Annotated in this window: 51 protein-coding genes and 3 rRNA genes (2 of these 54 only partly in view); 47 read left to right on the top strand and 7 right to left on the bottom strand. The window is 38.4% G+C overall.

Features of this window, described 5'->3' with window-relative positions; translation table 11 throughout:
- The 4 genes from JNUCC51_RS08275 to JNUCC51_RS08260 form a co-directional block, all read left to right on the top strand.
- On the top strand, positions 1-589 hold the 3' portion of the coding sequence (locus JNUCC51_RS08275; RefSeq protein ID WP_100545326.1) for a glycosyltransferase family 4 protein. It extends 476 nt beyond the left edge of the window; only the last 589 of its 1,065 coding nucleotides appear in the window; its start codon lies off the left edge, out of view; it ends in the stop codon at positions 587-589.
- A gap of 239 nt (positions 590-828) precedes the next feature.
- A complete protein-coding gene (locus JNUCC51_RS08270) occupies positions 829-1,068 on the top strand; it encodes a hypothetical protein (protein WP_337991587.1) in 240 nt (79 codons plus the stop codon).
- Positions 987-1,538 carry a hypothetical protein gene (locus JNUCC51_RS08265; protein WP_337991586.1) on the top strand — a complete coding sequence of 184 codons (552 nt, stop codon included), beginning with the start codon at positions 987-989 and terminating at the stop codon, positions 1,536-1,538. Before JNUCC51_RS08270 ends, JNUCC51_RS08265 begins: the two co-directional genes overlap by 82 nt.
- 28 nt (positions 1,539-1,566) lie before the next feature.
- A complete protein-coding gene (locus JNUCC51_RS08260) occupies positions 1,567-1,779 on the top strand; it encodes a hypothetical protein (protein WP_337991585.1) in 213 nt (70 codons plus the stop codon).
- Positions 1,780-1,846: 67 nt separating this feature from the next.
- Here JNUCC51_RS08260 and JNUCC51_RS08255 read toward each other — a convergent pair whose 3' ends face one another.
- Complete coding sequence (locus JNUCC51_RS08255; protein WP_337991584.1) at positions 1,847-2,896, bottom strand: LCP family protein; 1,050 nt, start codon at positions 2,894-2,896, stop codon at positions 1,847-1,849.
- A gap of 141 nt (positions 2,897-3,037) precedes the next feature.
- The gene (locus JNUCC51_RS08250) at positions 3,038-3,673 is read right to left on the bottom strand and encodes a YigZ family protein (protein WP_337991583.1); all 636 of its coding nucleotides are present in this window, start codon (positions 3,671-3,673) and stop codon (positions 3,038-3,040) included.
- A gap of 156 nt (positions 3,674-3,829) precedes the next feature.
- Here JNUCC51_RS08250 and JNUCC51_RS08245 point away from each other — a divergent pair, with 156 nt between their 5' ends.
- The 25 genes from JNUCC51_RS08245 to prfB all read left to right on the top strand — a co-directional run bounded on the left by JNUCC51_RS08245 (position 3,830) and on the right by prfB (position 28,957).
- A complete protein-coding gene (locus JNUCC51_RS08245) occupies positions 3,830-4,975 on the top strand; it encodes a sensor histidine kinase (protein ID WP_337991582.1) in 1,146 nt (381 codons plus the stop codon).
- A gap of 38 nt (positions 4,976-5,013) precedes the next feature.
- Positions 5,014-5,688, top strand: a complete 675-nt coding sequence (locus JNUCC51_RS08240; protein ID WP_100545320.1) for a response regulator — start codon at positions 5,014-5,016, stop codon at positions 5,686-5,688.
- Between the two features lie 474 nt (positions 5,689-6,162).
- Positions 6,163-6,723, top strand: a complete 561-nt coding sequence (locus tag JNUCC51_RS08235; protein WP_100545319.1) for a nuclear transport factor 2 family protein — start codon at positions 6,163-6,165, stop codon at positions 6,721-6,723.
- Positions 6,724-7,293: 570 nt separating this feature from the next.
- Complete coding sequence (locus JNUCC51_RS08230) at positions 7,294-8,136, top strand: DegV family protein (protein ID WP_337991581.1); 843 nt, start codon at positions 7,294-7,296, stop codon at positions 8,134-8,136.
- 131 nt (positions 8,137-8,267) lie between these two features.
- Entirely contained in the window at positions 8,268-9,635 is a 1,368-nt protein-coding gene (locus JNUCC51_RS08225; protein ID WP_337991580.1) for an ATP-dependent helicase ComFA, read from the top strand.
- Positions 9,632-10,222 (top strand): ComF family protein, encoded by a 591-nt coding sequence (locus JNUCC51_RS08220; RefSeq protein WP_337991579.1) that lies wholly within the window; start codon positions 9,632-9,634, stop codon positions 10,220-10,222. Before JNUCC51_RS08225 ends, JNUCC51_RS08220 begins: the two co-directional genes overlap by 4 nt.
- Positions 10,223-10,441: 219 nt before the next feature.
- Complete coding sequence (locus JNUCC51_RS08215; RefSeq protein WP_337991578.1) at positions 10,442-10,855, top strand: TIGR03826 family flagellar region protein; 414 nt, start codon at positions 10,442-10,444, stop codon at positions 10,853-10,855.
- Between the two features lie 121 nt (positions 10,856-10,976).
- Complete coding sequence (gene flgM / locus JNUCC51_RS08210) at positions 10,977-11,237, top strand: flagellar biosynthesis anti-sigma factor FlgM (RefSeq protein WP_337991577.1); 261 nt, start codon at positions 10,977-10,979, stop codon at positions 11,235-11,237.
- 27 nt (positions 11,238-11,264) lie between these two features.
- Positions 11,265-11,765 (top strand): flagellar protein FlgN, encoded by a 501-nt coding sequence (locus JNUCC51_RS08205; RefSeq protein ID WP_337991576.1) that lies wholly within the window; start codon positions 11,265-11,267, stop codon positions 11,763-11,765.
- A gap of 49 nt (positions 11,766-11,814) precedes the next feature.
- Positions 11,815-13,407: a flagellar hook-associated protein FlgK gene (gene flgK, locus JNUCC51_RS08200; RefSeq protein WP_337991575.1), complete on the top strand. Its 1,593-nt coding sequence runs from the start codon at positions 11,815-11,817 to the stop codon at positions 13,405-13,407.
- 73 nt (positions 13,408-13,480) lie between these two features.
- Complete coding sequence (gene flgL, locus JNUCC51_RS08195) at positions 13,481-14,404, top strand: flagellar hook-associated protein FlgL (protein ID WP_337991574.1); 924 nt, start codon at positions 13,481-13,483, stop codon at positions 14,402-14,404.
- Positions 14,405-14,461: 57 nt separating this feature from the next.
- The gene (locus JNUCC51_RS08190) at positions 14,462-15,025 is read left to right on the top strand and encodes a DUF6470 family protein (protein WP_337991573.1); all 564 of its coding nucleotides are present in this window, start codon (positions 14,462-14,464) and stop codon (positions 15,023-15,025) included.
- Between the two features lie 13 nt (positions 15,026-15,038).
- Complete coding sequence (gene fliW, locus JNUCC51_RS08185) at positions 15,039-15,482, top strand: flagellar assembly protein FliW (protein ID WP_337991572.1); 444 nt, start codon at positions 15,039-15,041, stop codon at positions 15,480-15,482.
- Complete coding sequence (csrA, locus tag JNUCC51_RS08180) at positions 15,482-15,700, top strand: carbon storage regulator CsrA (protein WP_337991571.1); 219 nt, start codon at positions 15,482-15,484, stop codon at positions 15,698-15,700. Before fliW ends, csrA begins: the two co-directional genes overlap by 1 nt.
- A gap of 208 nt (positions 15,701-15,908) precedes the next feature.
- Entirely contained in the window at positions 15,909-16,739 is an 831-nt protein-coding gene (gene hag / locus JNUCC51_RS08175; protein ID WP_337991570.1) for a flagellin Hag, read from the top strand.
- A gap of 1,087 nt (positions 16,740-17,826) precedes the next feature.
- Positions 17,827-18,192, top strand: coding sequence for a flagellar protein FlaG (locus tag JNUCC51_RS08170; protein WP_337991569.1), 366 nt, complete (start codon positions 17,827-17,829; stop codon positions 18,190-18,192).
- 22 nt (positions 18,193-18,214) lie between these two features.
- Entirely contained in the window at positions 18,215-20,611 is a 2,397-nt protein-coding gene (gene fliD / locus JNUCC51_RS08165) for a flagellar filament capping protein FliD (RefSeq protein WP_337991568.1), read from the top strand.
- A 30-nt stretch (positions 20,612-20,641) separates the two neighbouring features.
- Positions 20,642-21,001 (top strand): flagellar protein FliT, encoded by a 360-nt coding sequence (gene fliT, locus JNUCC51_RS08160; RefSeq protein ID WP_337991567.1) that lies wholly within the window; start codon positions 20,642-20,644, stop codon positions 20,999-21,001.
- Between the two features lie 76 nt (positions 21,002-21,077).
- Entirely contained in the window at positions 21,078-21,488 is a 411-nt protein-coding gene (gene fliS, locus JNUCC51_RS08155; protein ID WP_337991566.1) for a flagellar export chaperone FliS, read from the top strand.
- A gap of 211 nt (positions 21,489-21,699) precedes the next feature.
- Positions 21,700-22,083 (top strand): PilZ domain-containing protein, encoded by a 384-nt coding sequence (locus tag JNUCC51_RS08150; RefSeq protein WP_337991565.1) that lies wholly within the window; start codon positions 21,700-21,702, stop codon positions 22,081-22,083.
- Between the two features lie 173 nt (positions 22,084-22,256).
- Positions 22,257-22,808 carry a ribosome hibernation-promoting factor, HPF/YfiA family gene (gene hpf, locus JNUCC51_RS08145; protein ID WP_049668100.1) on the top strand — a complete coding sequence of 184 codons (552 nt, stop codon included), beginning with the start codon at positions 22,257-22,259 and terminating at the stop codon, positions 22,806-22,808.
- Between the two features lie 83 nt (positions 22,809-22,891).
- On the top strand, positions 22,892-24,100 hold the full coding sequence (gene fliB / locus JNUCC51_RS08140) for a flagellin lysine-N-methylase (RefSeq protein ID WP_337991564.1): 1,209 nt from the start codon (positions 22,892-22,894) through the stop codon (positions 24,098-24,100).
- A gap of 123 nt (positions 24,101-24,223) precedes the next feature.
- Entirely contained in the window at positions 24,224-26,737 is a 2,514-nt protein-coding gene (secA, locus tag JNUCC51_RS08135) for a preprotein translocase subunit SecA (protein WP_337991563.1), read from the top strand.
- A 438-nt stretch (positions 26,738-27,175) separates the two neighbouring features.
- The gene (locus JNUCC51_RS08130) at positions 27,176-27,721 is read left to right on the top strand and encodes a competence protein ComK (protein WP_337991562.1); all 546 of its coding nucleotides are present in this window, start codon (positions 27,176-27,178) and stop codon (positions 27,719-27,721) included.
- A gap of 131 nt (positions 27,722-27,852) precedes the next feature.
- Positions 27,853-28,957 (top strand): peptide chain release factor 2 gene (gene prfB, locus JNUCC51_RS08125; protein WP_443136978.1). Its coding sequence is split into 2 segments (ribosomal slippage): positions 27,853-27,927 and positions 27,929-28,957, totalling 1,104 coding nucleotides; the frame shifts between segments, so codons are not numbered across the junction.
- Between the two features lie 60 nt (positions 28,958-29,017).
- Here the strand turns inward: prfB and JNUCC51_RS08120 are convergent.
- Positions 29,018-29,527, bottom strand: a complete 510-nt coding sequence (locus tag JNUCC51_RS08120; protein ID WP_337991561.1) for a competence protein ComK — start codon at positions 29,525-29,527, stop codon at positions 29,018-29,020.
- 225 nt (positions 29,528-29,752) lie between these two features.
- Between JNUCC51_RS08120 and JNUCC51_RS08115 the strand changes: the two genes are divergently transcribed.
- The 16 genes from JNUCC51_RS08115 to JNUCC51_RS08045 all read left to right on the top strand — a co-directional run bounded on the left by JNUCC51_RS08115 (position 29,753) and on the right by JNUCC51_RS08045 (position 53,458).
- Positions 29,753-29,995 (top strand): IDEAL domain-containing protein, encoded by a 243-nt coding sequence (locus tag JNUCC51_RS08115; RefSeq protein WP_337991560.1) that lies wholly within the window; start codon positions 29,753-29,755, stop codon positions 29,993-29,995.
- 490 nt (positions 29,996-30,485) lie between these two features.
- On the top strand, positions 30,486-32,465 hold the full coding sequence (gene uvrB, locus JNUCC51_RS08110; protein ID WP_337991559.1) for an excinuclease ABC subunit UvrB: 1,980 nt from the start codon (positions 30,486-30,488) through the stop codon (positions 32,463-32,465).
- Positions 32,466-32,472: 7 nt separating this feature from the next.
- Positions 32,473-35,337 carry an excinuclease ABC subunit UvrA gene (gene uvrA / locus JNUCC51_RS08105; RefSeq protein ID WP_337991558.1) on the top strand — a complete coding sequence of 955 codons (2,865 nt, stop codon included), beginning with the start codon at positions 32,473-32,475 and terminating at the stop codon, positions 35,335-35,337.
- 503 nt (positions 35,338-35,840) lie between these two features.
- A complete protein-coding gene (locus JNUCC51_RS08100) occupies positions 35,841-37,034 on the top strand; it encodes a DUF4097 family beta strand repeat-containing protein (protein ID WP_337991557.1) in 1,194 nt (397 codons plus the stop codon).
- Positions 37,035-37,310: 276 nt separating this feature from the next.
- Positions 37,311-37,997: a cell division ATP-binding protein FtsE gene (gene ftsE / locus JNUCC51_RS08095; protein ID WP_337991556.1), complete on the top strand. Its 687-nt coding sequence runs from the start codon at positions 37,311-37,313 to the stop codon at positions 37,995-37,997.
- A complete protein-coding gene (gene ftsX / locus JNUCC51_RS08090; protein ID WP_337991555.1) occupies positions 37,987-38,871 on the top strand; it encodes a permease-like cell division protein FtsX in 885 nt (294 codons plus the stop codon). The genes ftsE and ftsX overlap by 11 nt, the downstream gene beginning before the upstream one ends.
- Positions 38,872-38,939: 68 nt before the next feature.
- A complete protein-coding gene (locus tag JNUCC51_RS08085; RefSeq protein ID WP_337991554.1) occupies positions 38,940-40,259 on the top strand; it encodes a murein hydrolase activator EnvC family protein in 1,320 nt (439 codons plus the stop codon).
- A gap of 610 nt (positions 40,260-40,869) precedes the next feature.
- Entirely contained in the window at positions 40,870-41,487 is a 618-nt protein-coding gene (locus tag JNUCC51_RS08080) for a hypothetical protein (protein WP_337991553.1), read from the top strand.
- Between the two features lie 44 nt (positions 41,488-41,531).
- Entirely contained in the window at positions 41,532-42,119 is a 588-nt protein-coding gene (locus JNUCC51_RS08075; RefSeq protein WP_337991552.1) for a redoxin domain-containing protein, read from the top strand.
- 119 nt (positions 42,120-42,238) lie between these two features.
- Complete coding sequence (locus tag JNUCC51_RS08070) at positions 42,239-43,249, top strand: coiled-coil domain-containing protein (RefSeq protein ID WP_337991551.1); 1,011 nt, start codon at positions 42,239-42,241, stop codon at positions 43,247-43,249.
- A gap of 135 nt (positions 43,250-43,384) precedes the next feature.
- The gene (locus tag JNUCC51_RS08065; RefSeq protein ID WP_337991550.1) at positions 43,385-44,830 is read left to right on the top strand and encodes a S41 family peptidase; all 1,446 of its coding nucleotides are present in this window, start codon (positions 43,385-43,387) and stop codon (positions 44,828-44,830) included.
- A gap of 627 nt (positions 44,831-45,457) precedes the next feature.
- Positions 45,458-47,010 (top strand): 16S ribosomal RNA (locus tag JNUCC51_RS08060).
- A 179-nt stretch (positions 47,011-47,189) separates the two neighbouring features.
- A 23S ribosomal RNA gene (locus JNUCC51_RS08055) occupies positions 47,190-50,117 on the top strand.
- 61 nt (positions 50,118-50,178) lie between these two features.
- Positions 50,179-50,294 (top strand): 5S ribosomal RNA (gene rrf, locus JNUCC51_RS08050).
- Together the 16S, 23S and 5S rRNA genes form the textbook arrangement of a ribosomal RNA operon.
- Positions 50,295-50,598: 304 nt before the next feature.
- On the top strand, positions 50,599-50,685 hold the full coding sequence (locus tag JNUCC51_RS24775) for a hypothetical protein (protein WP_443136997.1): 87 nt from the start codon (positions 50,599-50,601) through the stop codon (positions 50,683-50,685).
- Between the two features lie 418 nt (positions 50,686-51,103).
- On the top strand, positions 51,104-53,458 hold the full coding sequence (locus tag JNUCC51_RS08045) for a M13-type metalloendopeptidase (protein WP_337991549.1): 2,355 nt from the start codon (positions 51,104-51,106) through the stop codon (positions 53,456-53,458).
- A 261-nt stretch (positions 53,459-53,719) separates the two neighbouring features.
- Here JNUCC51_RS08045 and JNUCC51_RS08040 read toward each other — a convergent pair whose 3' ends face one another.
- The 3 genes from JNUCC51_RS08040 to JNUCC51_RS08030 form a co-directional block, all read right to left on the bottom strand.
- Entirely contained in the window at positions 53,720-54,013 is a 294-nt protein-coding gene (locus JNUCC51_RS08040; RefSeq protein ID WP_328009836.1) for a 3-isopropylmalate dehydrogenase, read from the bottom strand.
- Positions 54,014-54,245: 232 nt separating this feature from the next.
- Complete coding sequence (locus tag JNUCC51_RS08035; RefSeq protein WP_337991548.1) at positions 54,246-54,965, bottom strand: GNAT family N-acetyltransferase; 720 nt, start codon at positions 54,963-54,965, stop codon at positions 54,246-54,248.
- A gap of 51 nt (positions 54,966-55,016) precedes the next feature.
- Positions 55,017-55,733, bottom strand: a complete 717-nt coding sequence (locus JNUCC51_RS08030) for a hypothetical protein (RefSeq protein WP_337991547.1) — start codon at positions 55,731-55,733, stop codon at positions 55,017-55,019.
- A 243-nt stretch (positions 55,734-55,976) separates the two neighbouring features.
- On the opposite strand from JNUCC51_RS08030, the gene JNUCC51_RS08025 reads away from it, so the two are divergent.
- Together JNUCC51_RS08025 and JNUCC51_RS08020 are read left to right on the top strand one after the other, a co-directional pair.
- Entirely contained in the window at positions 55,977-57,158 is a 1,182-nt protein-coding gene (locus tag JNUCC51_RS08025) for a PDZ domain-containing protein (RefSeq protein WP_337991546.1), read from the top strand.
- On the top strand, positions 57,158-57,388 hold the full coding sequence (locus JNUCC51_RS08020; RefSeq protein ID WP_049668124.1) for a DUF2198 family protein: 231 nt from the start codon (positions 57,158-57,160) through the stop codon (positions 57,386-57,388). Before JNUCC51_RS08025 ends, JNUCC51_RS08020 begins: the two co-directional genes overlap by 1 nt.
- Before the next feature lie 52 nt (positions 57,389-57,440).
- Here JNUCC51_RS08020 and JNUCC51_RS08015 read toward each other — a convergent pair whose 3' ends face one another.
- Positions 57,441-57,671: the 3' portion of an AzlD domain-containing protein gene (locus JNUCC51_RS08015; RefSeq protein ID WP_337991545.1), read on the bottom strand. 96 nt of this gene lie beyond the right edge of the window; 231 of the gene's 327 nt are visible here — the last part of the coding sequence; its start codon lies beyond the right edge, outside the window; its stop codon occupies positions 57,441-57,443.

Genomic DNA, 57,671 nt, shown 5'->3' with positions numbered 1-57,671 from the left:
CTTAGATGGTCTAGCGGCAGGTGTTTCAACGATTGCCCTTATTACTTTAGCTATCATGGCAATTATTATGGGGAATATGTTTGTTTTAGCAATCGCAGCCATTTTAGCAGCATCAACATTTGGATTTTTATTTTACAATTTCCACCCAGCGAAAATCTTCATGGGTGATACAGGAGCCTTATTCCTTGGCTTCATGATATCAGTGCTCGCGTTGCTTGGATTTAAAAATGTTACAGTCGTTTCATTAATTATCCCAGTTATCATACTAGGTGTGCCGATTTCTGATACATTCTTTGCGATTGTACGTCGCGTGCGTATGAAGAAAAAATGGTCTGACCCAGATAAATCACACTTACATCACCGTTTACTAGATATGGGCTTCACACATCGTCAAACAGTACTCATTATTTATGGGATTGCCATCATGTTTGGTTTAGCAGCCATCATCTTCTCAATGGCGAAAGTATGGGGTGCGATTTTACTAGTTGCAGTTATTTTAACAGCCATTGAAATATTTGTTGAAGTCATCGGACTAGCAGGTAAAAACTATAAGCCGTTATTGAATTTTGTACGGATATTTAATAAATAATAAAGTGAAAGCAATCATACATTTTTGTGTGATTGCTTTTTTTGTCGACATTTTTTAGGGCGATTTTAGAGGGATAACCGCGGGAGGGAAGCGGATACTCTAGCGAGGGGAATAGGATACTCGCGGAGGGCGTGAGAATACCAGCGAAAGGGAAGAGAATACTCGCGGAAGGCATGGGAATACCCTCGCGAAGGGTATGAGGATACTCTAGCGAAGGGAAGCGGATACTCGCGGAGGGCATGAGAGTATACTCGCGGAAGGAAGAGGAATACTCGCGGAAGGAAAGCGAAATACTCGCGGAAGAGAAGAGAATACTCGCGAAAGGAAAGCGAATACTCGCGGAAGGCATGGGAATACCCGCGAAAGGGAAGTGGATACTCGCAGACTCGCGGAGGGCATGGGAATATTCTCGCGAAGGGAAGCGGATACTCACGGAGGGCATGAGAATATCCTCGCGAAGGGAAGCGGATACTCGCTGAAGGTCGAGGAATACTCGCGGAAGGAAAGCGAATACTCGCGGAAGGCAGTGGAATACTCGCGGAAGAGAAGCGAATACTCGCGAAAGGAAAGCGAATACTCGCGAAAGGAAAGCGAATACTCGCGAAAGGAAAGCGAATACTCGCGAAAGGAAAGCGAATACTCGCGGAAGGCAGTGGAATACTCGCGGAAGGCAGTGGAATACTCGCGGAAGGCAGTGGAATACTCGCGGAAGGAAGAGGAATACTCGCGGAAGGAAGAGGAATACTCGCGGAAGGAAGAGGAATACTCGCGGAAGGAAGAGGAATACTCGCGGAAGGAAGAGGAATACTCGCGGAAGGAAGAGGAATACTCGCGGAAGAGAAGCGAATACTCGCGAAAGGAAAGCGAATACTCGCGAAAGGAAAGGGAATACTCGCGGAAGGAAGAGGAATACTCGCGAAAGGTTGAGGAATACTCACGGAGGGCATGAGAATATCCTCGCGAAGGGAAGCGGATACTTGCGGAGGGCAGAGGAATACTCGCGAAAGGGAAGAGAATACTCGCGGGAGAGAAGCAAATACTCGCGAAAGGAAAGCAAGTACCCGCTAGAAGCAGAGATATCCTTGGAAGATAGAACGTTCAAGCAAGAACGTTTTGAGAAGCTAGGCACTGTGCCTGTAGATGAAAGTTGCTTTTGCTATATAATTTATCTGAATGATCTATCTGTCTAATATGATTTCATAAAAAAAGCCTTTCCACGATTTGAAAGTGGAAAGGCTATAAGATTTATTGAGCTAGTTAATTTACGGAAGTTTCTTCACTTGAATCACTATCAGAATCAGTATCGTTGTTTGTAAGGCTTGATGAAGTTTTATCTAAGCCAAGATGGTTTTTCAAAGTTTCTGATATTTCATTAACAGATTCTTGATTTAATTGATAGTAATATATACCAGTAGACATATCATCAGAACCATCTAATGTTAATGTGTCAATGCGTGGTACACCACCTGATAAATAAGATAAGAAGGATTTCATTTCATCAAATGTCATATCAGTCTTCATGTTATTACCAAGTGCCTTAATGACATCATCGTATTTTGTGATAGAACTAGCGGAAGCGACTTTTGTGATAATTGCTGAAAGAATTTCTTGTTGACGTTTACCACGTTCAATATCGCTATCTTGTTTACGTGTTCTTGCTAGTGCAAGTGCTTCACTACCGTTTAAATGCTGCATACCTGGTTTCAGGTTGATTGTAAACTTGTCGAATTCGTCTAATTCATGTAAAGCATAAGGTACTTCAGCTTCAATGCCGCCTAATGCATCGACTACATCAATAAAAGCATTGAAGTTCATGCGTACATAATAGTCAATTGGAATATCTAATAAATTTTCAACTGTCTTGATTGTTGTCAGTGTACCACCCATAGCATGTGCATGAGTAATTTTATCTTTATATCCTACTTTAGGAATATAAACGTAAGAATCACGAGGAATACTTAGCATTTTAATTGTATGAGTTTTATTATTTAATGTAGCTAAAACTAGTGCATCGGAACGTGAATGATCAGAACCTTGCCCACGATTATCACTATCGTCAACACCGACAAATAAGATAGATACATTATCATGTATTGGCTCTACTTTAGTTTCACGGAGTGCAGAGACTTCGCGGCCTTCTAATTTTTCATGTGCTGAGTCTGCGGCATGTTCCACTTGTTTAGTAAGGTAAACACCATAAGCAGTTACACAAATTGCTAAACTAGCTATGAGAAGTAGAGAAACTTTTATAATTAAGGAAGCTTTAGAAGACCTTTTTTTGTACTTTTTAGTAGCTTTATTTTTCATTTATATTCTCCTCTAAGTTATGGGGATTATAATACGATAAAACTAAATTTTATTCATATACAAGTAATAATATGCAGTTGATAAAATTAGCTTAACGTTAGAATTATACTATGCATATTTTGTTTAGGCAATTAAAACTATTTATCTCACAAAAAATTCAATAAATTGCGCATTCTCGAAAGTAATGTTTGCTTGTCCGTTTGTCATTTCTGTTACCCAGTTTCGGAACTGTTCTTCTTCCTCTTTTAACACGGATACAATAATTTCGACGCCTTCTAAATAGCGAATTTCCTCTAAAGTATACGAAGAACCTCGAATTTCATTTTCAACTTTGCCAAGCCATGTGTAATCAACGGTAATTTTCATAAGATGATGTAGCTTGCGTTCGACAATCTGTGCAGCAAGTAAACCTTCTGTTGTCGCTTTTCCGTACGCACGAATAAGACCGCCACCGCCAAGCTTAATGCCACCAAAGTAACGTGTAACGACAACGACCGTATCCTTTAACCCCTGTTTTTTTAGGACCTCTAACATAGGGACGCCAGCCGTGCCACTAGGTTCCCCGTCATCATTGGCTTTTTGTATATGGTCATGCTCCCCAATAATATAGGCTGAACAATTGTGTGTTGCGTTATGATGCATTTTTTTTATGCGTTCAATAAAAGAAATTGCATCCTCTTCCGTTTCTACACGTTCTATATAAGTAAGGAAGCGAGATTTTGAAATAACAATTTCACTTTCTCCATATCCTTTTACTGTTAAATAGTTTTCTCTCATCAGTATCAATCTCCTTTAAGGTAGAGTTCTATTCTATAATTTTCATAAAGAAAAAGCATTAAATTTTAACATGGGGATGCTATAATAGGTGTAGACTATGTAATTGGTCTATTGAAATAGTAAGTAATCATAAGACATTAGACTGGGGAGTATACTATGTTTTCAAATGATACCTTCGATTTAAAGTCGCTTGATGACATATTTAATCGAATGTTAGAAACAATCATGAGCTCAAAAGATGATATCTTTATTATAAGCGAACAAAGCCGAAGAAGCTTCGAAGATATGAAAATAGAGCTAGAAATTGTTCGAAAACAAGTTTCAATTGTTATTGATGAAGGCGATGCTTTAGAAAAAAGTACACAGCTTGCTAAGCAAAGACTTGTGTTGGTGAGTAAAGCTTTTGATAATTATACCGAAGAACAAGTTAGAGAAGCGTATGAAACTGCACAAGATTTTCAAGTGAAGCTCTCAGTTATTAGAACACAAGAAAAGCAGCTCCGTGATAAAAGAGATGATTTAGAGAGAAGATTAAGAGCGTTACTCGATACGATTGAACGTGCGGATCATATTGTCAATCAAGTAAATGTCGTTTTGAATTACTTAACTTCAGATTTAAAAAATGTTGGTTTAGCACTTGAACAAGCAAAAATGAAACAAGATTTTGGTATACGTATTATTGCAGCACAAGAAGAGGAGCGCAAGCGTCTATCTAGGGAAATTCATGATGGACCTGCTCAAATGCTAGCAAATGTACTAATGCGCACTGATTTAATAGACAGAACGTATCGTGAAAAGGGCATTGAATATGCTTTGGCTGAAATGGCTGATTTAAAGAAAACGGTACGAAATGCATTATCAGAGGTGCGACGGATCATCTATGATTTAAGACCAATGGCACTTGATGATTTGGGAATTGTTCCGACATTAAAAAAATACTTATCGACAGTGACTGAATATAATCCTGGTGTTGACGTTCATTTCCAATCGAGAAGCAACGAAAAACGTATACCATCAAACTATGAAGTATCTATTTTCCGTTTAGTGCAAGAGTGTGTTACAAATGCCATGAAGCACGGGAAATGTAAGGATATTTGGGTGAAACTTGAGTGGTTGAAAGATTCCGTAAATATCGTTATAAAGGACGATGGCATAGGTTTTGATCCACAGAAGGTTAAAGAACATTCCTTTGGGATTTTAGGTATGAAAGAACGTATCGAAATTTTGGGTGGTACAATCTCAATTAAAAGTGAGATCAATCGAGGTACGACGGTATTATTTAAAATTCCGTTAGAAGTATAGTAAAATGATTGTTGGAGAAATTTAGGGGGTAAAGACAAATGACGAAGATTATTATTGTAGACGATCACCAACTATTCCGCGAAGGAGTAAAACGTATTTTAGATTTTGAAGATACGTTTGATGTGGTAGCAGAAGGTGACGATGGTGCAGATGTGGTTTCTTTATATGCTGAAAATCAACCAGATGTTGTACTAATGGATATTAATATGCCGGGGAAAAATGGAGTAGAGGCAACGGCAGATTTAATTAATGAATTCCCAGATGCGAAGGTTATTATGTTATCTATTCATGATGATGAAACATACGTAACACACGCGCTAAAATCTGGTTCACTTGGCTATATGCTAAAAGAAATGGATGCTGACGAAATTGTTGAAGCCATTAAAGTCGTTGCGAATGGTGGATCTTACTTACATCCAAAAGTAACTAAAAATTTAGTAGCGGAATTCCGTCGTCTTTCTGAGCATGAAAATAAAGGTAACTTCCATCAAACAGAAATTCGTCGCCCATTCCATTTACTAACAAAACGTGAATGTGAAGTATTACAATTATTAACGGATGGACAATCTAACCGTACAATTGGTGAGACACTGTTCATTTCTGAAAAAACAGTTAAAAACCACGTTTCAAGCATTTTACAAAAAATGAATGTAAACGACCGTACACAAGCTGTTGTGACAGCTATCAAAAATGGCTGGGTTGAAGTACGCTAATAGTATACATTAAATTACTTCTTTCAGCAGAACTGAAAGAAGTTGAAGCCTCCGGCGGATGTCACGGAATCGGAAAGGAACAAAGCCGATTCCTGACGCAATTATGCCGAGGCATAATTGATAGACTGTTTTTAAAGGCTACTATATTATTTAGTAGTTTTTAAAGCAGTTTTTTTAGTATGCGAAAATATAGCATTGTCTACAGAAGACTCCTGTAATATTCACATCTATTAAAACAACCGACATTAGCAAATATAAATATGTAACAATTTATACATAAGTGATCATTTAACTACTATCAGAGGAGTCTCCCAACGCTATAGTTGGCGAGATGAATGCAGGTATTATTGATTTAGTGCAACATTTTAAAACCATGGGCGTCATAAGGAAGATGTAACACCTAAATGTTGAAAATGCACAACAAAATTCCTACAACGGGATTTATATGCTACAATATGCGCGGGAGGTTTTTTGATGTTAAAGAAAAGTTTTCTAGCAGTTTTTACCTTATTAATGTTAACTGCATTAATGTTAACTGCCTGTGGTAATAAAAAAGATGAAATGAGTGCAGAAGAAAGACAAAAAATCATTGATGATGGAACTGTTGGTTTTGAAATGAATGGTGGAAAAATAACAAAGGCAGAAAATATTCCTGCTGAAGAAGAAAAAGCGATATTAGCAGCCTTTAATGAATATAATGCAGCTTTCAATTCAAAAGAAATTGATCGTTATATGCAAACACTTTCGAAGAATCCAAAAGGTTTCAATTATGAAGAAGAAAAAAATTACACGACAGAAGTATTTAAACAGTCTGACGTTAAACGAGATGCTAAAGATACTACGATTATAAAATATAGCGAAAATGAAGCACAGGTCTATTCAAATGTAACATTGCATTTAGTACAAACTACAACAAATGTGAAACATGAAAGTGCAGGACAACAAGTTACAGTATTCGTCAAAGAAGATGGGCACTGGAAGGTCACTAGCGTCTTCTATACTGGAGATGACACAAAATCAAGCACTGGCAAATAAAAATGAGGATATCTTCATTCAGGCTCATCACTAAGAATTGAGGTTGGTGATTTTCTGAGATTAGCGTCAAGAGCGAGCTAAATAGAGGAACGAAGGCAAAAAGAAGCACGCCCTACGTCTCATTGGACTTGCCTAGCTGGAACAGAAATCAACCCCAAAGTTAGGTGATGAGCCTTTATTTATTTAAAAGAATGATTAATTGAATGAAGATAAACCTTTGGTGTATTAGTTTTGCTAAAGGTACTATACATAGAAAATGAATGTGAAATGGATGCTAAATCTAATAATTTAGCAGATGTCTAGAATGATGAAAGATGGGAGTGTACTCGCTCCAATTCGACATTCTCGTAATTCATTTCATATTCATTTCTTTTTATCTGTAGCGAAAGCAAAGCGGTAGCAACAACTTTTTTATTTGTGCGAAAGCGAAGCGGCAGCAACATTTTTTTTATTTGTGCGAAAGCGAAGCGGCAGCAACAAATGTCTTCTGTAGCGAAAGCAAAGCGTCAGCTACAATTGCGCAGAGGCGCAATTGATTGTAAACTAAGTAGAATAGGAGAGTGGACATGGATGAGGACAGCAATCGTAACAGATAGTACTGCATATATTTCGGCTGAGGAACGAGGACGCTTAAACATTCATATGATTCCGTTAAGTGTAAATATCTCAGGGCAACTATTTGCAGAAGAAGTAGATATCACAGCATCTGAATTTTATGATAAAGTACGCGGGGCAAAAGAATTCCCAAAAACAACGCAGCCCCCAATTGGAGAATTTGCCTCTCTTTTTGAAGAACTGGCAAAAGAGTATGATGAAGTAATATCTATTCATTTATCAAGTGGAATCAGTGGAACATATCAAGGTGCAATTCAAGCAGGCGATATGGTTGAAGGCATTGATGTGTACACTTTTGATAGTGAAATATCCTGTGCGGTACAGGGTTTTTATGCTTTACGAGCGGCTGAAATGGCGGCTCAGGGCTTTTCTGCAAAAGAAATTCTTCCTAAATTGGCGGACATGAAGCAATCAATTCGTGCTTACTTCATTGTAGATGACTTAGCGCACTTACAACGTGGGGGACGTCTGTCTTCAGCAGCGGCATTAATTGGCGGCTTATTACAAGTAAAGCCGGTACTTCATTTTGTTGACAAGGTTATTGTACCTTTTGAAAAAATTCGTACGCGTAAAAAAGCATTAAAGCGTGCGGAGGAGCTACTAGCTGAGGATGTTCAAAAGTATGAAGCACTGGAAGCTGTCGTGATTCACGCCAATTGCGAGGCTGAAGCAGAAGAATGGTTAGCACAACTAGCAGCAACCTACCCGAACGTTAATTTTAAATTAAGCTATTTCGGTCCTGTCATTGGCACACACTTAGGTGAGGGCGCAATGGGACTAGGCTGGACAAAAAAATAATCTTAAGTGAGACAGTCTCTACAGTAAATTTGTAGAGGCTGTTTTTTATTTTATTGCCGGGTGAAGCGGAGAATCGCCGGTAAATCTTGAACATCACTGATAAAAATCACCCATACGAAAGGAGCGAAACAATGAAATACAAAGGCTGGATGTTGCCACCTGCATTACGAGATTTTCATGAAGGACGTATTTGGTTAAAGGAGCACGCCCCATTTTCAAAGGAAGATATCGAGAAATCAATTAATCGCAAATATATTCATGTAATAGAAGGAATTCAAAAAGAACCACATCTAAAATGCAATCGTTGCCATAATGAGAATCCTCAGCAATTCACAACATTTGATTGTTCAAAATGCCAGAAGCAATGCGTATATTGCAGACATTGTCTGAATATCGGGAGAGTGAGTAGCTGTACGCAATTGATGATTTGGACAGGCCCTCGTGCAATTAGAACAAGAAAGCATTCACTCAAATGGGCAGGGCAATTTACAGTGCTTCAACAGCAGGCGGCAAATGAAATGCTAGAAAGTGTTAAAGCAAAACGTTCTCATCTTACCCATGCTGTATGTGGGGCAGGAAAAACAGAGCTGCTTTTTCCAACTGTGCATTATGCGTTAGAGCAGGGCTTACGGGTATGTATCGCTACGCCGCGTACAGATGTCGTGCTAGAGTTATATCCACGTTTTCAAACAGTTTTTCCGCAAACGATGATCCATGCACTATATGGTGGATCACCAAAGCAGGATGGCTATGCACAGCTTGTGTTGGCCACAACTCATCAGCTTTATCGTTTTGAACGAGCGTTTGATGTCATGATTGTTGATGAAGCTGATGCATTTCCCTATACATTTGATGAAACCTTACAAAGCTCTGTGCAAAAGGCCAAAACTGCAAACGCACCAATAATGTTGGTTACAGCAACACCTTCGCATAAATTACTGACTCAGTACCAAAATGAAAGCTATTCATTTATCCCAAAGCGCTATCATAATCGTCCATTACCAGTCCCTCGATTTAATCCCCTATGGAGCTATGAAAAAAGCTTAAAGCGAGGAAAAATTCCACGCAAGCTTAAACAATGGACAGAGGAGCGCCTTGTACGCAAAGAGCCTTTTCTATTATTTTTTCCGAAAGTAGAATTAATGAAAATAGCTACGCCACTTTTTCAGTTATTAGATGGAAGCATCATGGCGGTGCATGCTGAAGATCCTGAGCGTAAAGAAAAAGTGCTTAAACTACGCCATGAAGAAGTTCCAGGTTTACTGACAACGACCATTTTAGAAAGAGGAATTACGATAAAGAATGTTCAGGTCGCGGTTATTGGGGCAGAATCAACAATTTTCACTTCAAGTGCACTTATTCAAATCGCTGGGCGAGTTGGACGAAATGCTGATTTTGCAGATGGAGACGTCGTATTTTTTCATCATGGTATTACGACTGAAATGGATGATGCGCGTACTAAAATTCTTTATTATAATAAGAAAGGATTTTCACAATGAATAAAATTGAAACACTTTGCTTATTATGCTCACAGCCTTTGCAATCAGCAATATCATGGAAAATACTTTTAACTAAACAATTTCAACCTACCATCTGTGATAGGTGTTCAGCTCGATTTGAACATTCCTCAACAGCAACAGCACTTTACCAATATAACGATGCGATGAAGGATTATTTGCATCAATATAAATTTCTTCAGGATGTCGCACTTGCTAAAGTATTTCGGCAGGAGCTACATGCACGATTGAAACATGAAAATGCAACCATAATTCCGATTCCTATGCATCCCCTTAAGCAAAGGGAACGTACCTTTTCGCATATGGAGGAGCTATTAAAGGCCGCTACTATTCCTTTTGTACAACTTTTAGAAAAGACAACGTCAGAAACACAAAGCTCCAAAAATAGAGAGCAACGAACCCAAGCAGCTCCCCTTTTCCGTCTGATGACTGAAGCGCATGTAGAGCATAAAGAATATCTTCTTTTTGACGATATAAAAACGACAGGGACTACATTGCAGCATGCCACCGTGATTTTAATGAATGCGGGTGCTAGAAGTGTCAAAAGCTTCACATTAATTAATGGATGAAAATGTTAATGCATTGTGTATAATAGTTTACGAGTTTATAAGATTTATTTAGCTGTTATTATCTTTATACAAATGAAGATAATGCCTCCGGCGTATGTCACGGATTTTGAATTGTGTGGACACAATTCAAAATCCGGACGCATTGTTTATCTGTAGCGAAAGCAAAGCGACAGCTACAATTACGCCAAGGCGAAATTGATTTAAGAGGAGGAATAGTAGATGGCAGAGGTTCGTAATTGTCCGAAATGTAATGAGTTTTTTAATTATATAGGGGTCAGAGAAGTATGTCATAAATGTGCTCAATCTGAAGAGGATTTATATCAAATCGTTTATCGCTTTTTACGTAAACGTGAAAACCGTGCGGCGACAGTAGAGCGTATTGTTGAGGCAACAGGAGCTGAAGAAGAGCTATTGTATAAATGGGTACGCAAGGGGCGCTTACAAACTGCAATGTTCCCTAATCTTGGCTATCCATGTGATAACTGTGGTCATCTAACGACAAAAGGCAAGCTATGTACAAAATGTCAGGATGAATTGAAGTCGGAGCTACGTACATTTGAAGCGGCGAAGGAGTTCCGAGACAGTGTGGCAGAACGTGATCGTGTAACATATCACGCAGAACGAAAACGCTAAAGGCTCAAAGTGTGTTAATTTTAAACAAAATTAGCACACTTTTTTATATTTGAAAACTTAACATTATGTGAGACAATCCGAAATAATAGGAAGATAAGCTTTTTAGATAGGGGGGTATAAAATGAAAATTACATCTTATGGGATTAATGCAGTGAACGCCTATAAAAATCAGGTGCGCAATGTAAAATCAGATACTAATAAAGCATCCTTCGCAGATAAAATTGAAATTTCAAAGGCTGCACAGGAGATGCAAGGGGTTTCAACATACAGCACAGAGCGTGCAGAACGCGTAAAAAAATTAAAAGAAGATATCGCTTCTGGTGAATACAAAGTGGACGCTCGCAAAGTTGCAGAAGATATGCTGAAATATTATCGTTTCTAAGGAATATCAGAAAGGGTGCTTAGCAAAATGTCTATAGAAGCGATCTGTTCTACATTAACAAAGCTAGAAAGAATGCATAAAAGCTTACTTGAACTAGCCATAAAAAAAACTGAAATCATTACAGTTGGGAATATCGAAGCACTGGACCAAATGCTCAAGGATGAGCAGGCGCATGTAGCGGCCATCGATAAGCTCGAGCAACAGCGTCAGAAACAGGTAACGGACTACCTTGAAGCAAAAGGATTTGCTTCAACTGACAAAACAACTGTTGCTGATGTCATCGAGGCTGCTGAGCAACAGACTGACAAAGACACGCTCTCAGCAGTTCGCAATCGATTATTGCAAATAATCAACGACTTAAAAAAACAAAATGATCAAAATCAAAAACTAGTGTTCCAGTCGCTACAATTTGTCAATCTCACAATGGATACTTTACGACCTCGTACTGAGCAAATGAACTACTCTGGCAGTGAGGTTCGTGGCACAAATACAATGGCAAAAAAATCATATTTCGATTCTCAAGCATAGTTTTTAAGAAATCAATTGCTGAAAAACGGTTACTAAAGGAGGAAAAAGAATGCGCTCAACATTTATGGGCTTAGAAGCTAGTAAACGTGGTTTATTTACACAACAAACAGCTTTATACACAACAGGACATAATATTTCCAATGCAAATACATTAGGTTTTACTCGCCAACGAGTAAATATGCAAGCAACTCCTGGTTTTCCAACAGCAGGCTTAAATCAGCCTGTCTATCCAGGGCATCTTGGAACTGGGGTTGAAACTGGATCAATTCAACGTATTCGTGATGAATTTATTGATCGCCAATATCGTCAAGAAACAAATAAATTTGGCTATTGGGAATCCAGAACAAAGGCCATCTCTCAAATGGAAGATGTTATGAATGAGCCTTCTGAGTTTGGTTTAGATAAAGCATTCGAACAGTTCTGGAAAGGGCTTCAAGATGTTGGGAGCAAGCCTGCAGATGCGGCATCACGTAAGGTTGCTATTGGCCGTGCAGAGCATTTAGCAGAATCCTTAAACTATCAGGATAAACAATTAAAGATGATTCAAGGTAATCTTGGGAACGAGATTGATGTATCTACTAAGCAAATTAACACGATTATAAAGCAAATTGCGGCTATTAATAAACAAATTCAAGAAGTTGAACCAAGTGGACACGTGCCAAATGACTTGTATGATGCGCGGGATGTTTTAGTTGATAAGCTAAATGAATATATCCCGGTTTCTATCGAGCGTGTTCCTTCAGGTGGTCTTGCATCTGAAGTTGCTGAAGGTAGTTTGAAAATTACATATAAGGACGCTACTGGAGTTGTCAGAGACTTAGTAAATGGAAAAGATTTTGCTCAATTCACTGCAATGGGGAGTAAAGGTAGTAAGGTGACAGGAGATGACATTTCAAATGTATTCTCTGAGTTGCAGTTAACAGGGGTTGCATCTTTAGAAGCTCATGAAGCGGGGACTGTAACTACCTCACAAACTGCGATTAAACAACAGGACTTTGAAGCATCAAAAGGAAAATTCCTATCTCTAGTTAATTCCTATGGCTATCAAAGTGCAAATGGTGATACAAAGGGCTACTATCCTGAGACATTAAAAAAATTAGACCAGCTAGCCGATGCCTTTATTCAAGAATTTAATGACCTGCATGCAAAAGGCTTTACATTAGAAGAAAAAGATTCAAATGGAAACATTACAAAGCCTTCTACTAATGGAGGAGTGTTCTTTGTAGGTTCTGGTGCAGGTGGTATTAAACTTAATGAGGCTATTAAAGATAATCCAAATCTGATAGCCGCATCTTCTGGGCAAACGGAAGAAGGGGACGGTAAACATGCTTACGAGCTTGCGAATATGCAACATAAATTGTATGCATCTATTGGAAATGCAACTTTGCAATCGTTTTATCAAGGAATCATAGGAAAAGTTGGTGTAGACGGTGAAGAAGCCCTTCGTCTAGCTGCAACTTTTGAATCTCAGCGTTTGATGGTGTCAAAAAGCCGTGATGCTATGAGCTCCGTTTCTTTAGATGAAGAGATGACAAATATGATAACTTTCCAACAAGCGTATAATGCAAATGCCCGTATGATTACAGTTGTGGATGAAACATTAGACAAAATTATTAATGGTATGGGCCGAGTTGGACTATAACAATAATTGATTACTTTTAGAAGGAATTACTGGAGAAGTCACTCTCCGACTATAAGAAGGGAGTTTTTATAAAATGCGCGTAACACAATCAATGTTATCAAGTAACATGCTACGAAATTTAAATAATAGCTATGGCAAAATGTCCAAGCTTCAAGATCAACTTGCCTCTGGCTCAAAAATTTCTCGACCATCAGACGATCCAGTAATCGCAGTAAAAGGTATGGGCTATCGCCGCGATTTAGCAAAAGTAGAACAATACACTCGCAATATGATTACAGCAAATAGTTGGTTAGATTCTACAGATGAATCCCTTAACCAGGTTGGCGAACAAATGAAGCGAGTACGTGAGCTTGTTATTCAAGCAGCAAATGATACAAATACATCTGAAGAACGAGAAAAAATTAAAATGGAAATAGACCAAATTCGCCAACAAATTCAGGATGTTGGTAATACAAACGTAGCAGGTAGCTATATATTTAGTGGAACGAATACAAATCAACCTTTATTTACACCCGCAACAGGCGGAGGGAAGGAAATCAATCCTAACCTTAACGCTGCAGATAAAGCTGTAAATATAGAAATATATGATGATATTCAAATTCAAGTAAATACCCCAGGAAAAGATATATTTAAAAATATAGATGATATGATGGGTAAAATTTCTAATTTGCTTGGTAATCCAAACGTAACCGGGCCTGAGATTGGAGCTATGCTTGGTGGTGTTTCATCATCAAGTACAAATGATGATATTACAGCTATGCATAACAAAGTTCTAGAAGCACAGGCTGATGTCGGTGCCCGTCAAAATCGTGTAGAGATGATGGAAAATCGTTTAAGTATTCGTGAGGTTAACGTTACAAAGCAACTGAGAGATAATGAGTCTGTTGATTATTCAAAAGCTATTACAGAGATGGTTACGCATGAATCAATTCACCAAGCTGCACTTTCAGTTGGTGCTAAAATTATTCAACAAACCCTTGTGGATTTTATCCGCTAATAATCAAAAGCGTTTGGACATTCTGTTCAGACGCTTTTCTTGAAAGGAGATGTATAGATGAGACTCCCGCAAATCCAAATTCAAACAACAGATGCGAAGATAGATCTTCATATTGCTAAACCACAACAGCATATTGAACAGCCAAAAGCTTCACAACATATTGAACAACCAGCCGCTCTCATAGATATCAATACGACAAGAGGTGTTTTGAAAATTGATTCTTCACAGGCAAGACGCGATTTAGGTTTGATCGGTCCTCTTGAATCTAGCGCAAACTATGCAGAAAAAGGTAAACAAGAGGTTCTGAAGGGAATGGCGAGAAGAGCGAGAGAAGGGCATCAAATAATGGAGAACTCTGGGAAAGGACAAGGCCGTGCAATAATCCAAAATATTGCTAAACAAAACCATGGTCCACACCGTGTGCAATTCAACGTTAAATTTGTCCCATCTGTAGGATCAGTGAAAATCGACTATACACCAGGTACGACAGATGTCAATATCGAACGTAGAGAGCCAATTATTGACGCAAAGGTAAACAAACCAATTCATGAATACACACCAGGAAAAGTAACTGGTACAATGGTACAGAGACCAGATGTTAACATCGATGTCATCATTTAAAGGAGCGTATAAAATGAAAATTGTTACTAAATTTTTAGGAGAAATCGAAATTGTGGAACAGGATATCTTAACGTTCGAACATGGTTTACTTGGATTAGAGAACGAAAAAAACTTCGTATTACTACCTGTCGATGCAGATCTTCCTTTAGCAATACTACAATCTGTTGATAATGCAGAAATTGGCTTTGTGGTCGCATATCCTTTTGCCTTTAAAAAAGATTATAGCTTTGACATAAGTGAAGATGATCGTGAGCAACTACATATTGAAAAAGAAGAGGATGTTCTTACGTACGCTATTGTTACAATGAAAGAAACATTTCAAGAATCTACTATTAATCTACTTGCACCGTTAATTATAAATATGGATAAAAAACTCGGTAAACAAATCGTTCTTCAAGATAATAAATCCTACCCATTACGCTTCCCAATGCAATCATTGGAAGGAAGTGCGAAATAATGCTAGTACTTTCGCGTAAAAAAGATGAATCTATTATGATTGGCGATCAAATTGAAATTAAAATACTCGCTGTCGAAGGTGAGCAAGTAAAAATAGGCATTGTTGCACCAAAAACAGTTAAAGTACACCGTTATGAAGTTTTTGAAGCCATTCAAGCTCAAAATAAAGAAGCTCTTTCTACAACAGCAAGCTTCTTAGAGCAATTAAAGAAAAAATAAATAATATATGCCTTAGCTATTATTTTATACTAGGAATCTATTACATAAAAAAAATAAAAAAACTTTAAAAAAACTTTAAAAAAACTATTAAACTTTGCCAACTAATTACGATATATAGATTGTAAGGTGCAGGAAGTACATACTACCTAATCCGAAATTCCACACGGATGTGGAATAACAAAAACAAACATTCAAGGAGGAATTCCAAATGAGAATTCAACACAACATTTCAGCTTTAAACACACACCGTAACTTAGCTTTTAACAACGCTTCAGCTTCTAAAAACCTTGAGAAGTTATCTTCAGGTTACAAAATCAACCGTGCTGGCGACGACGCTGCTGGTCTTTCTATCTCTGAAAAAATGCGTGGTCAAATCCGCGGTTTAGAAATGGCTTCTAAAAACTCTCAAGACGGTATCTCATTAATTCAAACTACTGAGGGTGCATTAAACGAAGTACACTCTATTTTACAACGTATGCGTGAACTTACAGTACAAGCAGCAAACGACACAAACGTAACTGAAGATCGTAAAGCGATTTCTGATGAAATTGATCAGTTAAACCAAGAAATCGTACGTATTAAAGATACTACAGAGTTCAACACGAAAAAAGTATTGAATGGTACTGCTGACAAAGTTACTTTCCAAGTTGGAGCAAACAAAGACCAAAAAATGGAATTCGACTTTAAAACAGCTGGTATCGATTTAACTACTGTTGCAGATGGAACTAAAGCAGCTACTCTTAAAGTAGATACTTTTGCTGATGCAACTAATTCTATTGATTTAATCGATAAAGAACTTGCAAAAGTATCAGCAGGACGTTCTCTATTAGGTGCTGCACAAAACCGTCTAGAACATACAATTAACAACTTAGGTGCTTCAGCAGAAAACCTAACTGCTTCTGAGTCTCGTATCCGTGATACAGATATGGCTAAAGAGATGATGGGCTTCACTAAGAACAATATCTTAATGCAAGCTGCACAATCTATGCTAGCTCAAGCTAACCAACAACCACAAGGCGTTCTTCAATTATTACAATAATAAACATTTGAGAACTACTGTGAAGGCATGAATTCGGTATTTTACCGAATTCATGCCTTTTAAATTTACTATTGAATTTCGAATAAAAAGGAACATTGTAGCCAACATACTTTAAAAGCTTTCAATGTACAGGTGGAATTGCGAGAACACTTGTTGTTCAAGTTGAGACATCAATATTAATCAACAAACATTCAAGTATATCAAAAAAATCGTCTTAACGTGCGTTCAATTATATTATTGTTTTCAGTGTAATTCGTGTAAGAATTACCCAAGAATCAACTTGGTTATGAAGTTGAAAGAAGTAGGTAAAACATGTTTACCTTAGGCTGTCTATCAAGGTGAACAATCAGGAATCAAATTAAATTTAGTATTACTAAAAAAACACGATTGCCCTTAATCTTGTTCTGATAGTAATTTTGTACATAGATCTTGAATCATACTATCTGCTAAATTACCATGAACATTAAAAAAGTAAATAAAATCACTAGCTGTTACAAGATGCTTCCTTTTGATAAAACCAGCTTCCTTTACGATTTCATCCACTCTTTCAGGACGAATGATTCAATAACTTTCTGAGTATCTATACATTTTTCGTGTCGTCATAAAAATACTCCCTTCAAAGAAAATGGCATTTATCTATATCAATTTTTTAAAAGGAGTACACTTTGCTTAAATTTACAGCTATGGGCTTACACCACGCCTTCGAAAAGCCCCTCCTGCAACGGAATGCGCTGTTAAATACACATTTTAGTAATAAGCGATAATTACATTACATTATTTTAAAAACTAAAAGATACTATTCACTCATATCCTCTCATTAAACTTCGAATGCTAAGTAGGCAACAATAATTTAACATAAGCAATGTTTAATGGATATATATGAAAAAGACTGTGAAGGTGTCATCGAATCTAACCGTCTTATAAGGTGTGTCGAAGGGAATGCTGGATTTAAGCTAGAGTACAGAGGCACATATAATTGTGATAATGAGAAAACTATCATTAAAAGTAGTTTACTGTAAAAGGTGAAACATTCTTATTTACTTCCGATAATAGTTATAAGAATATGAAAAGTTTAGGAGGTATAATAATGCGTATTGAAACTCAATTAAATGAGTCAGTCACTAAGTCATCTAGTATTTCTAAGCTCTCTGAAACTAAAATTGCCGAAAATTCGGTAGAAAAAGATCAATCTATAGAAAATTCAATAGGAACTGGTGTAGAACAAATTCCCAAAGAGAAATTGCAACAGGCAGTTGACACAATCAATGATTTTTTACACATAAATCATAATACTTCTAAGTTTGTTCTCCATGACGGTTTAGATCGTTACTTTGTACAAGTTGTAGATGTTCAGACTGATGAAGTTGTAAAAGAAATTCCCCCAAAAAAACTTTTAGATGCATTTTATGAGATGCAAAAGTTACTAGGCATGATTGTAGACGAAAAAATATAAGAAACTTTAGGAGGAAAATACAATGGTAAATAGAGTCGGTGGTTTAGTATCCGGAATGGATATCGATGAGTTAGTAAAAAAAATAATGTCTGCGGAAAGAGCACCTTTAAATAAACTATATCAACAAAAACAAAAGTATGAATGGCAACGTGACTCATATCGTAGTGTAAATACAAAAATTAAAACATTTGATACGTATATTGCAGATAATTTAGTACTAAAAGATTTAAATTCTAAAACTGCTACTAGTTCAAATTCTAATTTAGTTTCAGTAACTGCAACAGGAAAAGCAGCGGGCTCACTTTCGATTGAAGGTGTTTCACAGCTAGCTTCGGCTGCTCGTTTGGTTGGAGACCAAAAAAATGCAGTTGGTTCTACTAAAATGGCAGATTTAGGTGCAACAGGAACAATAGAATTTAAAGCAATACAAAGCAATGGACAACTAGCAAGTGAGGCAACAAAAATTGAAATTACAGCGGATATGACAGTGGACCAATTCATTACTAAAGTAAATAGTAGTAATGCAGGGATTAGTGCTATTTTTGAAAATGGTCGTTTCTCATTTGCGACAAAAAATACTGGAGATATCAAGGGTGAAGACGAAATTCAAATTGTTAATGGACAAAACATTTTTAACAATTTAGGCTTTGCTGATCCAAGCAAAGTTCAAAAAACGGAAGGAAAAAATGCAATTTTCACTGTGAATGGGATTGCAACTGAACGTACAACTAACACTTTCTCAGTATCAGGATACAATGTAACTTTAAAAGATACATTTAATCAGGGTTCTACAATCGCAAATAAATATAATGCTGCATGGAATGAATGGAATAATGCTGCTAATAATACAGATTTTACTGATTTAGCTAACAAAAAAAGTGCTGCAATAGGTGATTACGATGCAGCTAAAACAAATTATGAAAGTAAATTTAATTCCGTTTTTTCTAACGCTACATTAACGGAAGAGCAGCAAACAACATATAATAAAATCAAAAATCGTAATTTGTTAATGAACTTAACAGATGCCAATATTAGCGAATTACGCTCTTTAAATGCAGATACTTCTTCTGATGCAGCCTTTAAAACGTGGCTGAAAAATGCTACACCAACTGAAATTTCCGATGATTTAAAAACAAAACTAACAGGAATTTCTTTAGAACAGTTTACAACATTGAAAGATTTAGATGATACGTCATTAGAAAAAATGAAGAGCGCTGCAGAGTTAAAAACTTACGAATTATTAGGTGCTAACTTTATAAATAGCTTAAGTTCTAACGAAGTAGGCAAAATCAAAAATATGCTTGGGCAATCTGAAGAACAATTTAACGCTTCAATTGATGCTTTGAGAAAATCTACCGATGAAGCTGATAAAGCATTGGCAAGTAAATTAAGCACATTAAACGGAGAGCAAAAACAAGCTTTACGTCAGCTTTCGACTACCAAATTCGATAATTTTAAAAGTGTAGCAACAGCTGAGGTAGAAAAAAACGGGAAATTACAGTTGAAAAATACTGCTGAAGCAAATGAAACTGCTGCTCTAGATCGTAAAACGGCCGCCGAAGCAACACTTAGTGCTGCCTATCAAGATTATAAAATACAAAATGGTAGTATTGCTGGTGTTGATGAATCTGATTTAGGTACATATAAACAATCAGTAACTGTTCCTGGTAATACTACAAATGCTGTTACAATGACAGCTACAACAAATGTAGATGAAATGATGAATAAAATAAAGGACTTTGTCACAACTTATAATGGATTTATTAAAGACTTAAATGACCAATTAAAAGAAACTAAGTATCGTGATTATACACCATTAACAAATGAACAAAAAGAAAAAATGTCTGAGAGCGAAATTAAGCTTTGGGAAGAGAAAGCGAAAAGTGGCTTACTTAGAAACGATACTCTTATTCGAAAAGGCGTATCAGATATGCGTTCTTTAATCTATCAATCAAATCCAGCAATTGATGACAAAAAATATAATTCGCTCTTTAGTATAGGTATTACGACATCTAAAAACTATAATGAAGGCGGAACATTGGAAATCAATGAAACTAAATTACGTAAAGCTTTGGAAGAAAACCCAGATGCAGTAGAAATGTTGTTTAAAAATAGTGAAGGTAAAGCTGAAGACACAGTAAATGGTAAGACAGTTGATACACGTGGTTATGTAGATAAATTACGTGCTTCAATGAAATCGTTCCAGGTTGATATTGAGAAAAAAGCTGGACGTTCTACGATGACAGAAAATCAGTATACTATCGGTAAAAGTTTAATTGATACAGAAAGTCGAATAGACACATGGAAGAAAAAACTAGAAACTATTGAATCTAGATATTGGAAGCAATTCACAGCTATGGAACAAGCCATAAACAAGGCAAATCAGCAATCAGGTATGTTCACACAAGGAGCAGGGTGAGGTTTTTGATTAGCAAGGTAGGAGAATGTTATGCAACTAATTGATCAATTATTACAAGTATCGGCTAATTTATTTAAGCTTTTGGGTGATAATTCAAATGGTGAAGAGCGTGATGAATACATTGACAACATCAATAGTATGTTGGATAAGCGTGGAAAAATTATTGAAGATTTGGTTCAAGAAGGCTTTAAATTCGACGAGCAGAACCGCATTCATCGAACGTTACTTGAATTAGATAATGGGATTAAAGAACGATTGGCTACTGTTATGAGCGCCGTCAAGCAGGATATGGCAAACCTACAAAAAACGAAAAAAAGTGAACAGCAGTACTTCAATCCTTACTCAAATGTTCGAGTTATGGACGGGATGTATTATGACAAAAAGAATTAACATTTACCGATTAGCTTTTCTTCGTAAGATGGTTTAAAATAGTAAATAAGTAACCTTTCAAAGGAGTTGTCCTTTATTGGCAGCAAATTTAACAGCACAAAATGCGTATAAACAAAATAGTGTTACCACTGCTTCTCCTGGCGAGCTAACTTTAATGCTCTATAATGGATGTTTGAAGTTTTTGCATAAGGCTAAACTAGCAATTCAAGAAAAGAACTTCCAAGAGAAAAATACAAATCTTCAAAAAGCACAATCAATTATTAGTGAGCTTATGGCGACATTAAATATGGACATTGAAATATCAAAAAATATGTTTGCTCTCTATGAATATATGAATCGTCGCTTAGTCGAGGCAAATATTCAAAGTGATATCACTATTATTGAAGAAGTTGAGGGATTAGTGACGGATTTCCGCGATACATGGAAGGAAGTTATTCGCATCAATCGACAACAGCAATTCGGTCAGGGTAACACTGGACAAATTTAGACAATCTAATGAGGCCATCAAATGATGGTCTCTTTTCTTTGTGGGAAAAACGAAACACGAAATTCATATCATACATAAAGGGAACCATTTAAGTAGTCATAAATTAGTCCTTTATAGGGTAAAATATGTTACTTATTCCCTCTAGATGTAAAACATGCATCGTGTCATAATCAAGCTAATTAGATGTTTAGAATAGTATTGGGGTGGGTATATGAAATTTAAACGCCAAGAAGGCTTTCGATTTAAGTTCGATGAGCCTGTTAAAATGACTTTTGCAGTATATGAGGATGGTAGAGTCAATCAAGCGCAAACGGCAATGGCTGACTTGCTTGATATTAGTCCACGAGGTTTGAAGATGTTTACTGAAGTGGATTTAGGTGTTAATCCTTCTCCTTTGGATTTACGTTTTATTCTTGATACTAGAGAGGTACGAGCTTATGGTGAAATAATTTGGAGCCGTCCTTTTGGCAAGGGCAAGCAATATGGTGTGAATTTCAATGATCAAGAATCGGTTGAGGATTTGATTGTCGAAGAGTTGAAACTGCGCCGAAGAAGAGAAACTGATGAGGCAAAACTAAATAGTATTAATTCATAAAGTAAAACATTCATCAGTGGGGGATTTTGTTCATTCCACACCTAACTTCTTTGCTTTCGCAGATGCTACACATTATTGTAGAAAAAATTTTTTTAAAAAAAGAATTATTTTAGAGGAATTTCGCACACTTGTGTAGAAATATAAAGTATAGCAGTTATAAAGGAGGAGTTTACATGTTAAACTTTAACATTCGCGGTGAAAATATTGAGGTAACTCCAGCTATTCGAGAGTATGTTGAGAACAAAGTCGAGAAAGTTGAACGTTATTTTAACGAAGATGTTAACGCCAACGCTAACGTAAATTTAAAGGTTTATAATGACAAGCAGACTAAAGTGGAAGTTACAATTCCAATGAAGAATTTAACTCTTCGTGCAGAAGAGCGTCATAATGATATGTATGCTGCAATTGACTTAATCGTTGATAAATTAGAACGTCAAATCCGTAAGCATAAAACAAAAGTAAACCGTAAATTCCGTGAGCGCGAAGGTACAGGCCTTTATTTTGCTACTTCTCAAGCAGCAGCTGATGCAGTAACAGAGGAAGATGAATATTCAATTGTTCGTACAAAGCAATTTGATCTAAAACCGATGGATCAAGAAGAAGCTGTTTTACAAATGAATATGCTAGGGCATGATTTCTATATCTTTACGGATGCAGAATCAAACGGCACAAATATTGTCTACAAACGCAAAGACGGTAAATACGGCTTAATTGAAACAACTTGAGATTTTTAATAGAAAAAAGAACTCTCGTATTGGCGAGGGTTCTTTTCTGATGAAACTAAAATGGATAATAGGAAGTGTTATAAATGAAACGAGAAGTATTATTTCCTGAGTATTTTACCAATTTTTCATGCTTAGGTGATGCTTGTGAAGATACTTGTTGTGCAGGCTGGAAAGTGAATGTAGATAAAGCAACCTTTCAAAAATATCGTAATATTAGAAAGTCTGTAATAAAGGAAGAATTAAAAAAAAATGTAACTCGCATACGTTCAAATTCATCTGATTCTGCTTATGGAAAAATTAAAATGAATGAAAAAAACGTATGTACAATGCTAACAGAAGATGGTTGGTGTAAAATCCATGCGGAGCTAGGTGAAGAGTATTTATGTAACACATGCGCAGTATATCCTAGAATCTATAATGATGTTGAATCACGTATAGAGAAAAGTTTGACACTTTCTTGTCCAGAGGCTGCACGATTAACCTTGCTCAATGAAGAAGGTATTGGATTTATAATTGATGAAGAGCACATGAATACAAATGGATTGATGGCGGGGAAAGTACAAGCTAAGGAGGAACAATATTTTTGGGATTTACGATTGTTTACAATAGACATTTTGCAAAATCGAAAACAATTATTGGAAAACCGGTTGATTGTTTTGGGGATGTTTATTCATAAGTTATGTGAAATACCAAGAGAAGAGTGGTCAACTCAATTACAACCATTGATGCATCGTTATAAGAATATTTTAGATGATAATGATCAAATAGAATTAGTAAAGAATTTGCCACAAAATCTAGCCTTTCAAATGAATATGGCAAAAGAGCTTATAAAACATCGATTAACGGGTGGAGTTTCAAGCCAACGATACTTAGACTGTTTGAATGATATGTTAAAAGCCTTGAATTTGAATGATGAATCGAATATTGATGAATCAAAAGAATTATATAAAAAACATTACGATAATTACTATTCACCATTTATGAAAAAACATGAATACATACTTGAAAATTATGCTGTGAATCAGGTCTTTAAAAATTTATTTCCTTATGATCAGCCGGATATGTTTGAAAGTTATGTAATGTTAATATTAAATATTTCTATGATCAAGTTACATTTAATAGGCATGGCAGGTCAACATAAAGGATTATCTACTGAGTTGGTCATTAAATTGATTCAATCCTACGCTAAAACAATTGAGCATAATTCGAGTTATTTACAAAATGTTCGTAAATTGCTTCAAGAGTGTGGGTACTCAACGATGGCTCATATGATTGTTTTATTGAAAAGTTAATATTTGTTAGAAATGACCTTCTTAATTTTGAGAAGGTCATTCTTTTTAGGTATGACAATTTGCACCATGTCCATACACAATGGTAAAATGGAAGCTGAGACTATATAGGAAGTGAAAAAATTCATGGTAAACCTATTAAATAAATTATTTGATTTCAATAAACGTGAACTAAAAAAATTAGAAAAAATCGCTGACCAGGTTGAGGGATTCGCTTCTCAAATGGAACAGCTTTCAGATGATCAATTACAAGCGAAAACAGAAGAGTTTAAAAAACGTTATGCGGACGGAGAGAATTTAGAGTCTATTCGTGCGGAAGCTTTTGCCGTTTGTCGAGAAGGATCAAAGCGTGTGTTAGAGATGTACCCATTCCGTGTGCAAATTATGGGTGCTGCTGCATTAGATGAAGGTAATATTGCGGAAATGAAAACCGGTGAAGGTAAAACGTTAACGGCTACGATGGCTGTTTACTTAAATGCTATTACTGGTAAAGGCGTTCATGTTGTGACAGTCAACGAATATTTGGCAAGTCGTGATGCTGAAGAAATGGGACATTTGTATAATTTCTTAGGCCTAACGGTTGGTTTAAACTTGAACAGCCTGTCAAAAGAAGAAAAACGTGCAGCCTATGAAGCTGATATTACGTATAGTACAAACAATGAGCTTGGCTTTGACTATTTACGTGATAATATGGTGCTTTATAAAGAAGAACGTGTTCAACGTCCGCTACATTATGCGGTAATCGATGAGGTTGACTCGATTTTAGTTGATGAAGCGCGTACGCCATTAATAATTTCAGGTCAGGCTGGGAAATCAGCGCAGCTTTATAAACAGTCTAATGCGTTTGTTCGTATGTTAAGTGCGGAAACGGATTACACATATGAAGAGTCAACAAAAGGTGTTACGTTAACAGATGCTGGTGTTGAAAAAGCAGAGAAGGCATTTGGCATTGATAACCTATTTGATTTGACACATGTGCGTTTAAACCATGCGATTAACCAATCGCTGAAAGCGCATGTAAGTATGCATAATGATGTTGATTATGTTGTACAAGAGGGCGAAATTATTATCGTTGACGGCTTTACAGGTCGTTTAATGAAAGGTCGTCGTTACTCAGATGGACTGCATCAGGCGATTGAGGCTAAAGAGGGCGTAGAGATTCAAAATGAATCGATGACGATGGCGACAATTACGTTCCAAAACTACTTCCGTATGTATCAAAAGCTTTCAGGTATGACAGGTACAGCGAAAACAGAGGAAGAGGAATTCCGTAATATTTATAATATGAATGTTGTGGCGATTCCTACGAATAAGCCGATTGCTCGTGATGACCGTCCGGACTTGATTTTTGCTTCGATGGAAGGGAAATATAAAGCGGTGGCGGCTGATATTGCAGAGCGCCATAAAGCAGGACAACCTGTTCTTGTCGGTACTGTTGCAATTGAAACATCAGAAATTATCTCGAATTTATTGAATAAATATAAAATCCCACATAACGTATTAAACGCGAAAAACCATGAGCGTGAAGCGGAAATTATTGCAAATGCTGGTACGCAGGGTGCAGTAACAATCGCTACGAACATGGCAGGTCGTGGTACGGACATTAAACCTGGAGAAGGTGTAATGGAGCTTGGTGGTTTAGCGGTAATTGGTACGGAGCGTCATGAATCTCGTCGTATCGATAATCAGCTGCGTGGTCGTTCTGGTCGTCAAGGGAACCCAGGGATTACACAATTCTATCTGTCACTAGAAGACGAATTAATGCGTCGTTTTGGCTCTGATAATATGAAGAACATGATGATGAAATTAGGGATGGATGATTCACAGCCATTACAATCTAAAGTTGTTTCAAGAGCCGTAGAATCAGCTCAAAAACGTGTTGAAGGTAATAACTTTGATGCTCGTAAACGACTATTACAATATGATGATGTCTTACGTCAGCAACGTGAGATTATTTATAAAGAGCGTTATGACGTATTAGAAACAGAAAATATGCGTGTACTTGTTGAGTCTATGATTCAAGAAACGATCGATAATGTTGTCGCATTGTATACGCAAGGTGAGCAAAGGGATTGGAACTTAAAAGCAATTGATGACTTTGTCGCAGCAAATCTATTAGATGAAGGCGATCTAACGGTGGAAGATTTCCAAGGTAAATCTGCAGAAGAGATTAACCAGCTAATTTCTAACGCTGTCCAAGTACGTTATGATGAAAAAGAAGAACAGCTTACACCAGAGCGTATGCGTGAATTTGAAAAGGTTATCTTACTACGTTCAATTGATACGAAGTGGATTGATCATATTGATGCGATGGATCAGCTACGTCAAGGTATCCACCTTCGTGCATATGGTCAAAATGACCCGCTTCGTGAGTATCAACAAGAAGGCTTTGCTATGTTTGAGGATATGGTCGCTTCCATTCGCGAAGATGTAGCAAAATATGCGATGAAGGCAGAAATCCATAATAATTTAGAGCGTGAGGAAGTTGCAAAAGGCCAAGCTGTTAATCCGAAAGAGGATGGCGGCGGTTCAGCTCCGAAAAAGCAACCTGTCCGTAAGGCTGAAAATGTCGGACGTAATGATTTATGTCCATGCGGAAGCGGTAAGAAATTTAAAAACTGCCATGGTGCAGGTCAATAATATTCGAAAAAGACCATTTTACTATATGTTAAAATGGTCTTTTTTATGTTTTAGGACATCTTTACGATACGCCTACTGCTAGTACGAACATAGTGAATCTGTGAACAATCGCCAAAATCAGAGTTTTGTGAACAAAAAATATTAGAAAATTCAGAAAAAGATACATAATACTACAACAATAGGTAAATAGTTCAATGAAAAGGGTAATGTCTATAACTTTTTTCTAATTTATTATGGATATATAAATAGTTTGAAAGTTTCGGAAACAGAACCAACTCTTTGAATAAAGGGGGTGATTCATGGGTGGATATAAAAAATCCTCGAGAAAAGGAGTCCTGGTTAGACCTTCTCGAGGAAATTCATTGGAGTATACCAATATATTTATTAGTATACTCCTCTTTACTAGATAAAATAAATAATATTTTAAGGAGGATTGACATGCGTAGTGATGACATTATGAGTAGTAAGACGATGCTGTATATACCGAAGTATGATGCCCATGGTAATTTGTGTACACTTGTAATAGAAAGAGATTACGAATATATATCAAAACTAGCACCGACAAAATTAATGGATTATAATCTACGTTATTTTGGTTCAAGCTTAAGAGGAGCTTTCGATGGATCGAGAATGATACTTGGAAAGCTGAATAAAAATCCAATAGTTGTTCATGAGCAAAGTAATATTGTATGGTTTCCGAGTAAGTCTTATTTACGACGTGAATGTATATGGTTTGCTGTTCATCATATTCAGGACTATCTAGCTGTCGATAAAAAGAATACAAAAGTAATTTTTGTGAACGGCTATGAAACTAATGTGGATCTAAGTGCTAGAGCATTTGAAAACAGAATTCAAAGAGCTTTTTTACTAAAATATAAACTGGAGAAACGAACAAAGAATTTATTAGTTCAATATGATCAAGGTAAAGTATTCAAACGAATGGCCAACGATGTTATCTTTGAGGATGAAGCTGAAAAAGACTGAAACGAATCCTATGTTTTAAAAAAGTATGTTTTCCGCCGTAAAAACGTTATAATAAAGAGATCGGGGCTTTAAAAAATGAAGTATCAGTATTTACAAGTTTGCCCCATTAATAACGTTCGGAGGATTTAATAATGATTGAATTAGCAGATGTACGTAATGCGTTAGACACTTCAGCCAAAAAATTGGCGGACTTTAGGGGGTCTCTTTGACTTAGAAAACAAAGAGGCACGCATTCAGGAATTAGATGAAATGATGCTTGAGCCAGGCTTCTGGGATGATCAGCAAGGCGCACAGGTGATCATTAATGAGAGTAATGGCTTAAAGGCAACTGTTAATGAGTATAAAGATTTATTAGAAACATATGAGAACCTAGATATGACGCTAGAGCTATTGCGCGAAGAGCCTGATGAGGAATTGCAGGAGGAGCTAGGCAATGAATTAGTAGAATTCCAGCAAAAAATGGGCGATTTTGAGCTGCAATTACTATTAAGCGGTCCATACGATCAAAATAATGCGATACTAGAGCTTCACCCAGGAGCAGGTGGTACGGAATCTCAGGACTGGGGCTCAATGCTGCTTCGTATGTACACACGCTGGGCGGAAAAACGTGGCTTTAAAGTTGAAACAGTTGATTATCTTCCAGGCGATGAAGCTGGGATTAAATCTGTAACATTGTCCATTAAGGGTCATAATGCTTACGGTTATTTACAAGCAGAAAAAGGTGTCCATCGTTTAGTACGTATTTCACCGTTTGACTCTTCTGGTCGTCGTCATACATCTTTCGTTTCTTGTGATGTTATGCCTGAATTCGATGATAATATTGAAATTGATATCCGTACAGAGGATTTAAAAATTGATACTTATCGTGCAACAGGTGCAGGTGGTCAGCATATTAATACGACAGATTCAGCTGTTCGTATTACGCACATTCCAACTGGTACTGTCGTACAATGTCAGGCAGAACGTTCACAAATTAAAAACCGTGAAAAAGCAATGACGATGTTAAAAGGTAAACTCTATCAATTAGAGATCGAAAAGCAACAGGCACAGCTAGATGAAATCCGTGGTGAACAGAAGGAAATCGGCTGGGGCTCACAAATTCGTTCATATGTATTCCATCCATATTCAATGGTGAAGGATCATCGTACAAGTGAAGAAACAGGTAATGTAAGTGCGGTGATGGATGGTGATGTAGATCCATTCATTAATGCATATTTACGTTCAAAAATCGGGTAATGAAAGCCCCTCAGATGCACAATGATATTGTGCTTTTGAGGGGATTTTTTATGGTTCAAATCAAAAAGGTGGGTGATATGGAGTGTCTTGGCTAATCTCCTTCCGTTCATTCATGTAATGTTTATAGAGCATCGAAGCATTGACAAATTGCTTGCTAATCGAAGCATATTGAATCGGCATTTCAATCTGTTTATTATTTTTCAATGTAACAATACAGCCCATTTCACTCGGTACAATATTCGAAATGGCGTGAAGTCCGATCCAAATATTGTGGATAGAGTTTGGCGAATATGTTGGTAGAAAAATACAAGGATAACCATAATCATAAGCAACAACGATTGGAAGCTTATGTTGATTGCCGAAAAAGCGTTTGGCGGAATGTCTTGCTGCTTCATAGGTTGTTCCTAGTGAGACACAAGATTTTCGTAATATATGCATTGGTTTCCGTGTGACGGTAAGTTCATTATGCTTATCAATTACCCGTGTAAAAATTTTAGAGTCATACTGAATTGGCTGAAGTAAATAGGTGTTGAAAGACATTATATATCCATTGACGTAGTTTGCTGACATCTATGTAAGCCTCCTTTTTCTATTTGTTATTGAAGTGTAGAACACAAATTCAAATTCAGAAAATATAAATAAAAGAAGAAAACCATTGATGTATCAAGCAATTGCATAGAGGAATTGCTTGAAATTGCATGAGATTAATAGTAAATCGAAGTGATTTTCAGTTCGTAAGCATTGCATTTTAATTTTAATTTTCTTATAATTTAGAAAAGGATCGAGGTGAGATCGTTGGATAAATATTATTCGTATACAGATTTTCTAAAAGCCGTTGGTCAGTCAAAGAAAGTTGATGAGGCAGAGAAATTATTAAACGAGATTTATTTAGATTTATTTTTAAATCATATCCAGCGTAAGCATCGTGAAGAGCAGCTCATGGTTCTGATAGATAGAGCACTCGACGAAAAAGATGAAAAGGCATTTCATCTATACGCAACCGAACTAGTAGCTTTACACCAAGACGCAAGTAAATAATATGACGAACCCGCCCTCTGTTATTGGAGGGTGGGATTTTTTTGCTATTTTATTTGGATACCTCGAATGGTAATCTAATCAGATATTCAATCTACTTGATCAGTTTTCAAACTAAGCTGATCATATCTCCAAACAACCTGATCATTTCTTCAATCAACCTGAGCGATCCTCCCCTTACTTAATCAAATCTCCCTAAAATCTGCTCTTTATTAGACCCTATTTCGATGAGCAATCCATCACCAAACAATGAAATTCCTGCAAAGGTCATGTATTTACATTTTCCCATCTCGATTAGCTAACATTTGGAAAGGGTAATCTATTGATAGAGATGTTTCTATTAATTGCTATAGTACATACGTTCTGTCGAATTCATCTCAAATAGAGCAAATGAAAAAATATTTACAAACATTCGTTCGTTAAATGTTCGAAATTTTAATAGCGCTATGCTAAAATATATGTATCAAATTGGTAGGAAAGGGCGGGGACATGTATGCAAACATTTGATTTACAAGCGCCATATACACCTGGTGGAGATCAGCCACAGGCAATTGCGGAATTAGTGGAGGGTGTACGTGCCGGTAAACGTCATCAAACGTTGCTCGGTGCAACCGGAACAGGAAAAACGTTTACGATTTCTAATGTCATTAAACAGGTAAAAAAACCGACACTTATTATGGCACACAATAAAACATTGGCGGGTCAATTATATAGTGAGTTTAAAGAGTTCTTCCCTAATAATGCAGTTGAATACTTTGTCAGCTACTATGATTACTTCCAGCCAGAGGCATATGTACCGCAGACGGATACTTATATCGAAAAAGATTCAAGCATTAATGATGAAATTGATAAGTTGCGTCACTCTGCAACATCTGCATTATTCGAGCGTGATGATGTCATTATTATTGCATCCGTGTCCTGTATATATGGTCTAGGTTCTCCAGAAGAATATCGTGAAATGGTCGTGTCAGTGCGGACTGGAATGGAAATTGAACGTAATCAATTGCTTCGAAAGCTAGTCGATGTACAGTATGAACGAAATGATGTGAGTTTTACACGTGGGACGTTCCGGGTACGTGGCGATGTAGTGGAAATATTCCCTGCTTCTCGTGATGAGCATTGTATCCGCGTGGAGTTTTTCGGGGACGAGATCGATCGAATTCGCGAGGTGGATGCGTTAACTGGTGAAATATTAGCGGATCGTGATCATGTAGCTATTTTCCCAGCATCCCACTTCGTTACACGAGAAGAAAAAATGCTAAAGGCCATTGAGAATATTGAAAAAGAGTTGGAGGAGCGTTTAGCTCTTTTACGTGCAGAGGATAAATTATTAGAGGCACAGCGTCTAGAGCAACGTACTCGCTACGATTTAGAAATGATGCGTGAAATGGGCTTTTGCTCAGGTATCGAAAACTATTCGCGTCATTTAACATTGCGTGAAGCGGGGGCAACTCCGTATACGCTACTTGACTATTTCCCTGATGATTTTTTACTTGTTGTCGATGAAAGTCACGTTACTTTGCCACAAGTTCGAGGGATGTATAACGGTGACCAAGCACGTAAAGGTGTACTAGTCGAGCATGGATTCCGTTTGCCATCAGCACTAGATAACCGCCCTTTACGTTTTGAAGAATTTGAGAAACATATGCATCAAGCTATTTATGTATCAGCAACACCTGGCCCATATGAGCTTGAACATTCTCCGGAAATGGTGCAGCAAATTATTCGTCCAACAGGGCTGCTTGATCCACAAATTGACGTACGTCCTATTGAAGGGCAAATTGATGATTTAATCGATGAGATTCAAGGTCGTATTGCCCGTGATGAACGAGTCCTAGTTACAACATTGACGAAAAAAATGTCAGAGGATTTATCGGCTTATTTGAAAGAAATGGGCTTAAAGGTGGAGTACTTGCATTCAGAGATTAAGACGCTAGAGCGAATTGAAATTATTCGCGAGCTGCGTAAAGGTACTTACGATGTTCTAATCGGCATTAACTTATTGCGAGAAGGACTAGATATTCCTGAGGTTTCCCTTGTGGCGATTTTAGATGCTGACAAGGAAGGGTTTTTACGTTCAGAGCGTTCACTCATTCAAACAATTGGACGTGCTGCTCGTAATGCTAATGGTCATGTCATTATGTACGCAGATAATATGACGGATTCGATGAAAAAGGCGATTGAAGAAACAAAGCGTCGTCGAACACTGCAAATGGCGTATAACGAAGAGCATGGCATTACACCGAAAACGATTGTGAAGAAAATTCCTGATGTTATTCGTGCGACACAGGTTGCAGAGGAAGAAGAATCCTATGTAACGAAGGCAACAAAAGGTAAGAAGCTGACGAAGGCGGAAAGAGAGCAGTTACTTGCTACTCTAGAAGTAGAAATGAAGGAAGCAGCAAAAGCACTCGATTTCGAACGTGCTGCTGAGCTGCGCGATACAATATTTGAATTGAAGTTAGAAGGGTGAATGGCTTGTGAAAAATACTGAAATAGTCGTGCAAGGCGCACGAGCTCATAATTTAAAAAATATCAATGTCACAATTCCACGCGATCAATTAGTCGTGCTAACGGGTTTATCGGGCTCAGGGAAATCATCATTAGCGTTCGATACGATTTATGCCGAGGGGCAGCGTCGTTATGTAGAATCCCTTTCAGCCTATGCCCGTCAATTCCTTGGTCAAATGGATAAACCAGATGTCGATGCAATAGAGGGATTATCTCCTGCTATTTCAATCGATCAAAAAACGACGAGCCGTAACCCGCGTTCTACAGTTGGGACAGTAACGGAAATCTATGATTATTTACGATTGCTCTATGCGCGTATCGGTAAGCCTATTTGTCCGAATCATGGTATTGAAATTACTTCCCAAACGATTGAGCAGATGGTCGATCGTTTATTAACTTATCCAGAAAGAACGAAAATGCAGTTACTTGCTCCGATGGTATCCGGGCGTAAAGGAACGCACGTAAAGCTACTGGAAGATTTAAAAAAGCAAGGCTTCGTTCGTGTACGTATCGACGATGAGCTACGTGATTTAGATGATGCGATTGAACTTGATAAAAACAAAAAACATTCAATAGAAGTAGTCATCGATCGTGTTGTGATGAAGGAAGGTGTCGCGGCACGTCTTAGTGATTCTTTAGAGACAGCGTTACGTTTGGCAGATGGGCGTGTACTTGTCGATGTGATGGAGCATGAAGAATTATTATTTAGTGAGCATCATGCTTGTCCATTATGTGGATTTTCAATCGGTGAGCTCGAGCCACGCATGTTTTCATTCAATAGTCCATTTGGAGCTTGTCCTAGCTGTGATGGATTAGGCTCGACCCAAGAGGTAGATCTTGATTTAGTAGTACCAGATTGGGACCGTAGTTTATTAGAGCATGCTATAGCACCATGGGAACCAACAAGCTCTCAATATTACCCACAATTATTAAAGGCTGTGTGCGATCATTATGATATCCCGATGGACGTCCCAGTAAAGGATATTCCGAAAGAGAAGATGGATAAAATTTTATACGGTTCAGGTAAAGATAAAATCCACTTCCATTATGAAAATGAGTTTGGCAATGTGCGAGATCAAATGATTGAATTCGAAGGTGTTGTACGCAATGTGGAGCGCCGTTTTAAGGAGACAACGTCTGATTACGTGCGTGAGCAAATGGAAAAATATATGGCGCAGCAAGCATGTCCATCTTGTAAAGGTTATCGCTTAAAGCCTGAAACATTAGCTGTAAAACTAGCAGATAAGCATATTGGTGAAGTTACACAGTATTCGATTCAGGAAGCTGATACATTTTTCAAAGAGCTAGATTTATCAGAAAAGGATATGAAAATTGCTCGACTTGTGTTACGTGAAATTGAAGAACGACTTGGGTTCCTTGTCAATGTAGGGTTAGATTATTTAACGTTAAGTCGAGCAGCAGGAACACTTTCAGGGGGAGAAGCTCAACGAATTCGCCTTGCGACACAAATCGGCTCGCGTTTAACGGGTGTCCTCTATATTTTAGACGAGCCATCAATCGGCTTACACCAACGTGATAATGACCGTCTTATTAGTACACTGCAAAATATGCGTGATATTGGCAATACGTTAATTGTTGTCGAGCACGATGAAGATACAATGCTGGCGGCTGATTATCTCATTGATGTTGGTCCTGGTGCAGGTGTGCACGGTGGTCAAATTGTAGCGGCGGGAACACCGCAGGAAGTAATGGACAATGAAAAGTCTTTAACGGGGCAATATTTAAGTGGTAAGAAGTTTATTCCATTGCCAATTGAGCGCCGTAAACCGAATGGGCGTAAATTATCGATCAAAGGTGCAAAGGAAAATAATCTTAGAAATGTGAAGGTTGATGTACCACTTGGCTTATTCGTTGCTGTAACAGGTGTTTCGGGGTCAGGTAAATCAACACTTATTAATGAAATTTTATATAAGTCATTAGCTCAAAAGCTTAATCGTTCAAAAGTGAAGCCGGGCGAACATAAAGAAGTAACGGGGATTGATGAGCTCGAAAAGGTAATTGATATTGACCAATCACCAATCGGTCGTACACCTCGCTCTAATCCTGCAACGTATACAGGTGTTTTTGATGATATTCGAGATGTTTTTGCAACTACAAATGAAGCGAAGGTACGTGGCTATAAAAAAGGTCGCTTCAGCTTCAACGTTAAGGGAGGCCGCTGTGAGGCTTGTCGTGGTGACGGTATTATAAAAATTGAAATGCACTTCCTACCAGATGTTTACGTGCCATGTGAAGTCTGCCATGGAAAGCGTTATAACCGTGAAACACTTGAAGTGAAATATAAAGATAAGAGCATTGCAGATATTTTAGATATGACGATTGAAAACGCAGTAGTGTTCTTCGAAAATATTCCAAAAATCCAACGTAAGCTACAAACGATCGTGGATGTAGGATTAGGCTATATGAAATTAGGCCAACCAGCTACAACTTTATCTGGTGGTGAGGCACAGCGTGTAAAATTAGCCTCTGAATTACACCGTCGTTCAACAGGTAAATCATTCTATATTTTAGATGAGCCTACAACGGGCTTACACGCACATGATATTGCACGTTTACTCGTTGTTTTACAGCGCCTTGTAGAAAATGGCGATTCCGTACTAGTAATCGAACATAATTTAGATGTCATCAAAACAGCTGACTACATTATCGATTTAGGGCCTGAAGGTGGAGACAAAGGTGGTACTATTGTTGCAACAGGTACACCAGAAGAAGTCGCTGAAGTAAGTGGCTCTTATACAGGAAAATATTTAAAACCGATATTAACAAGAGATCGCATGCGTATGGAAGCTGTATTAGCAAAGGCTTCTCAATAATTATAAAAAGTTCGCAAACTCCATAAGGGGAGTTGCGAACTTTTTTTGTATGCACGAAGGCAGATGTCGATAAAAATCGGAAGTTGGGTGATAAAAGTCGAAGGTTTATCGATAAAATTCAAAAGTTGGGCGATAATACTTAAAAGTGTTTCGATAAAATTCAAAAGTTGGATGATAGTACGTTAAAGCGTATGTCATGTGGATATGTTGATTGGAGTGGAGGGTGGGCGACTCCTTGGGGATTAGCGTCACAGATGAGACCCTGGAGCGAGCAGAGCGAGTGAAGCGGCTCATCGGACGCCCCCAGGAAGCTTTGCTCTGTGCGAAAGCGTAGTGTTAACGTAGCGGCAGCAACAAAGCGCTCAGCCGGAACGGAAATCAACCCCACGCTATTGGTAATGAGCCTAAAAAAGATATATACCCATTATTTTCTTTTTTGGTGAAACTTTTCACAATATGAATCGTATAAATAATATAACGAACTGAGGGAGGCTATTTTAATTATGCAAAATGAACGTCAACGAATTTTAGAACTTGTGGAAAGAGGAACAATTTCAGCGCAAGAGGCGATTACATTATTAGAAGCATTAGAACAACCTACTAAGTCCACTCAAAATGTTATGAATGATGTGGTAAATGAGGACCATAATTCTTCAACAGAAAAAGAGTCAGTATATAAAGATAAAAGTCAACAGGATCAACAACCGCAAAAAGATGAAGATGTCTCTAAATACTTCCAAGAAGAAATGCGAGACTTCCGTAAAGATATTTCACAAATTGGTTCACTCTTTATGGATATGATGAATACGGCAGTAAAAAAGGTCAAAGAATTTGATGTGTCTTCTCCATTTGGTGATAAATTCGAGTTTACACATACGGAAGAAGTAGCAGCTGAACATATAGATAAAATAATTGCAGAATTACCAAATGGCAACTTTTCATTAGAATCTGCTGAAGGAGATAGCTTCCAAGTCATTTGCAAAGTAAAGGCACCACTTGTTAATGATAGTGAGGAAGAAACGCGCGCTAATTTCCTAATGCAATTCGTTGTCGATGAAGATGGAGATTCACTACGAATTTTAAGTCAACTTAAGCTTGTTCAAGTAAATGTTAAAGTACTTGTTCCAAAGGATAAATTAGAAAAATTATCAGTACGTTTAATGAACGGTAGTGTTACTTTACAAGATACGGATTTTGAGCAATTAAAAGTAAAAACATTAAACGGTGCGATTAAAGGCTCAAAGTTTAACTTTGGAAAGGCAGAAGTAGATTCTTCTAATGGTTCCATTGAATTAACAAATGTTCGTGGTAAAGATTTAGAAGCTGAAACATTGAATGGTCGTGTTTATTTAGATGGCGCATTGGATGAAGTTGAAGCAAAATCGGTTAATGGACATGTTGTTGTCACAACTTGTTCTACTAATTCGTCGAAAATCAAAGCACAAACAGTAGCAGGAGCTGTTGAATTGTATGTGCCACGTACAATATCGTTAAGTGGTAAAATTGTAACGAATTTTGGTAAAGTGGATGTTGGTATTCAAGACGCCTCAAAATTAGAATCACAGGATCAATTTTTATCAAAAGTAGTACGTTTTGATAAAGAAGTAGAGAATGCTAATCGTCTATTTATCGAAGGTGAGTCAAAAACAGGTGCAGTTTTAGTACGCTATACAACAACTGACGAACAGCAAGTTTAACCTAACAAAAAGCATTCAGGCTATGCAAAACAGCATAGCTTGAATGCTTTTTTACTGTTTAAAAAAAGAAGAAAAGCAAAAATCGACTTTCCGCTATTTGGCTCGATTTCTGTTCTCTTATATGTCGAGTTTATGATATCTTTATGGCAATCAAATAACGAAATAACAGGAACTACCACGGAATGAAATGAAACTGTAATAAAAAAGGGAGAAATAGAGTGTTATAATAGAGAATGAAATACCTCTTACAAAGTAAGAGAATTAGGTGGTCTAATTATGATAGAAATGAAAAATGTGACAAAGAAGTACCCAAATGGCGTTGTTGCGACAAATGGGATTTCCGTTAACATAAAGCAAGGTGAATTTGTCTATGTTGTAGGTCCAAGTGGTGCAGGTAAATCAACTTTCATTAAATTAATGTACCGCGAGGAGAAAGCTACTTCTGGAGAAATCACTGTTAATGGCATAAATTTAGCAGAATTAAAAAATAAAAAAGTACCTTTTCTACGCCGTCAAATCGGTGTTGTTTTCCAAGACTTCAAACTGTTACCCCGTTTAAGTGTTTATGAAAATGTAGCGTTTGCACTAGAGGTAATCGAGGAAGACCCAATTGAAATTCGCCGTCGGGTAATGGAGGTTCTAGAGCTCGTGGGACTAAAGCAAAAGGCAAGAATGTTCCCTAATGAACTTTCAGGTGGCGAACAGCAGCGTGTTTCGATTGCACGATCTATTGTGAATGTGCCGAAGGTCGTTATTGCGGATGAACCTACAGGGAATCTTGACCCAGAGACATCTTGGGACATTATGAATTTATTCGAAGAAATTAATGCAAGAGGTACAACTATTGTGATGGCAACCCATAACCGTGAAATCGTAAATACGATTCGTCGTCGAGTAATTGCAATTGAAGGCGGAATGATTGTCCGTGATGAGCACGGAGGTGACTACGGCTATGAAGTTTAATACAGTAAAACGTCACTTCAGAGAAAGTGTAAAGTCTCTTGGCCGTAATAGCTGGATGACTATTGCCTCAGTAAGTGCAGTTACAGTTACATTAATATTAGTAGGTGTCTTCGCGCTTATTATGATGAACTTAAATAAAGTAGCATCTGATTTAGAGAACGATGTTGAAATTAAAGTGTTAATCGATGAAACAGCAGATAAAGCTGCTGAAAAAGCGCTCATGGAAAAAATAAAGAATTTACCAGGTATCGAAGAGATGAACTATTCGACAAAGGAAAATGAATTAACGAAATTAGTAAAAGATTTTGGGGACGATTTCAAACTATTTGAGCAAAGTAATCCATTACGTAATGTTATTTATGTGAAGGCTTCTGATCCTCAGCAAACAGCTACTGTTGCTAAAAATATTGATAAATTTAATTATACATATGACGTTATGTATGGTGAAGGCAAAGTAGAAAAACTATTTAATTTCTTAAATACTAGCCGAAACGTAGGGATAGTGCTTATTTTAGGATTATTATTTACAGCGATTTTCTTAATTTCTAATACGATTCGAATTACTATCATTGCACGTCGTGATGAAATAGAAATTATGAAACTTGTTGGAGCAACGAATTCATTCGTGCGTATCCCGTTTGTACTAGAAGGAATGTGGCTCGGAATTTTAGGATCTATAATTCCGATTGCGGTCATCGCAACCCTTTACCACAATGTATATAAAATTATTGCGCCTCGATTAAAAGGCGAACTTGTTCAAGTACTTGATTTCTCACCTCTTGTGTACCAAGTAAGCGGTCTAATATTACTCATCGGTGTACTAATTGGTATTTGGGGAAGTTTCATGTCAGTGCGTAAGTTTTTAAAGATCTAGATTTCGTTAGGCTTCTGTTAGCAGAATGATAATCAAACCAAAATAATAGTCGAAAAGGAGTTCAACCGGTGAAAAGTATGGCGAAAAACTCATTGAAAACACTTGCTGCAGCATCTGCACTATTTCTTTTTATCCAAACTCCATCAGCGTATGCAACTAATTTATCGGATTTAAAAGATGAAAAAAAACAAGTTGAATTAAAGAAGGATGGCTTAAATTCATCCATCAAAAATAAATCAAATGCTATTAATGCAAATGAAAACAAGCAACAAAAAATAATAGATCAAATTCAAACATTAAATGCTGAAATTGATAAAACGAATAGCAATATCAATAATGTAAGAGCAGAAATTCAATCTACAAATGCAGAAATAAAGTCTTTAAAAGATGACATAGCAAAACTTATGCACAAAATTGAAGAGCGTGATCTATTGTTAGAGGATCGTGCTCGTGCCATTCAGGCGGGTGGTTCCGTTAGCTATTTAGACGTGCTACTTAGTTCTAATAGCTTCGTAGATTTTATCGATCGATTCTCAGCTGTTAATGCATTACTTGAAGCGGATCGACAAATTATCCAGGATCAAAAAGAGGACAAGCAAAAATTAGAAGAACAAAAGCAAGTCTTAGAAAGTAAACGTCAAAAGCTTGAAGATAAAAAAGCTGAGCTTGATCGTTTAAAAGCATCATTGGATGGACAAAAAGCTGAGAAAAACAAATTAATTGATCAATTAGAAAAAGAACAAGAAAAGCTAAAATCAGAAAAAGTATTACTTGAGAAAGAGTATTCTGAGGCACTTGAAGTTAGTGAGGAATTACAACAAAAAATCATCCATGAACAAAATCGATTAGCTGAAATTGCTCGTCAACAAGAAGCAAAACGTAAGGCAGCCGCTGCTGCCGCAGCCAAAGCAGCTAATACAAGCAATAGTGGTGGCGGATCTGGATCTGGATCTACAACAGTCGATGCCCCACAATCGAATGGTACATGGATTAAGCCAACAAATGGTCGTTTAACATCACCTTATGGCTGGCGTAATATTGGTGCAGGTCCAGAATTCCACTATGGAGTCGATCTTGCAAATAGTACAGGTACTCCAATTTGGGCGGCTGCTGACGGTGTTGTTGCCTATGCCGCACCACTTAGCACGTATGGTAATGTTGTCATCATTACACATTCCATCGACGGGCAAATTTATACGACAGTGTATGCACACTTAAATTCTTTCAATGTTAGTGTGGGTTCAGAGGTATCCCAAGGTCAGCAAATTGCAACAATGGGTATGACTGGACGTGTAACAGGACCGCACTTACACTTCGAAGTGCATATTGGCGCTTGGCGTGGACAAGCAGTCGGTAGTGTAAATCCATTAAAATATATTCCAGTATAAAATTATAGAAAGCTATACATTAGGATTCCGCTAATGTATAGCTTTTTTTTATTTCCATTAAGCTTTTATAATATTGATTGGGTACCGACACATTAAGATGAAAGCGAAAGTTCGACCTTCTGCCGAAAAAAATATTTAGTCAAGATTACTTTATGTCAATAAATAGAGGAAGATTGGCAAGCGGTCAGCGCGAAATGTTGTAATAATAAAGGCATATAAAAAAGGCAAAGTGATGGATAGAATCATCGGAACGGTGGATAGAACCTGCGAAGTGATGGATAGAATCATCGAAAAGGTGGATAGAACCTCATTAAGTTCATGAATGTAGGAGCGGTCTGAATAACATTTAAGAAAGTATCATAATATACTCATCTCTAGAACCTGGAACATGAATTTTTTTAGCCGATGAATTATTTGGAAGACTTTTTCCTAGTATGCCATCATTTTATGTAATATATTTGTAGTATGAATACCTATATGGGTATTTCGATAGAATTGTTTATAAGAGTCTATCTTTGCATGTTTCAGGGAGATTTTTTGAACACAGTGTGAAATGACATTTCATATAAAGATTATATGCTATGCTGTAACTATCTGGAGGATTTATTAGATGAATAATACAGAATGGTACTCTATTCGGGCACTAACATTACCAGCTACAGCTGTCGCTCTTCTTGTGGCCTTTTTTATTGCATGGCTAGTTTTACGGGTGCAATTTCCGAAGAAGTGGGCGGGGGTATATGGTGACGCAGTCTTTACCTTCATTGTCGTTTGGAAATTTAGCGTAATTGTCACTGATTTTAAAGCTGTTATCGCTCAACCATTTGCGCTCCTTTATTTTAATGGTGGAACTATTGGTGTTTTTTTAGGGGTAATGGCAGTATCGCTACAGCTCTGGTGGAAGCGGCAAAAAATTCAGTTTGACGCATCTGGGATTGCTGCCTATAGCTGGGCAATCATATTAACGCAATCGATCTATCAATGGCTTGTAGTGTTACTAAATGATAACCAAACCACTAGCGAAGTGATAACTTTACTTGTGCTAAGTACACTAACAGTCTTCATATTATGGAAAATAACAACTACCAATCGGGCTTTAATTTTATATACGATTGGTCTTATAATTGTTGCCCTTTTTCAGCCACATGGTTTATGGCAACCGGCTGTAGGTGTGAGCGTCATATTACTTATATTAGGTATAGTGATTCAACGTGCTAGACGTATATAAATGAAATTAATTAAAAGAAAGTATAAATTAATGGGAGGTAAGGAATGAAAAAAAATATTGGGCTTCTTATCGTCGTGTTACTAGTAGCCGCGATGATTGGTACATATGTAAAACAGCAAATTGATAAAGATCGTGAAATTGAAACAACTTCTCTAGGAAAAGAAATGGATGAGCGAAAGATTGGTTTGAAAAATGGAGATACGCCACCGGATTTTACTTTAACAAGTTTGGATGGTAAGGATGTGACATTGAGTGAGCTTCGTGGAAAAAAAGTAGTGTTAAACTTTTGGGCAACATGGTGTCCACCGTGTAAGGCAGAAATGCCACATATGCAAAATTATTATGAACAATATGCAAAAAAAGATAATGTAGAAATAATAGCTGTCAATTTAACACAGGCTGAACGAGATATTACAGATGACGCAAAAGTAGATTCTGTAATGACGTTTAGAGATAGCTTCGATTTAACATTTCCTATTTTACTTGACCCAAAAAACTCAGCCGGCGAAGACTATCAAATCTTAACGATTCCTACAACTTACTTTATTGACTCCAATGGATATATTCAACGTGCTATTAAAGGGCCAATGAATGTGGAAATGTTAAAACAATATGTAGAGGCATTAGACTAATAAAATAAATTAAAGAATCTGCTCGTTTTTTTATAGAAACGGAGCAGATTTTTTCTTTGTTTAAAAAGCGCGAACGATTCGTGAATGAATACCCGCGGTAGTGAGGCAAATACTCGCGATTGACGATAGAATACTCGCGGAAGGAAAGCAAATACTCGCGATTGACGATAGAATACTCGCGGAAGGAAAGCAAATACTCGCGATTGACGATAGAATACTCGCGGAAGGAAAGCAAATACTCGCGATTGACGATAGAATACTCGCGGAAGGAAGGCGGATACTCGCGATTGACGATAGAATACTCGCGGAAGGAAAGCAAATACTCGCGATTGACGATGGAATACTCGCGGAGGGAAGGCAGATACTCGCGATTAGCGATAGAATATTCGTGGAGGGAAAGCAAATACTCGCGATTGACGATGGAATACTCGCGGAGGGAAAGCAGATACTCGCGATTGAAGATAGAATACTCGCGGAAGGAAAGCAAATACTCGCGATTGGCGATAGAATACTCGCGGAAGGAAGGCAGATACTCGCGATTGACGATAGAATACTCGCGGAAGGAAAGCAAATACTCGCGATTGACGATAGAATACTCGCGGAAGGAAAGCAAATACTCGCGATTGGCGATAGAATACTCGCGGAAGGAAGGCAAATACACGCGATTGGCGATAGAATACTCGCGGAAGGAAAGCAAATACTCGCGATTGACGATAGAATACTCGCGGAAGGAAGGCAGATACTCGCGATTGAAGATAGAATACTCGCGGAAGGGAGGGAGATACTCGCGATTGACGATAGAATACTCGCGGAAGGAAAGCAAATACTCGCGATTGACGATGGAATACTCGCGGAAGGAAGGCAGATACTCGCGATTAGCAATAGAATACTCGCGGAGGGAAAGCAAATACACGCGATTAGCAATAGAATACTCGCGGAGGGAAAGCAAATACACGCGATTGGCGATAGAATACTCGCGGAAGGAAGGCAGATACTCGCGATTGACGATAGAATACTCGCGGAAGGAAGGCGGATACTCGCGATTGGCGATAGAATACTCGCGGAAGGAAGGCAAATACTCGCGATTGACGATAGAATACTCGCGGAAGGAAGGCTACTACCCGCGATAGAAAATAAATACCCACATTACGCAATAGAATACTCTCGAAACAAATATCATAGTATTCAACAAATTATTTTGAAAATTAATCTTGTATGTTTGAAAAATAAACTTCATACAGTAGAAGAGACGGAGGAGGGAAGGTTTGCGCAAAATAATGGCTGGTGTCGGCGTACTTGCTAGTAGTCTATTGCTAGGTAGTGGAGTTTATTTTGACTGGTTTAATTTAGGGGATAAAAAGGAGCCGGTCGTCGCAGAGGTTGATTCGATTAATGAAGCGATGAATTTAATTGAGGAGAAATCTGTATACAGTACTAAAAAAGATGCATTGGTGGAGGGGGCACTTCGTGGTATGGCAGATGCTATAAAGGACCCTTACAGCACCTATTATTCGAAGGAAGAGGCCGAACAACACCGACAAATGTTAGCCGAGGAAAGAGTGGGCATTGGGATTGAGCTATCGGAAAATAACGGAAAATTTATTATTGTGTCTCCAGTCCGTTCTTCCCCAGCAGATAAGGCAGGAATGCGCTCTCTCGATGAAATTGTACAAGTTGATGGCGTTCGAGTAGATGGTAAAACGATGAGTGAATTAATGCATTTAATTCAAGGAGAGAAGGGGACGAAAGTAACTATTGTCGTCTATCGTCCAAGTGAAGATAAACATATTAAAATGACGATGGAACGAGCAGCAATTTCTAATAAAACAGTTACGAGCGAAGTAGTGAACGTAGAAAATACTCAGCTAGGTTACGTGGAAATCTCACTTTTTGGTGAGAAAACGGCAAATGAGTGGGTTGCTGAAACGAGTAAGTTGCTTCGGCAGGATATAAAAGGGTTAGTGATTGATGTGCGGGATAATCCAGGTGGTTATTTACATAGCGTCGCAGCTCTGCTAAGCACAGTATTGGAGAAGGGCAAAGTGTTTGCCTATATGCAAAATGCTGAAGGTGCTATGGAACCATTAAAAACGGAATCAAAAAGCTTTGATGAAAAATATTTACAGACAATGTACAAAATACCGATTGTTGTTCTACAGAATTCGGGCAGTGCATCTGCTAGTGAAGTACTTAGTGGCGCTTTAAAAAGTTGGGGACGTGCCTCCCTTGTTGGTGTTAAGAGTTTTGGAAAGGGAACAGTACAGGAGTCTTGGTCACTGAAAAATGGTGGAGAGCTTAAACTGTCCACAAATAAATGGCTGACACCAAAGCGCGAATGGATTCATGGGCAAGGTATAGAGGCTAATTTAGTAGTTGAACCAAATGAATTATTCGCTTTCCAAATGCATCCACTATCAGGGAAGTTTAAAGAAGGCGATATGAGTGAGGAAATTGCTTATACGCAAAATGCTATGAAAAAGCTAGGCTATAAAATTGCTCGTTTAGACGGTTACTTGGATGAATCGACGGAGGAGGCTGTTAAGCTTTATAGGGAGGATAAGAAATTGAAAAAGGCAGAAGATAATTTTAATATGGACACTACCTTCTTTAACAGCTTAAACGAAACGTTGAAAAAATATAAAGAGGATCGTCAAAATGATTTACAGTTCCAAATGGCTACAAGTTTTTTATTGCACAATATTGAAGGATAAAAAATATTAAGTATGTTGAATTTGGAAAGACTTGTAAAAGGATTTATTTGTTGATGTATCCCTGTAATTAGCTGATAGTAGTGGAGGGCTACTTAGTGTTCCGGTCGCAGAGCAAAGCTTTCCACAAAAAGCGAGTAGCCCGTTATAGTTTTGTAATTAAATTTGATTAAATTAACGGGAACATATTGAAAGGGCATGTTTTGAAAAAGATTAATCAAAACATGCTCTTATTTAATGTGATAGATTAAGCTCAGATTGTGAGTCAAATATAAAATTATTTTCTTAACATTATATTAATAGGAAGTTTCTCGAGGGAGTGAAAAAATATAAACTTTTTTTCGCAAAAGTGTTGACCTTTTTAACTCAATAATATAATATTATACAAGTCGCTAAGACATCTACTTGAAACAATTAAATTAAATAAATTAGTTGTTGACATAGAGTTTACGACATGATATTATATAAAAGTTGCCACTGAGAAAGCGGCGACGAAATGAACCTTGAAAACTGAACAAGCAAAACGTAATCAATAAAGTTTTTAGTAGCTAGCCTTGAGTTAGTGAACGAAACAAAATTTTGGACATCAAACATGATGCCAGCAAAACAATTTGAGCTAATCAAATTTCTTTTATGGAGAGTTTGATCCTGGCTCAGGACGAACGCTGGCGGCGTGCCTAATACATGCAAGTCGAGCGAACAGAGAAGGAGCTTGCTCCTTCGACGTTAGCGGCGGACGGGTGAGTAACACGTGGGCAACCTACCTTATAGTTTGGGATAACTCCGGGAAACCGGGGCTAATACCGAATAATCTATTTTACTTCATGGTGAAATACTGAAAGACGGCATCTCGCTGTCGCTATAAGATGGGCCCGCGGCGCATTAGCTAGTTGGTGAGGTAACGGCTCACCAAGGCGACGATGCGTAGCCGACCTGAGAGGGTGATCGGCCACACTGGGACTGAGACACGGCCCAGACTCCTACGGGAGGCAGCAGTAGGGAATCTTCCACAATGGGCGAAAGCCTGATGGAGCAACGCCGCGTGAGTGAAGAAGGTTTTCGGATCGTAAAACTCTGTTGTAAGGGAAGAACAAGTACAGTAGTAACTGGCTGTACCTTGACGGTACCTTATTAGAAAGCCACGGCTAACTACGTGCCAGCAGCCGCGGTAATACGTAGGTGGCAAGCGTTGTCCGGAATTATTGGGCGTAAAGCGCGCGCAGGCGGTCCTTTAAGTCTGATGTGAAAGCCCACGGCTCAACCGTGGAGGGTCATTGGAAACTGGGGGACTTGAGTGCAGAAGAGGAAAGTGGAATTCCAAGTGTAGCGGTGAAATGCGTAGAGATTTGGAGGAACACCAGTGGCGAAGGCGACTTTCTGGTCTGTAACTGACGCTGAGGCGCGAAAGCGTGGGGAGCAAACAGGATTAGATACCCTGGTAGTCCACGCCGTAAACGATGAGTGCTAAGTGTTAGGGGGTTTCCGCCCCTTAGTGCTGCAGCTAACGCATTAAGCACTCCGCCTGGGGAGTACGGTCGCAAGACTGAAACTCAAAGGAATTGACGGGGGCCCGCACAAGCGGTGGAGCATGTGGTTTAATTCGAAGCAACGCGAAGAACCTTACCAGGTCTTGACATCCCGTTGACCACTGTAGAGATATGGTTTTCCCTTCGGGGACAACGGTGACAGGTGGTGCATGGTTGTCGTCAGCTCGTGTCGTGAGATGTTGGGTTAAGTCCCGCAACGAGCGCAACCCTTGATCTTAGTTGCCATCATTTAGTTGGGCACTCTAAGGTGACTGCCGGTGACAAACCGGAGGAAGGTGGGGATGACGTCAAATCATCATGCCCCTTATGACCTGGGCTACACACGTGCTACAATGGACGATACAAACGGTTGCCAACTCGCGAGAGGGAGCTAATCCGATAAAGTCGTTCTCAGTTCGGATTGTAGGCTGCAACTCGCCTACATGAAGCCGGAATCGCTAGTAATCGCGGATCAGCATGCCGCGGTGAATACGTTCCCGGGCCTTGTACACACCGCCCGTCACACCACGAGAGTTTGTAACACCCGAAGTCGGTGGGGTAACCTTTTGGAGCCAGCCGCCGAAGGTGGGATAGATGATTGGGGTGAAGTCGTAACAAGGTAGCCGTATCGGAAGGTGCGGCTGGATCACCTCCTTTCTAAGGATATTTTCGGAATACAAACCTAGGGTTTGTAAGATTACGTTTTGCGTTCAGTTTTGAAGGTTCATCATACGATGAAATACTTCAAAACTTGTTCTTTGAAAACTGGATAAAACGACATTGAAATTGTAACAAACACATTTATTTTTTAAGTTTTTTTATAGGCTTAATAACTTGGTTAAGTTATTAAGGGCGCACGGCGAATGCCTTGGCACTAGGAGCCGATGAAGGACGGCACTAACACCGATATGCTTCGGGGAGCTGTAAGTGAGCTTTGATCCGGAGATTTCCGAATGGGGGAACCCACTACGTTTAATCGCGTAGTATCTTGACGTGAATACATAGCGTCTTGAAGGCAGACCCAGGGAACTGAAACATCTAAGTACCTGGAGGAAGAGAAAGAAAAATCGATTCCCTGAGTAGCGGCGAGCGAAACGGGAAGAGCCCAAACCAAGAGGCTTGCCTCTTGGGGTTGTAGGACACTCTATACGGAGTTACAAAAGAGCGAGTTAGATGAAGCGACTTGGAAAGGTCCGCCAGAGCAGGTAAAAGCCCTGTAGTCGAAAGTTCGTTCTCTCCTGAGTGGATCCTGAGTACGGCGGAACACGTGAAATTCCGTCGGAATCCGGGAGGACCATCTCCCAAGGCTAAATACTACCTAGTGACCGATAGTGAACCAGTACCGTGAGGGAAAGGTGAAAAGCACCCCGGGAGGGGAGTGAAAGAGATCCTGAAACCGTGTGCCTACAAGTAGTTAGAGCCCGTTAATGGGTGATAGCGTGCCTTTTGTAGAATGAACCGGCGAGTTACGATTACGTGCAAGGTTAAGCTTTAGAAGGCGGAGCCGCAGCGAAAGCGAGTCTGAATAGGGCGAAATAGTACGTGGTCGTAGACCCGAAACCAGGTGATCTACCCATGTCCAGGGTGAAGGTGAGGTAACACTTACTGGAGGCCCGAACCCACGCACGTTGAAAAGTGCGGGGATGAGGTGTGGGTAGCGGAGAAATTCCAATCGAACTTGGAGATAGCTGGTTCTCTCCGAAATAGCTTTAGGGCTAGCCTCGTGATGAGAATACTGGAGGTAGAGCACTGTTTGGACTAGGGGGCCATCCCGGTTTACCGAATTCAGACAAACTCCGAATGCCAGATATTTATACACGGGAGTCAGACTGCGAGTGATAAGATCCGTAGTCAAAAGGGAAACAGCCCAGACCACCAGCTAAGGTCCCAAAGTAATCGTTAAGTGGAAAAGGATGTGGCGTTGCACAGACAACCAGGATGTTGGCTTAGAAGCAGCCATCATTTAAAGAGTGCGTAATAGCTCACTGGTCGAGTGACGCTGCGCCGAAAATGTATCGGGGCTAAACGATTCACCGAAGCTGTGGATTGACATCTACGATGTCAGTGGTAGGAGAGCGTTCTAAGTGCGTTGAAGTCAGATCGGAAGGACTGGTGGAGCGCTTAGAAGTGAGAATGCCGGTATGAGTAGCGAAAGACGGGTGAGAATCCCGTCCACCGTATGACTAAGGTTTCCTGAGGAAGGCTCGTCCGCTCAGGGTTAGTCGGGACCTAAGCCGAGGCCGATAGGCGTAGGCGATGGACAACAGGTTGATATTCCTGTACCACCTCCTCACCGTTTGAGAAATGGGGGGACGCAGTAGGATAGGGTAAGCGCGCTGTTGGATATGCGCGTCCAAGCAGTAAGGCGTGTGTGTAGGCAAATCCGCACACTGTAACGTTGAGCTGTGATGGCGAGTCCGTATGGACGAAGTTCCTGATTTCACACTGCCAAGAAAAGCCTCTATCGAGGTGAGAGGTGCCCGTACCGCAAACCGACACAGGTAGTCGAGGAGAGAATCCTAAGGTGTGCGAGAGAACTCTCGTTAAGGAACTCGGCAAAATGACCCCGTAACTTCGGGAGAAGGGGTGCTCTTGAGCGTGCAAGCGCATGAGAGCCGCAGTGAATAGGCCCAGGCGACTGTTTAGCAAAAACACAGGTCTCTGCAAAACCGTAAGGTGACGTATAGGGGCTGACGCCTGCCCGGTGCTGGAAGGTTAAGAGGAGTGGTTAGCGCAAGCGAAGCTGCGAATTGAAGCCCCAGTAAACGGCGGCCGTAACTATAACGGTCCTAAGGTAGCGAAATTCCTTGTCGGGTAAGTTCCGACCCGCACGAAAGGCGTAACGATCTGGGCACTGTCTCAACGAGAGACTCGGTGAAATTATAGTACCTGTGAAGATGCAGGTTACCCGCGACAGGACGGAAAGACCCCGTGGAGCTTTACTGTAGCCTGATATTGAATTTTGGTACAACTTGTACAGGATAGGTAGGAGCCAGAGATCTCGGAGCGCCAGCTTCGAAGGAGGCGTCGGTGGGATACTACCCTGGTTGTATTGAAATTCTAACCCATGCCCCTTAGCGGGGCAGGAGACAGTGTCAGGCGGACAGTTTGACTGGGGCGGTCGCCTCCTAAAAGGTAACGGAGGCGCCCAAAGGTTCCCTCAGAATGGTTGGAAATCATTCGTAGAGTGTAAAGGCACAAGGGAGCTTGACTGCGAGACCTACAAGTCGAGCAGGGTCGAAAGACGGGCTTAGTGATCCGGTGGTTCCGCATGGAAGGGCCATCGCTCAACGGATAAAAGCTACCCCGGGGATAACAGGCTTATCTCCCCCAAGAGTCCACATCGACGGGGAGGTTTGGCACCTCGATGTCGGCTCATCGCATCCTGGGGCTGTAGTCGGTCCCAAGGGTTGGGCTGTTCGCCCATTAAAGCGGTACGCGAGCTGGGTTCAGAACGTCGTGAGACAGTTCGGTCCCTATCCGTCGTGGGCGTAGGAAATTTGAGAGGAGCTGTCCTTAGTACGAGAGGACCGGGATGGACACACCGCTGGTGTACCAGTTGTCTTGCCAAAGGCATCGCTGGGTAGCTATGTGTGGACGGGATAAGTGCTGAAAGCATCTAAGCATGAAGCCCCCCTCAAGATGAGATTTCCCATTACGCAAGTAAGTAAGATCCCTCAAAGACGATGAGGTAGATAGGTTCGAGGTGGAAGTGTGGTGACACATGGAGCTGACGAATACTAATCGATCGAGGACTTAACCACAATGTTTGAAACATTCAATGAACCGTTTATCCAGTTTTGAAAGAATAATTCTTTCAATATGTCTAGTGATGATGGCAAAGAGGTCACACCCGTTCCCATACCGAACACGGAAGTTAAGCTCTTTAGCGCCGATGGTAGTTGGGGGCTTCCCCCTGTGAGAGTAGGACGTCGCTAGGCACCTAAAAAAGTCGAGGGTTTATTCCTCGGCTTTTTTTATTTGTGATTTTTTAACAAGTTAACCCAAATGATGAAAGCTGATGGCAGTTCAATCATGAATATTTCTACAATGAACAGCTTAGTTGCTGGTGCTGTAGGTTACGCAGATACAAAATTCGCAGTACGTGGGATGACAAAAGCTGACTATCTATCTTGCATCATTGGGCATTCGTGTACTCTGTACACCCAGGCGTTATCGCAACACCAATAAGCTGTACAAGAAGATACAAAATCGGCTGTAGAAGCATTCTCTCAACGTATTCCATTGAAACGCGTAGCACAACCAGAAGAAGTTTTAAATATGATATTGTTCTTGGTTTCTGATGATACTAGCGTTATCGATGCGGTTTAACTGCACAGTAATAACAGTACATGAAAAAATCATTCTAGGATTTATTAAGGCAGATTTTCTATTAGTATAGAAAATCATCTGCCTTATTTTTTATTTAATTAAAAAACGTACTTATTCGTGGAATTGTTCATCGTGATATATCTTAGTGCGGTTCTTATTTGACACCTACAGTTCACTCTAAAGTGATACTATTATAGTCGAATTTTTGAATAAAAAAATGACCATACTTAAGGTACCGTTCTAGCTTAAAAGCGCTATCAGCGTAAAACTGACTAGATAATGCTCTCTTGAAAATGAAAAAGCTCCTTACATATTTTCAAACTGCAATAAATCAACTACAATGGATTATAAATGGTAGAAATTCTAAATTCTAATCATTTAACTTTATTTATACAAATCTACTAAGAGGAGCACGAAGATGAAAAAGAAGTTTTTATCCTTACTCATGGCCATTACAATGGTCCTATCAGTTAGCGTATCGGTGTATGCCGATGAAAAGTCGCCACCAGCGACAAGAGGAGAGATCGTAAAAACCTTGTTGACGGCAGCAGACGCCTATCAACCAGGAATTAATAAAGAAGCCGTTATTCAAGGCTCTAAAAACGGAGATTTAAGAGAGAATGAGCCAGCTAAGAAAGTTGAAGCTTTAGTCATGTTGAGCAGAGCATTCGGCAAATTACCAAAGCCTGTCGGAAATGATCTGCGTAGTGGCACATTTGGCGTCGAGTTCACCGATGTACCTGCTTGGGCTAAGAAAGATATCGATAACTTGGCAAACGCAGGCGTATTGATGGGCAACCCTGACGGCACATTAGGGGCAAATGACACTATTACGATCGATGAGTTCCAAAACATTATCGCCAGAATTTGGTCGCTTAAAGGCTCCCATTTAAATGACGATTTTTATGAAGCAATCAATAAGGAATGGTTAAATAAATCGACAATTCCGGCAGGAGAAATCATGGGCGGCGTATTTTCCGAGCTGTACAATCAAAATAACGATAAAATAGAAAAAATAATAGAAGAGCTCGCTGGCAAACAGTTTGCTGAAGGAACAAAAGAACAAAAAATTGCCGACTTCTATTCGACAGCATTGGATTCAAAAAATAGAAATAAACAAGGGATTGAGCCAATCCAAAAATATTTAAAGGCAATTGACGGGGCTAAAACGCTTGATGAACTCGTTCAAGCAGATCTTATCTTGGAGAAAGAATTGGGTCTAACCTCATTATTCAACTTTGCAATCATGAACGATGCAAAAAACAGCAGTGAATATGCTTTGTATTACTCTGGATTAACTACGGGTCTGGATAAGAACAGCTTTGTAACGGAAGACTCGAAAGCGAAAAAAGCATATATTCAATATATGACCAGACTTCTTGTGGCATCGGGCGAGGAAAAGTCCGCTGCGAATGCACTTGCCGAAAAAGTATATGATATGGAGAAAAGCTTAGCTGCCGTATCACTTGAACCTCATGAACAAGGCGACGTCAATAAATACTATAATCCGTATACAATAGAAAAATTCAATGACATGTTCAAAACAGTAGATATGAAACAAGTCTTGAAATCACTGAAAGTCGACAGTGCTGATAAAGTGATCGTAACCGATGTGAAGCTGGCGCAAAAAGGTGCGGATCTCTTTACTGAGTCTAATCTTAATGTACTTAAAGGGTACTCCAAAGTGCAATTGCTTATGGCAACAAGCGGTTCGTTGTCAGATGAATTCAAAGATGCTGCTATTGAGTTTGACGCAACGTTATTAGGCGTTACAGGTGAAAAAACAGCTCAAGAAATCGCAGTAGCCAAGACAACTGGTACAATGGGCGCATATTTGGAGCAAATGTTTGCCGAGAAACATTTTTCACCAGAAGCTAAAAAAGATGTTGAACAAATGGTAGAGAAGTTAATTGCTACGTATGAGGAAAGAATCAAATCTCTAGATTGGATGTCAGAAACAACAAAAGCTAAAGCAATTAAAAAGTTGGATACGATGATTGTTAAGATCGGTTACCCAGATAAATGGGATACGACATTAGATAAAGTAGCTATCAAGACATATGACGAAGGTGGTTCGCTATTGTCTAATACCATCACAGTAAACAAAGCATACATTGATGACATGAAAGCCAAGCTAGGAAAGCCGGTGGACAGAACGAAATGGTCAACGAGTGTATATACAGTAAATGCTTTCTACAATGCTTTTAATAATGATATTACTTTCCCTGCCGGTATTCTCCAAGCGCCTTTCTATGATATTAATGCTAAACCTGAAGCAAACTATGGTGCCATTGGTATGGTCATTGGACATGAAATCAGTCATGCATTTGATAACAATGGATCTGCATATGACGAAAATGGAAATGCAAATAACTGGTGGACAGAAGAAGATTTTAAGAAATTCAAAGAGAAAAACCAGAAACTGATTGAGTTCTATAATGGAATTGAGATTATTCCGGGTGTGTTGAGCGACGGTCAGCTTACACAGAGCGAGAATGTTGCTGATTTAGGTGGAATGGCGGCTTCATTGCAAGTTGTATCCAACATGAGTACTCCGGATTATAAAGCATATTTCGAAAGTAATGCAAAAATATGGAAAACTACAACTACAAAAGAATTTGCAGCGATGCTGAGCAAAAACGATGTACATTCAGCCGCTAAAATTCGGGTAAACCGCACGATTGTGAACTTCCAGCAATTTTATGATACCTATGGAATTAAGCCTGGAGATGGCATGTATATAGCACCGAAGGATCGAGTTTCTATCTGGTAATAATTAGAGCAGATAGAGCTAATTCCAATAGCTCTTACATCCGTGTATAAAGGCAAGGAAAAGAGGATGTCTAGGTAGTCCTTTTTAGAGTAAGGCTGTTTTCTCAAAGATTGTTGCTGTTAAAACAAAAAGACAGATTTAATCTACAAAACGTGTAGATTAAATTCTGTCTTTTTTTTCGATATTACGTGTATCGAAAATGTAACTATAGCGCCCAATATTTAACTGTATTCATTCTCAAACTAAGTTGATTTTTCATAATCATATTTTTCTACTATTATATTTTTTAATGATAGTAATTAAAATTGCAAGAAGAAATACAATAAGACTATTTATTAGTAAATAGTAAGCAAGATTCAGTCCGTAGAATACCGCAAAGGCATCACGAATAATAAATAGGGCTAAGACGCTTCCAAGTCCGCCAAATACACCTGCTAGTAGTAATATTATGAAAGCAGCAAAATATAGATCTTTCTTTTTTTGGAAGAATACAAACCCAATAACATTTGCAATAACGATAAAAAAGCCCATAAGTATTAAGAAATAACTCTCCATTTAACTCCCTCTTTTCAAAAAACGGCTTTTCTTAAAGGAATAACTATCCCTTTGATTACTTTTCATTCTCGACTCACGCCTCATTATATACAATAAATGTAATTATGATAAAGTGATGTAAAAATTTATCTAATAATACTATCATCAGTTTTTTTATTATAAGAACCAAATTGCCAATAAAAAATGTCAGCTATTACCTAAGTATTCGTCTATTTACAGAATAAACTCATTCCTAAATAGAATATTGTAAAGAAATTACTGTATTTTTACTTTGAACGCATCCGTTTGAAGCCATTATATTTCTCATAGGAACATTGTCAACTTGAGTCATCCCTAAATAAGACATAGCTTTAAACTCATTTTTCAATCTGTATAATCCTATTGAATGTAAGTTTTTTCCCAATCCTGTACCGAGAAAATTAGGATGAATGCCGATCCAAAAAATGCGGCCTTCATTATCTGTATTTGGTTCTATATGAGGAAAAACTACACCAACAGGTTCATTGTTAACTATATACACTGTAAACATATCCTTTACTTGTGACGGGAGTTCGGTCCTCATACTAGTTAAAAATTTCTCTGCATCACTAAAACTTGTACCCATCACTTCAGATAAAAAAGTGATAGAGTTATTCTCAGATAATGACCATACTTCATAATCAGGTGTTGAAACATTTAATGGTGTCAGTAAAGATCTCTTATATATAACCCTTTCACCAATAACCTCCATTTTACTCCTAGTGCAATTTAAACTATTTAAAAGAATTTTAGGGCATTCAAATCTAACTTTTTTCAGTCTACTACTTTGTAATTTATCTAAAAGTTCATTTATAAGCACATCTATTTCAGAAGCAAGATGAAGTTTATTCTCTAAAATTTCTAAAATAATTACACTATCACTTTTTAAGTAATGTACGCCAACTTTTTGTAAATGTTGAAGCAGTTTATCCACGAATTTTCACCTCATGATTGTAGCAATGCAAGTTTTATTATATTACTGGTATTATTTTTTTAGATTTGATAATTCAAAGTTTATAACTTCCTTTATCGTATCGTTTCCAATTGCTCCAAAATGGAATGTATTAGAATCGCTCCAATAAAGCCGCCTAAATGAAACACCATTATTAAGTTCAATCTCCAAAAATATACGCGTACCTTCTAGCTTACCTTCATCAATTAATGATTGTACATCTTCTAATTTTAAATCATTAAATGCGGCTAGAAACTTATCCTTAGAAGACTGAGAGAATGTGTGAATTCTTTTTCCATCTTCAGTGCTTTGAAAATAGATATTCTTCACCAACTTATCCATAGGGTAAAGTTCTCCTGCCGTTTTTGCATTTTTATTTGTGTTGGCTACATAAACAGCATCATCTGCAGCAATAATCAAGGAAGTTGGATATCCTTTTATTTCAGAAATGATTGTTCCTTCTTTTAAAAATGCCGCATCACCATTTTGCATCTTGTGATTACTACATGCACTGTCAGCCATTCTATATGTCACTTTACCTAGTTCTTTACCTTTTTCAATCGTTATAGGAAGATTTTCATTCGCTGGCTCTAGAGAATGATGCTCATACTTTATATCATTAATCATCAGCACATCCACCCATTCAATTTCTGCATCAGGACATCCTTTAAGAAAAGTGAAGTTGCTGCAAGAAGATAATAACAAAGCAAATACAGAAATAAATATCATGTATTTAAAAACTTTCAACATAACACCTCCTAGTTATTAGACGCTTACTACAAATTTCGGTTACTAAATAATGTAAATATTCAGAGCGGTTTATAAAATGGTAACTGACACACCTGCAACATTTAAAAATAAAATCTAGGATTTCTGCTGAATTCGATAAAAAATTAAGAATAGAAAGCTTTCTTCTAGTTTGTACTACGCAAGAGTGTAGTCGTTTGATACAATGAAATCATAGTATTCAAGAAAGAAACGGCGGGTGTTCGTATGGTTAGTGATATTTTAATAGAAATTGTAACAGCGATTGGCCGCTTTTTAATCAACCCATTAATGTATATCGCAATTTTATTTGCGGTTTTATTAGGTTATAGTCGTGTAAAGCAGGAGCGGAAATTTTTTAATAGGCGTATTATTTGGGGTTGGACAGAGCTAATTGGTCAATGGAAATATGGTTGGCTAAATGCCCTCCTCATTTCACTTATAAGTGTTGGTTTAGGTTTATCAGTACCTAAAGCTTTTTTAATGATTTTAATCGCTATTTCTGCGGTGGCACTAGTATTGTTCTTCATTAATGCACTTTCACCTATTTATATGATGGGGCTTGCGACGCTGGCAATGTGGTTAATGTACCATTACAATTGGACATTTTCTTGGTGGAAAATCTCAATAGAAGGTGTAAATTTATTAGATGGTTCCATTATAACGATTACCATTTTAGCAGGTCTAAGTGTGATTGCTGAGGGGATGTTAATTCGCCGAGCAGCAATGAAGGTAACGACACCACGAGTTGAAAAGACAAAGCGAGGTATGCAGGCAATTGTCTATCGTTCAAGAAATGTATGGGTATTGCCAATTTTCTTTGTAATACCTGGTGATATTATTCCTGTAGATTTCCCATACTGGCCGCAATTTACATTAGGAGAGAGTACCTTTTCACTCGTACTATTTCCACTTGTAATAGGTTTTTCAAAGATTACTAGAAAGGAATTACCGGCTTTACAATTGCCGAAAATTGGCCGAGCGGTGCTAATACTAGGGCAGTTAATTTTAATAGGTGGACTCGCTGCAGCCTTGTTGCCATTCATCGGCTTTATCACGTTGGCAATTGGTGCGGTGATTCGTATCGGTATTTCAATCTTCTATGCGCTGCAAGATAAAACGGATATTTATGCGGTTGCACCAAGTTCAAATGGTGCTATTATTGCGGCAGTCTTACCGGATTCGCCAGCTGAAAAAATGGGCTTACTTGCAGGAGAATGTATTCGTAAAGTAAACGGTCAGGCAATTTTTACTGAAAATGACTTATATGAGGCTTTGCAATTAAATGCTGCGCATTGTCGTCTAGAAGTAGTAGATCGTAACAATGAAATTCGCTTAACACAGCATGTTATCTATAGCACTGATCATTATCGTATTGGATTATTACTAGCTGAGCAGAGGGATATTTGATGGATGTTTTCGGGAAAATGATGTTAGCGTTGTTTTTACCAGCATTACTCGTATTATTGTTTACAAGAATTACGTTTAATCGGTATGTTGCTTTAATATTGGCAATTGCGCTTATTGCGGCATCTGTTTATGCAGGTCATACGTCGCCACCTATTATATTCGTAATCGATGCATTTTCGTTAACAGTAGGCTTTTGGCTAGCAAGTAAAATGAAAAAAAACAAAAATTAATATAAAAGGTCAGTCAAAAGTGATAGCTTTCTCACTTTTAAGACTGACCTTTTTACATGAAAAATCTCACGGCTGCCATAATGATAACCCCTGCTACAACTGTAATAGATAAGCTTTTGGTAACAAGTGCAATCACAAGCGTTGGCACAAATGTAATAAATACAGGCCAATTGAGTGTAACAATTTTTCCGCTTTCTGTATCCAATAAGTTTTCAATTACAAGAGCACTCAAAATACAAATTGGGATAAAGCTTAACCATTTTAATACAACCTCTGGTAGCTT

The organism is Lysinibacillus sp. JNUCC 51, assembly GCF_015999525.1.
Classification (GTDB): domain Bacteria; phylum Bacillota; class Bacilli; order Bacillales_A; family Planococcaceae; genus Lysinibacillus; species Lysinibacillus xylanilyticus.
The sequence above is the reverse complement of the archived record's forward strand: the minus strand, read 5'-3'. Positions and strand labels throughout refer to the sequence as shown.

Bases quoted from the DNA above. Each gene is read 5' to 3' on its own strand.
- JNUCC51_RS08270 (WP_337991587.1), top strand. From the start codon at position 829: ATGAGAGTATACTCGCGGAAGGAAGAGGAATACTCGCGGAAGGAAAGC.
- JNUCC51_RS08265 (WP_337991586.1), top strand. From the start codon at position 987: ATGGGAATATTCTCGCGAAGGGAAGCGGATACTCACGGAGGGCATGAG.
- JNUCC51_RS08255 (WP_337991584.1), bottom strand. From the start codon at position 2,896: ATGAAAAATAAAGCTACTAAAAAGTACAAAAAAAGGTCTTCTAAAGCT.
- JNUCC51_RS08250 (WP_337991583.1), bottom strand. From the start codon at position 3,673: ATGAGAGAAAACTATTTAACAGTAAAAGGATATGGAGAAAGTGAAATT.
- JNUCC51_RS08245 (WP_337991582.1), top strand. From the start codon at position 3,830: ATGTTTTCAAATGATACCTTCGATTTAAAGTCGCTTGATGACATATTT.
- JNUCC51_RS08240 (WP_100545320.1), top strand. From the start codon at position 5,014: ATGACGAAGATTATTATTGTAGACGATCACCAACTATTCCGCGAAGGA.
- JNUCC51_RS08235 (WP_100545319.1), top strand. From the start codon at position 6,163: ATGTTAAAGAAAAGTTTTCTAGCAGTTTTTACCTTATTAATGTTAACT.
- JNUCC51_RS08230 (WP_337991581.1), top strand. From the start codon at position 7,294: ATGAGGACAGCAATCGTAACAGATAGTACTGCATATATTTCGGCTGAG.
- JNUCC51_RS08225 (WP_337991580.1), top strand. From the start codon at position 8,268: ATGAAATACAAAGGCTGGATGTTGCCACCTGCATTACGAGATTTTCAT.
- JNUCC51_RS08220 (WP_337991579.1), top strand. From the start codon at position 9,632: ATGAATAAAATTGAAACACTTTGCTTATTATGCTCACAGCCTTTGCAA.
- JNUCC51_RS08215 (WP_337991578.1), top strand. From the start codon at position 10,442: ATGGCAGAGGTTCGTAATTGTCCGAAATGTAATGAGTTTTTTAATTAT.
- flgM (WP_337991577.1), top strand. From the start codon at position 10,977: ATGAAAATTACATCTTATGGGATTAATGCAGTGAACGCCTATAAAAAT.
- JNUCC51_RS08205 (WP_337991576.1), top strand. From the start codon at position 11,265: ATGTCTATAGAAGCGATCTGTTCTACATTAACAAAGCTAGAAAGAATG.
- flgK (WP_337991575.1), top strand. From the start codon at position 11,815: ATGCGCTCAACATTTATGGGCTTAGAAGCTAGTAAACGTGGTTTATTT.
- flgL (WP_337991574.1), top strand. From the start codon at position 13,481: ATGCGCGTAACACAATCAATGTTATCAAGTAACATGCTACGAAATTTA.
- JNUCC51_RS08190 (WP_337991573.1), top strand. From the start codon at position 14,462: ATGAGACTCCCGCAAATCCAAATTCAAACAACAGATGCGAAGATAGAT.
- fliW (WP_337991572.1), top strand. From the start codon at position 15,039: ATGAAAATTGTTACTAAATTTTTAGGAGAAATCGAAATTGTGGAACAG.
- csrA (WP_337991571.1), top strand. From the start codon at position 15,482: ATGCTAGTACTTTCGCGTAAAAAAGATGAATCTATTATGATTGGCGAT.
- hag (WP_337991570.1), top strand. From the start codon at position 15,909: ATGAGAATTCAACACAACATTTCAGCTTTAAACACACACCGTAACTTA.
- JNUCC51_RS08170 (WP_337991569.1), top strand. From the start codon at position 17,827: ATGCGTATTGAAACTCAATTAAATGAGTCAGTCACTAAGTCATCTAGT.
- fliD (WP_337991568.1), top strand. From the start codon at position 18,215: ATGGTAAATAGAGTCGGTGGTTTAGTATCCGGAATGGATATCGATGAG.
- fliT (WP_337991567.1), top strand. From the start codon at position 20,642: ATGCAACTAATTGATCAATTATTACAAGTATCGGCTAATTTATTTAAG.
- JNUCC51_RS08150 (WP_337991565.1), top strand. From the start codon at position 21,700: ATGAAATTTAAACGCCAAGAAGGCTTTCGATTTAAGTTCGATGAGCCT.
- hpf (WP_049668100.1), top strand. From the start codon at position 22,257: ATGTTAAACTTTAACATTCGCGGTGAAAATATTGAGGTAACTCCAGCT.
- fliB (WP_337991564.1), top strand. From the start codon at position 22,892: ATGAAACGAGAAGTATTATTTCCTGAGTATTTTACCAATTTTTCATGC.
- secA (WP_337991563.1), top strand. From the start codon at position 24,224: ATGGTAAACCTATTAAATAAATTATTTGATTTCAATAAACGTGAACTA.
- JNUCC51_RS08130 (WP_337991562.1), top strand. From the start codon at position 27,176: ATGCGTAGTGATGACATTATGAGTAGTAAGACGATGCTGTATATACCG.
- JNUCC51_RS08120 (WP_337991561.1), bottom strand. From the start codon at position 29,527: ATGTCAGCAAACTACGTCAATGGATATATAATGTCTTTCAACACCTAT.
- uvrB (WP_337991559.1), top strand. From the start codon at position 30,486: ATGCAAACATTTGATTTACAAGCGCCATATACACCTGGTGGAGATCAG.
- JNUCC51_RS08100 (WP_337991557.1), top strand. From the start codon at position 35,841: ATGCAAAATGAACGTCAACGAATTTTAGAACTTGTGGAAAGAGGAACA.
- ftsE (WP_337991556.1), top strand. From the start codon at position 37,311: ATGATAGAAATGAAAAATGTGACAAAGAAGTACCCAAATGGCGTTGTT.
- ftsX (WP_337991555.1), top strand. From the start codon at position 37,987: ATGAAGTTTAATACAGTAAAACGTCACTTCAGAGAAAGTGTAAAGTCT.
- JNUCC51_RS08080 (WP_337991553.1), top strand. From the start codon at position 40,870: ATGAATAATACAGAATGGTACTCTATTCGGGCACTAACATTACCAGCT.
- JNUCC51_RS08075 (WP_337991552.1), top strand. From the start codon at position 41,532: ATGAAAAAAAATATTGGGCTTCTTATCGTCGTGTTACTAGTAGCCGCG.
- JNUCC51_RS08045 (WP_337991549.1), top strand. From the start codon at position 51,104: ATGAAAAAGAAGTTTTTATCCTTACTCATGGCCATTACAATGGTCCTA.
- JNUCC51_RS08040 (WP_328009836.1), bottom strand. From the start codon at position 54,013: ATGGAGAGTTATTTCTTAATACTTATGGGCTTTTTTATCGTTATTGCA.
- JNUCC51_RS08030 (WP_337991547.1), bottom strand. From the start codon at position 55,733: ATGTTGAAAGTTTTTAAATACATGATATTTATTTCTGTATTTGCTTTG.
- JNUCC51_RS08025 (WP_337991546.1), top strand. From the start codon at position 55,977: ATGGTTAGTGATATTTTAATAGAAATTGTAACAGCGATTGGCCGCTTT.
- JNUCC51_RS08020 (WP_049668124.1), top strand. From the start codon at position 57,158: ATGGATGTTTTCGGGAAAATGATGTTAGCGTTGTTTTTACCAGCATTA.